This window comes from Methanothermobacter sp. DP (genome assembly GCF_026692625.1).
In the GTDB taxonomy this organism is placed as follows: domain Archaea; phylum Methanobacteriota; class Methanobacteria; order Methanobacteriales; family Methanothermobacteraceae; genus Methanothermobacter; species Methanothermobacter marburgensis.
Map to the genome: position 1 here is coordinate 120,001 of NZ_CP113501.1, position 55,051 is coordinate 175,051.

The 55,051-nt window shown below is 48.4% G+C and carries 62 protein-coding genes (2 of these 62 running past the window's edge); 24 read left to right on the forward strand and 38 right to left on the reverse strand.

All coding sequences use genetic code 11. The features are described from left to right. The 7 genes from OXN82_RS00620 to OXN82_RS00650 form a co-directional block, all read right to left on the reverse strand. Nucleotides 1-677: the 5' portion of a phosphomannomutase gene (locus OXN82_RS00620; RefSeq protein ID WP_321211558.1), read on the reverse strand. It extends 625 nt beyond the left edge of the window; only the first 677 of its 1,302 coding nucleotides appear in the window; the start codon lies at nucleotides 675-677; its stop codon lies beyond the left edge, outside the window. A 5-nt stretch (nucleotides 678-682) separates the two neighbouring features. Beyond that, complete coding sequence (locus tag OXN82_RS00625; protein WP_321211559.1) at nucleotides 683-1,837, reverse strand: NDP-sugar synthase; 1,155 nt, start codon at nucleotides 1,835-1,837, stop codon at nucleotides 683-685. A gap of 116 nt (nucleotides 1,838-1,953) precedes the next feature. Further along, complete coding sequence (gene otsB, locus OXN82_RS00630; protein WP_321211560.1) at nucleotides 1,954-2,748, reverse strand: trehalose-phosphatase; 795 nt, start codon at nucleotides 2,746-2,748, stop codon at nucleotides 1,954-1,956. Further along, nucleotides 2,741-3,808, reverse strand: coding sequence for a hypothetical protein (locus tag OXN82_RS00635; RefSeq protein ID WP_321211561.1), 1,068 nt, complete (start codon nucleotides 3,806-3,808; stop codon nucleotides 2,741-2,743). Before OXN82_RS00635 ends, otsB begins: the two co-directional genes overlap by 8 nt. A 24-nt stretch (nucleotides 3,809-3,832) precedes the next feature. Beyond that, nucleotides 3,833-5,761, reverse strand: a complete 1,929-nt coding sequence (locus OXN82_RS00640) for an endonuclease MutS2 (protein WP_321211562.1) — start codon at nucleotides 5,759-5,761, stop codon at nucleotides 3,833-3,835. Between the two features lie 83 nt (nucleotides 5,762-5,844). Then, on the reverse strand, nucleotides 5,845-8,241 hold the full coding sequence (locus tag OXN82_RS00645; protein ID WP_321211563.1) for a U32 family peptidase: 2,397 nt from the start codon (nucleotides 8,239-8,241) through the stop codon (nucleotides 5,845-5,847). A gap of 29 nt (nucleotides 8,242-8,270) precedes the next feature. Then, a complete protein-coding gene (locus OXN82_RS00650; RefSeq protein ID WP_321211564.1) occupies nucleotides 8,271-9,596 on the reverse strand; it encodes a GAF domain-containing protein in 1,326 nt (441 codons plus the stop codon). A gap of 130 nt (nucleotides 9,597-9,726) precedes the next feature. On the opposite strand from OXN82_RS00650, the gene tmk reads away from it, so the two are divergent. Continuing rightward, nucleotides 9,727-10,311 carry a dTMP kinase gene (tmk, locus tag OXN82_RS00655; RefSeq protein WP_321211565.1) on the forward strand — a complete coding sequence of 195 codons (585 nt, stop codon included), beginning with the start codon at nucleotides 9,727-9,729 and terminating at the stop codon, nucleotides 10,309-10,311. Between the two features lie 16 nt (nucleotides 10,312-10,327). Here the strand turns inward: tmk and OXN82_RS00660 are convergent, their stop codons facing one another. The 5 genes from OXN82_RS00660 to mcm are packed head-to-tail and all read right to left on the reverse strand — an operon-like array spanning nucleotide 10,328 to nucleotide 15,026. Further along, nucleotides 10,328-10,537: a hypothetical protein gene (locus OXN82_RS00660; protein ID WP_013295171.1), complete on the reverse strand. Its 210-nt coding sequence runs from the start codon at nucleotides 10,535-10,537 to the stop codon at nucleotides 10,328-10,330. Then, nucleotides 10,538-11,497: a tyrosine--tRNA ligase gene (locus OXN82_RS00665; RefSeq protein ID WP_321211566.1), complete on the reverse strand. Its 960-nt coding sequence runs from the start codon at nucleotides 11,495-11,497 to the stop codon at nucleotides 10,538-10,540. Between the two features lie 4 nt (nucleotides 11,498-11,501). Then, a complete protein-coding gene (locus OXN82_RS00670) occupies nucleotides 11,502-12,554 on the reverse strand; it encodes a 60S ribosomal export protein NMD3 (RefSeq protein WP_321211567.1) in 1,053 nt (350 codons plus the stop codon). A gap of 26 nt (nucleotides 12,555-12,580) precedes the next feature. Continuing rightward, on the reverse strand, nucleotides 12,581-12,988 hold the full coding sequence (locus OXN82_RS00675; RefSeq protein WP_013295174.1) for a translation initiation factor IF-2 subunit beta: 408 nt from the start codon (nucleotides 12,986-12,988) through the stop codon (nucleotides 12,581-12,583). A gap of 37 nt (nucleotides 12,989-13,025) precedes the next feature. After that, on the reverse strand, nucleotides 13,026-15,026 hold the full coding sequence (gene mcm / locus OXN82_RS00680; protein ID WP_414855691.1) for a minichromosome maintenance protein MCM: 2,001 nt from the start codon (nucleotides 15,024-15,026) through the stop codon (nucleotides 13,026-13,028). Between the two features lie 110 nt (nucleotides 15,027-15,136). Here mcm and OXN82_RS00685 point away from each other — a divergent pair, with 110 nt between their 5' ends. Then, nucleotides 15,137-15,571, forward strand: a complete 435-nt coding sequence (locus tag OXN82_RS00685; RefSeq protein ID WP_300478759.1) for a hypothetical protein — start codon at nucleotides 15,137-15,139, stop codon at nucleotides 15,569-15,571. 43 nt (nucleotides 15,572-15,614) lie between these two features. Here OXN82_RS00685 and OXN82_RS00690 read toward each other — a convergent pair whose 3' ends face one another. The 4 genes from OXN82_RS00690 to OXN82_RS00705 all read right to left on the reverse strand — a co-directional run bounded on the left by OXN82_RS00690 (nucleotide 15,615) and on the right by OXN82_RS00705 (nucleotide 17,947). After that, nucleotides 15,615-16,250 carry an RlmE family RNA methyltransferase gene (locus OXN82_RS00690; protein WP_321211569.1) on the reverse strand — a complete coding sequence of 212 codons (636 nt, stop codon included), beginning with the start codon at nucleotides 16,248-16,250 and terminating at the stop codon, nucleotides 15,615-15,617. A 4-nt stretch (nucleotides 16,251-16,254) separates the two neighbouring features. Then, a complete protein-coding gene (locus OXN82_RS00695; protein WP_321211570.1) occupies nucleotides 16,255-16,773 on the reverse strand; it encodes a metallophosphoesterase in 519 nt (172 codons plus the stop codon). Between the two features lie 242 nt (nucleotides 16,774-17,015). After that, nucleotides 17,016-17,447, reverse strand: a complete 432-nt coding sequence (locus OXN82_RS00700; RefSeq protein WP_321211571.1) for a DUF2507 domain-containing protein — start codon at nucleotides 17,445-17,447, stop codon at nucleotides 17,016-17,018. Nucleotides 17,448-17,590: 143 nt separating this feature from the next. Continuing rightward, entirely contained in the window at nucleotides 17,591-17,947 is a 357-nt protein-coding gene (locus tag OXN82_RS00705; protein ID WP_321211572.1) for a DUF5518 domain-containing protein, read from the reverse strand. 95 nt (nucleotides 17,948-18,042) lie between these two features. Here OXN82_RS00705 and OXN82_RS00710 point away from each other — a divergent pair, with 95 nt between their 5' ends. After that, nucleotides 18,043-19,488 (forward strand): cryptochrome/photolyase family protein, encoded by a 1,446-nt coding sequence (locus tag OXN82_RS00710; protein WP_321211573.1) that lies wholly within the window; start codon nucleotides 18,043-18,045, stop codon nucleotides 19,486-19,488. Between the two features lie 4 nt (nucleotides 19,489-19,492). On the opposite strand, the gene OXN82_RS00715 is transcribed toward OXN82_RS00710, so the two are convergent. Further along, nucleotides 19,493-20,188 carry a hypothetical protein gene (locus OXN82_RS00715; RefSeq protein WP_321211574.1) on the reverse strand — a complete coding sequence of 232 codons (696 nt, stop codon included), beginning with the start codon at nucleotides 20,186-20,188 and terminating at the stop codon, nucleotides 19,493-19,495. An 87-nt stretch (nucleotides 20,189-20,275) separates the two neighbouring features. Next, nucleotides 20,276-21,001, reverse strand: coding sequence for an ion transporter (locus OXN82_RS00720; protein WP_321211576.1), 726 nt, complete (start codon nucleotides 20,999-21,001; stop codon nucleotides 20,276-20,278). 459 nt (nucleotides 21,002-21,460) lie between these two features. Here OXN82_RS00720 and OXN82_RS00725 point away from each other — a divergent pair, with 459 nt between their 5' ends. After that, nucleotides 21,461-22,018, forward strand: coding sequence for a YIP1 family protein (locus tag OXN82_RS00725; RefSeq protein ID WP_321211577.1), 558 nt, complete (start codon nucleotides 21,461-21,463; stop codon nucleotides 22,016-22,018). Beyond that, a complete protein-coding gene (locus OXN82_RS00730) occupies nucleotides 22,018-22,842 on the forward strand; it encodes a hypothetical protein (protein WP_321211578.1) in 825 nt (274 codons plus the stop codon). The genes OXN82_RS00725 and OXN82_RS00730 overlap by 1 nt, the downstream gene beginning before the upstream one ends. A 7-nt stretch (nucleotides 22,843-22,849) precedes the next feature. On the opposite strand, the gene OXN82_RS00735 is transcribed toward OXN82_RS00730, so the two are convergent. After that, on the reverse strand, nucleotides 22,850-24,247 hold the full coding sequence (locus tag OXN82_RS00735; protein WP_321211579.1) for a B12-binding domain-containing radical SAM protein: 1,398 nt from the start codon (nucleotides 24,245-24,247) through the stop codon (nucleotides 22,850-22,852). Nucleotides 24,248-24,321: 74 nt separating this feature from the next. Further along, nucleotides 24,322-24,921 carry a TetR/AcrR family transcriptional regulator gene (locus tag OXN82_RS00740; RefSeq protein ID WP_321211580.1) on the reverse strand — a complete coding sequence of 200 codons (600 nt, stop codon included), beginning with the start codon at nucleotides 24,919-24,921 and terminating at the stop codon, nucleotides 24,322-24,324. A 71-nt stretch (nucleotides 24,922-24,992) separates the two neighbouring features. Between OXN82_RS00740 and OXN82_RS00745 the strand changes: the two genes are divergently transcribed. Next, nucleotides 24,993-25,325 carry a hypothetical protein gene (locus tag OXN82_RS00745; RefSeq protein WP_321211581.1) on the forward strand — a complete coding sequence of 111 codons (333 nt, stop codon included), beginning with the start codon at nucleotides 24,993-24,995 and terminating at the stop codon, nucleotides 25,323-25,325. 82 nt (nucleotides 25,326-25,407) lie between these two features. Here OXN82_RS00745 and rfbB read toward each other — a convergent pair whose 3' ends face one another. The 6 genes from rfbB to OXN82_RS00775 are packed head-to-tail and all read right to left on the reverse strand — an operon-like array spanning nucleotide 25,408 to nucleotide 29,627. Beyond that, nucleotides 25,408-26,418, reverse strand: coding sequence for a dTDP-glucose 4,6-dehydratase (rfbB, locus tag OXN82_RS00750; RefSeq protein ID WP_321211582.1), 1,011 nt, complete (start codon nucleotides 26,416-26,418; stop codon nucleotides 25,408-25,410). Between the two features lie 10 nt (nucleotides 26,419-26,428). Then, the gene (rfbC, locus tag OXN82_RS00755) at nucleotides 26,429-26,986 is read right to left on the reverse strand and encodes a dTDP-4-dehydrorhamnose 3,5-epimerase (RefSeq protein WP_321211583.1); all 558 of its coding nucleotides are present in this window, start codon (nucleotides 26,984-26,986) and stop codon (nucleotides 26,429-26,431) included. After that, entirely contained in the window at nucleotides 26,979-27,857 is an 879-nt protein-coding gene (rfbA, locus tag OXN82_RS00760) for a glucose-1-phosphate thymidylyltransferase RfbA (RefSeq protein WP_321211584.1), read from the reverse strand. Before rfbA ends, rfbC begins: the two co-directional genes overlap by 8 nt. Before the next feature lie 11 nt (nucleotides 27,858-27,868). Further along, nucleotides 27,869-28,702 carry a dTDP-4-dehydrorhamnose reductase gene (rfbD, locus tag OXN82_RS00765; RefSeq protein ID WP_321211585.1) on the reverse strand — a complete coding sequence of 278 codons (834 nt, stop codon included), beginning with the start codon at nucleotides 28,700-28,702 and terminating at the stop codon, nucleotides 27,869-27,871. Further along, a complete protein-coding gene (locus OXN82_RS00770; protein ID WP_321211586.1) occupies nucleotides 28,703-29,419 on the reverse strand; it encodes an HAD family hydrolase in 717 nt (238 codons plus the stop codon). It abuts the gene before it with no gap. Continuing rightward, nucleotides 29,403-29,627 carry a hypothetical protein gene (locus OXN82_RS00775; RefSeq protein ID WP_321211587.1) on the reverse strand — a complete coding sequence of 75 codons (225 nt, stop codon included), beginning with the start codon at nucleotides 29,625-29,627 and terminating at the stop codon, nucleotides 29,403-29,405. Before OXN82_RS00775 ends, OXN82_RS00770 begins: the two co-directional genes overlap by 17 nt. 81 nt (nucleotides 29,628-29,708) lie before the next feature. Here OXN82_RS00775 and OXN82_RS00780 point away from each other — a divergent pair, with 81 nt between their 5' ends. Genes OXN82_RS00780 through tsaA form a run of 3 tightly spaced genes read left to right on the forward strand, consistent with a single transcriptional unit; the run spans nucleotide 29,709 to nucleotide 31,157 of the window. Continuing rightward, nucleotides 29,709-30,056, forward strand: coding sequence for a metalloregulator ArsR/SmtB family transcription factor (locus tag OXN82_RS00780; protein WP_321211588.1), 348 nt, complete (start codon nucleotides 29,709-29,711; stop codon nucleotides 30,054-30,056). Between the two features lie 15 nt (nucleotides 30,057-30,071). Further along, the gene (locus OXN82_RS00785) at nucleotides 30,072-30,725 is read left to right on the forward strand and encodes a cyclase family protein (RefSeq protein ID WP_321211589.1); all 654 of its coding nucleotides are present in this window, start codon (nucleotides 30,072-30,074) and stop codon (nucleotides 30,723-30,725) included. Nucleotides 30,726-30,752: 27 nt separating this feature from the next. Further along, on the forward strand, nucleotides 30,753-31,157 hold the full coding sequence (gene tsaA, locus OXN82_RS00790; RefSeq protein ID WP_321211590.1) for a tRNA (N6-threonylcarbamoyladenosine(37)-N6)-methyltransferase TrmO: 405 nt from the start codon (nucleotides 30,753-30,755) through the stop codon (nucleotides 31,155-31,157). 62 nt (nucleotides 31,158-31,219) lie between these two features. Here the strand turns inward: tsaA and OXN82_RS00795 are convergent, their stop codons facing one another. Then, nucleotides 31,220-31,708, reverse strand: a complete 489-nt coding sequence (locus OXN82_RS00795) for a flavodoxin family protein (RefSeq protein ID WP_321211591.1) — start codon at nucleotides 31,706-31,708, stop codon at nucleotides 31,220-31,222. 482 nt (nucleotides 31,709-32,190) lie between these two features. Between OXN82_RS00795 and OXN82_RS00800 the strand changes: the two genes are divergently transcribed. Further along, complete coding sequence (locus OXN82_RS00800) at nucleotides 32,191-32,865, forward strand: class I SAM-dependent methyltransferase (protein WP_321211592.1); 675 nt, start codon at nucleotides 32,191-32,193, stop codon at nucleotides 32,863-32,865. A 93-nt stretch (nucleotides 32,866-32,958) separates the two neighbouring features. Here the strand turns inward: OXN82_RS00800 and OXN82_RS00805 are convergent, their stop codons facing one another. Genes OXN82_RS00805 through OXN82_RS00815 form a run of 3 tightly spaced genes read right to left on the reverse strand, consistent with a single transcriptional unit; the run spans nucleotide 32,959 to nucleotide 37,237 of the window. Continuing rightward, entirely contained in the window at nucleotides 32,959-35,544 is a 2,586-nt protein-coding gene (locus OXN82_RS00805; protein WP_321211593.1) for an ATP-dependent helicase, read from the reverse strand. A gap of 5 nt (nucleotides 35,545-35,549) precedes the next feature. Beyond that, nucleotides 35,550-36,296 (reverse strand): metallophosphoesterase, encoded by a 747-nt coding sequence (locus OXN82_RS00810; protein WP_321211594.1) that lies wholly within the window; start codon nucleotides 36,294-36,296, stop codon nucleotides 35,550-35,552. Continuing rightward, nucleotides 36,293-37,237, reverse strand: coding sequence for a prenyltransferase (locus OXN82_RS00815; RefSeq protein ID WP_321211595.1), 945 nt, complete (start codon nucleotides 37,235-37,237; stop codon nucleotides 36,293-36,295). Before OXN82_RS00815 ends, OXN82_RS00810 begins: the two co-directional genes overlap by 4 nt. A 118-nt stretch (nucleotides 37,238-37,355) precedes the next feature. Between OXN82_RS00815 and OXN82_RS00820 the strand changes: the two genes are divergently transcribed. The 4 genes from OXN82_RS00820 (at nucleotide 37,356) to OXN82_RS00835 (ending at nucleotide 41,330) form a co-directional block, all read left to right on the forward strand. Continuing rightward, complete coding sequence (locus OXN82_RS00820; RefSeq protein WP_321211596.1) at nucleotides 37,356-37,904, forward strand: HEAT repeat domain-containing protein; 549 nt, start codon at nucleotides 37,356-37,358, stop codon at nucleotides 37,902-37,904. A gap of 134 nt (nucleotides 37,905-38,038) precedes the next feature. Beyond that, nucleotides 38,039-39,514 carry a phytoene desaturase family protein gene (locus OXN82_RS00825; RefSeq protein ID WP_321211597.1) on the forward strand — a complete coding sequence of 492 codons (1,476 nt, stop codon included), beginning with the start codon at nucleotides 38,039-38,041 and terminating at the stop codon, nucleotides 39,512-39,514. A gap of 53 nt (nucleotides 39,515-39,567) precedes the next feature. After that, nucleotides 39,568-40,425: a phytoene/squalene synthase family protein gene (locus OXN82_RS00830; protein WP_321211598.1), complete on the forward strand. Its 858-nt coding sequence runs from the start codon at nucleotides 39,568-39,570 to the stop codon at nucleotides 40,423-40,425. An 11-nt stretch (nucleotides 40,426-40,436) separates the two neighbouring features. Next, nucleotides 40,437-41,330, forward strand: a complete 894-nt coding sequence (locus tag OXN82_RS00835; RefSeq protein ID WP_321211599.1) for a prenyltransferase — start codon at nucleotides 40,437-40,439, stop codon at nucleotides 41,328-41,330. A 48-nt stretch (nucleotides 41,331-41,378) separates the two neighbouring features. Here OXN82_RS00835 and cruF read toward each other — a convergent pair whose 3' ends face one another. From cruF to OXN82_RS00850, 3 genes are read right to left on the reverse strand one after another with little or no spacing between them, the layout of a single operon-like run. Further along, nucleotides 41,379-42,113, reverse strand: coding sequence for a bisanhydrobacterioruberin hydratase CruF (cruF, locus tag OXN82_RS00840; RefSeq protein ID WP_321211600.1), 735 nt, complete (start codon nucleotides 42,111-42,113; stop codon nucleotides 41,379-41,381). Continuing rightward, nucleotides 42,106-42,912 (reverse strand): carbon-nitrogen hydrolase family protein, encoded by an 807-nt coding sequence (locus OXN82_RS00845; RefSeq protein ID WP_321211601.1) that lies wholly within the window; start codon nucleotides 42,910-42,912, stop codon nucleotides 42,106-42,108. Before OXN82_RS00845 ends, cruF begins: the two co-directional genes overlap by 8 nt. Before the next feature lie 59 nt (nucleotides 42,913-42,971). Continuing rightward, the gene (locus OXN82_RS00850; protein WP_321211602.1) at nucleotides 42,972-43,523 is read right to left on the reverse strand and encodes a manganese efflux pump MntP family protein; all 552 of its coding nucleotides are present in this window, start codon (nucleotides 43,521-43,523) and stop codon (nucleotides 42,972-42,974) included. A gap of 178 nt (nucleotides 43,524-43,701) precedes the next feature. Here OXN82_RS00850 and OXN82_RS00855 point away from each other — a divergent pair, with 178 nt between their 5' ends. Genes OXN82_RS00855 through OXN82_RS00865 form a run of 3 tightly spaced genes read left to right on the forward strand, consistent with a single transcriptional unit; the run spans nucleotide 43,702 to nucleotide 46,737 of the window. Then, nucleotides 43,702-44,688 (forward strand): S1C family serine protease, encoded by a 987-nt coding sequence (locus tag OXN82_RS00855; RefSeq protein ID WP_321212121.1) that lies wholly within the window; start codon nucleotides 43,702-43,704, stop codon nucleotides 44,686-44,688. Between the two features lie 53 nt (nucleotides 44,689-44,741). Next, nucleotides 44,742-45,599, forward strand: coding sequence for an AAA family ATPase (locus tag OXN82_RS00860; protein WP_321211603.1), 858 nt, complete (start codon nucleotides 44,742-44,744; stop codon nucleotides 45,597-45,599). 28 nt (nucleotides 45,600-45,627) lie between these two features. Continuing rightward, nucleotides 45,628-46,737 (forward strand): vWA domain-containing protein, encoded by a 1,110-nt coding sequence (locus OXN82_RS00865; RefSeq protein ID WP_321211604.1) that lies wholly within the window; start codon nucleotides 45,628-45,630, stop codon nucleotides 46,735-46,737. A gap of 110 nt (nucleotides 46,738-46,847) precedes the next feature. Here the strand turns inward: OXN82_RS00865 and OXN82_RS00870 are convergent, their stop codons facing one another. Beyond that, on the reverse strand, nucleotides 46,848-47,129 hold the full coding sequence (locus tag OXN82_RS00870) for a hypothetical protein (RefSeq protein WP_321211605.1): 282 nt from the start codon (nucleotides 47,127-47,129) through the stop codon (nucleotides 46,848-46,850). 171 nt (nucleotides 47,130-47,300) lie between these two features. Further along, nucleotides 47,301-48,053, reverse strand: a complete 753-nt coding sequence (gene nucS / locus OXN82_RS00875) for an endonuclease NucS (protein ID WP_321211606.1) — start codon at nucleotides 48,051-48,053, stop codon at nucleotides 47,301-47,303. A 145-nt stretch (nucleotides 48,054-48,198) separates the two neighbouring features. Between nucS and OXN82_RS00880 the strand changes: the two genes are divergently transcribed. Next, nucleotides 48,199-49,593, forward strand: a complete 1,395-nt coding sequence (locus OXN82_RS00880; RefSeq protein WP_321211607.1) for a M48 family metallopeptidase — start codon at nucleotides 48,199-48,201, stop codon at nucleotides 49,591-49,593. Nucleotides 49,594-49,632: 39 nt separating this feature from the next. On the opposite strand, the gene OXN82_RS00885 is transcribed toward OXN82_RS00880, so the two are convergent. Beyond that, nucleotides 49,633-49,959 (reverse strand): hypothetical protein, encoded by a 327-nt coding sequence (locus OXN82_RS00885; RefSeq protein WP_321211608.1) that lies wholly within the window; start codon nucleotides 49,957-49,959, stop codon nucleotides 49,633-49,635. 108 nt (nucleotides 49,960-50,067) lie between these two features. On the opposite strand from OXN82_RS00885, the gene OXN82_RS00890 reads away from it, so the two are divergent. The 5 genes from OXN82_RS00890 (at nucleotide 50,068) to OXN82_RS00910 (ending at nucleotide 52,349) form a co-directional block, all read left to right on the forward strand. Continuing rightward, complete coding sequence (locus OXN82_RS00890) at nucleotides 50,068-50,298, forward strand: ferredoxin (protein WP_321211609.1); 231 nt, start codon at nucleotides 50,068-50,070, stop codon at nucleotides 50,296-50,298. A 25-nt stretch (nucleotides 50,299-50,323) separates the two neighbouring features. Next, nucleotides 50,324-51,286, forward strand: coding sequence for an alpha/beta fold hydrolase (locus OXN82_RS00895; RefSeq protein WP_321211610.1), 963 nt, complete (start codon nucleotides 50,324-50,326; stop codon nucleotides 51,284-51,286). A 22-nt stretch (nucleotides 51,287-51,308) separates the two neighbouring features. Continuing rightward, nucleotides 51,309-51,581, forward strand: a complete 273-nt coding sequence (locus tag OXN82_RS00900) for a DUF5750 family protein (protein WP_321212122.1) — start codon at nucleotides 51,309-51,311, stop codon at nucleotides 51,579-51,581. A gap of 65 nt (nucleotides 51,582-51,646) precedes the next feature. Then, nucleotides 51,647-51,829 carry a hypothetical protein gene (locus tag OXN82_RS00905; protein ID WP_321211611.1) on the forward strand — a complete coding sequence of 61 codons (183 nt, stop codon included), beginning with the start codon at nucleotides 51,647-51,649 and terminating at the stop codon, nucleotides 51,827-51,829. Between the two features lie 79 nt (nucleotides 51,830-51,908). Further along, on the forward strand, nucleotides 51,909-52,349 hold the full coding sequence (locus OXN82_RS00910; RefSeq protein WP_321211612.1) for an HIT family protein: 441 nt from the start codon (nucleotides 51,909-51,911) through the stop codon (nucleotides 52,347-52,349). Between the two features lie 131 nt (nucleotides 52,350-52,480). Here OXN82_RS00910 and OXN82_RS00915 read toward each other — a convergent pair whose 3' ends face one another. Then, nucleotides 52,481-52,888 carry a ferritin-like domain-containing protein gene (locus tag OXN82_RS00915; protein WP_321211613.1) on the reverse strand — a complete coding sequence of 136 codons (408 nt, stop codon included), beginning with the start codon at nucleotides 52,886-52,888 and terminating at the stop codon, nucleotides 52,481-52,483. 106 nt (nucleotides 52,889-52,994) lie between these two features. On the opposite strand from OXN82_RS00915, the gene OXN82_RS00920 reads away from it, so the two are divergent. Then, on the forward strand, nucleotides 52,995-54,095 hold the full coding sequence (locus OXN82_RS00920) for a DUF362 domain-containing protein (protein WP_321211614.1): 1,101 nt from the start codon (nucleotides 52,995-52,997) through the stop codon (nucleotides 54,093-54,095). A gap of 45 nt (nucleotides 54,096-54,140) precedes the next feature. Here OXN82_RS00920 and nadA read toward each other — a convergent pair whose 3' ends face one another. Beyond that, nucleotides 54,141-55,051 carry the 3' portion of a quinolinate synthase gene (gene nadA / locus OXN82_RS00925; RefSeq protein WP_321211615.1) on the reverse strand. Its footprint extends 7 nt past the window's final position, so the window shows 911 of its 918 coding nt (coding positions 8-918); its start codon lies off the right edge, out of view — the gene reads right to left on this strand; it ends in the stop codon at nucleotides 54,141-54,143.

The window sequence follows — 55,051 nt, forward strand, 5'->3', positions numbered from 1 at the left end:
CTATCGTTATCCAGTATGACACCCATATCTGCGCCGGTTGCCTTCACAACATCTGCTATCATGGATATGCTGGAGGCATTCGCAAGGGGAAAGTTTTTACCAAATAGCGACCCTCTGAATGTTATGTTTATGGTCTGACAGTTGAGCCGGTTGAGTATATCTGCCTCAATGTTCCATGGGGACCCCTCGTCGTACCCCAGGACCACCATAAATTCATGGTTTCCTACAGAGGGGGATATGAATTCAAGTATTGATTTGATATAGGAGTCAAGATAGTTATTGACATATCGAAGCTTTCCAAGTTGATTCCAGTCTGCATAAACTGTGGGGCGTTGTTCAAGTGGAATTTCATGATTGCTGAGGAGTTTTATGTTTATTTCATCTGCTCTGAGTGGGGAGCGCGAGACATTTATCATCAGATGACTGTCAAACCGCTCCATATGATGATGTATAACAGGGACCGTTGCAACACCAAAATCAATAACATCCACTCCAGCAGCCATCAACCCGGTTCCTATGGCTCTCTTTATCATCTGAGACGGTGTATGCGCGTCTCTACCTATCAAGACACGCCTACAGCTTACGTAGTCACCTATCAACATCCCAAGGTTGAGGGCAAACGAGCAGTCTATGTCCCGGTTAACAGAGCCCCTTATATCCTGGACGTACCTTGCCATTGGAATCACTGTTCAGCCACGATGGGATAATCTGAGTCAAGCAGGGAACCTGAGAGTATCCTGAGGTTGTTGCTGACGCTGCAGTGGGACCTGATAATGGTTGATGGTTCCAGAAGGGCACCACGGCCTATAATGGCACACCTTTCAACGATGCAGTTCTCCCTGATATCGCAGAATTCATCAATAACACAGTTTACAAGCTGGGAGCCTTCCTCAATTCTGCTACCATCAAAAATAACAGAACCCCTCACGAAGCTGTCACTTCCCACATAAACTCCGGGTCCAATCACGGTTTCCCTGCCTACGAATGCACCATCATCTATCTCTGCACCATCACCTATAACCACAGGTCCAGCTATACGAACCCCCTCACCTATAACCACATCCTGACCCACCCATATGTCTCCAAATCGACCTGGAACCTCATTTAAAAGTTCACCTTCAGGCTGGGGTGTTATCTGACCATTGAGGGCGTCATGGTTGGCCTTAAGGAATGTATCTGGTTTACCCGCATCATTCCAGTAACCACTGAAAACGAATCCATATACCTCCCTGTTCTCCTCTATCAAAACAGGAAAGATGTCAGCTGAAAAGTCAGAGTTTCCTTCAGGTATGTAATCGAAGATCTCAGGTTCCATGACGTATATGCCTGCATTTGCGATTTTGCTGAAGACCTCCTCTGGACGGGGTTTCTCATGAAAACGTGTTATTCTCCCATCATCATCGAGAACCGCTATGCCGTAATGTGAAGGGTCATCAACTGGTGTGAGGGCCACGGTAACAAGTGCATCCTTCTTTCTGTGGAAACTGACCATTTGCTGGAGGTCAAGGTTAAAGAGCACATCTCCACTGAGGACGATAAAGGTTTCATCAATATCACTGGCCGCCGCCCTAACACCCCCTGCGGTTCCAAGGAGCTTCTTCTCGGATGAAAACCTGAAGTCAAGGTCAGGATACCTTGATGAGACATATGAACTTATCTGGTCCTCGAGATACCCCAGCGTCATTATAATCTTACTGTAACAAGAATCAATGACCCTCTGAATTATATAATCCAGTATGGGTCTATTTGCAACAGGTACAAGTGGTTTGGGTCTTGAAAATGTTAAAGGTCTTATCCTTGTACCCTTACCCCCCGCCATGACAACCACAGATGTCATGGATAATATTATGTTGCCCTCATCTAATAAGTATTTTCAGCCAGTATATAATATGTTATGAATAAATAAACTTATTTTAAGATTCACTTAAAAAGATAAGGTATGGAGAAATAAACCTATTTTAAGAGCCACTTAAGAAATTTGAGGACCTCGGGGACCCCTGACACATAAAAGGAGGCTGAATCCTTTATTTCATCGGGTATCTCCTTTGAGATCACAATTACAGATGCAGTTTTGATTTTTCTCTCAGATTCTAGTTTTCTGAGTTCCCTGAAGGCATCGGCATCGGTGACGTCGTCTCCAAGGTACACTGCAGATGATACGTCTGATTCCTCTATGATTTTCCGGACTATGAGGCCCTTATTGTACTCCACTGGGGGTTTGAGCTCAACGAGCATTCTCCCGTGATCCACACGTATTCCCCGGGATTCAGGCATCCCTCTGAGGGTATCCATTATCCTTTTCTCTGTCAGTTCAGGGTCAGTGCACTGCCTGTAATGTATGGAATAGCAGATACCCTTATCCTCAAATATGATATTCTCATCGGGGGATTTCTCCTTGAGCTCAAGGGCACATTTTCTGATGATGGGAATGTACTCCTCAACCTCTCTGAAGCGATCATACCTCCCATTTATGATATACTCAAGGCCATGGTTTCCAACATATATTGCCTCAGGGACCCCCACCATCCTGAGTGCCTCATTCACAGGCCTTCCACTTATGAAGGCAAGTACACTGTAGCGTTTTGAGATTTTCCTGAGAACTTCCCTCATCTCTTCATCTACGCGGGCTTCAGAGGGTGTTGGTGCTATTTCACTTATTGTACCGTCGATATCAGTGATTATAGCTGTCCTGCCGGGATTCTTCAGGTATTCGAGTTCATGAAGAAAATCAAATAAATACTCAGGCATCAAGGGCACCTTTAATTCTGTTGAATATGATGTAGGGGTCGCTTCCGATGACTGAACTTCCAAAGAGTTCCATACCGCCCATATCAGACGATGCTGATGCAATGTTTCCACGGTCTATGATTCTTATGATGCCAGGGATCTCCATTTCTGCATTAAATGGGTGCATGGACATGTTGAAGCTGTAGACGCCACATTCATCTATCAGGCACCTTAATATCTTGAAGAGGTGATTCTGGAGATCAGAATCCCTGGCGGCATCTGTTTTAAATGTTATGATGATCTCCTTTTCCTTCAGGGGGGTTATACTTGCATATACACATGCTTCTCCTGATTCAACACCAAGTCCAAGGGCCTGGTGGACTGAGAAGACATCATCATGGTATGATGAACCATAACGTTTTCTGTATCTCCTGGAGACATCATCAAGGAATGCAATCCTTGCATAGGGTCTCCTGCCCAGGAGAAGCTGCATGTGGCCGTGGATCTGGGATGCCCCTGCCCGTGGGAGGCAGTTCCATACCAGGAATGGAAAATGAAATCCTGAGGATTTCTCTGCCATTTTAAACCATTCTGAGGCTGTTATGAGGTAATCTGAGAATTCCTCCAGGGTGAAGTCAAGGGGGTCATGTTTTCTGAATATCAGAAGGCCGCTCCATGCATCATACTTGGCTCTGTTTGATGCTGTAATGGAGTGCCTTCCCACAACACGTCCGAATTCATCTTCAGGTGTGTACAGTTCTGGTTTGCAGAAGTCACACCTCTTTTTATCCTCGATAAGTTCATCAAGAACCTTTCTGGCGGGTTCAGTATCCATGGCAGGCTTTTTAAGGCGCATGGAATTAAAAAGTGATCCTTCACCCGTCCAGCGGTTGTATGTGCTTATTATCCTTTGATTTTCAGCGGATTCAATAAATTTTATTCCAAACCTCTCTTTGAGGCTTTCACTCACCTTAAGGTGTCCTTCAGCACATTCAACATCGTATATGCGGTTGAATATTTCATAGATGTCCTTCTGCTCTCTTTTAAGATCCAGGAGACGGTCCTTGAGATGGGTTATCATGGTAAATGATATAATTATTCAGATTTATCCGTTTTTCTGAAACTTTTCAAGTATCCTGCGGTAAACCATCCTCTCATCATCACCTGATTTCTCATATATCATCCTTATGATCAGCTCAGGGGTGCTCCTTGCAAGATAGTTTATCCTGGGTGTTCTATCCACAATGAGATTATAGTTCTCATCAAGCCCCCTTGCCTCGATACCATCAACCCGCACATCCACGTACTTGAGTATTTCACGGGCCATGTGGGTCACAATAACTGCAATGGATTCAGATTCCATTATGAATTCTATGAAGGTTGCTATGATCTTCACTGCGGCATCAAGTTCGGTTATTGCCTCAAGTTCATCGAGAAGTATGAGCTTTGAGCTTCCACTCATTGTCACAGGGGTGAAGGTCCTTATGAATGACTCGAAGGCACCGGCATCCAGGGACCTCTTCTTTGAGATGAAGTGAATCTCCTCAACTGGCCTTATCCTGGCCTCAAGTGCACATACCGGAAGCCCCATCTGGGCCATCATTGTCACCTGGGCAAGTGTCTCAAGAAGGGTTGTTTTTCCACCACTGTTGGCACCGGTGAGGAGCACAACATTATCAGGGTTACCCAGTTCATAGTCAATTCGCTGCGGTTTTTCTGATCCAACCAGGTTGAGGTGCAGTGCCCCCCTGAGGATGATCTCATCACCGAATTCCGGTTCAACGAGCCCGTAATCATGGGCGAAGAGGCCAAGGGCGAAGCGGTAGTCAAATTCCATCAGCTCCCTTATTTCATTTTCAACAGCTTCTCTGAGTTCACTGAGCCTTGATGCCGCATTGACCCTCCTTTCAAACCTCCTTATATTTCTTGATGCTGATTCAAGACGTTTAACCCTTTCAAGTTCCCGCTGATCGATCTTGAGGGGGTACGATTTTATGAAGGGATCGAACTCAACGCCTGTCTTTCTCTTTATCATCTCACAGGCCTTTTTGAGGACATCATCGAATATTCTCTCCAGTTTACCGGTCATACCCTGATTGAGGAGGGCCAGGACCTCCTCGCCTTTAAGATCGATATCCTTTATGAGGTCCCTTAATTCTGAATCAGCCCATGCCTTCACAGAGTTCACGGCCTCACCAATGTCAACTTCTTCATCTTCAAGGCTACCCAGATCCTCCATTATTGCTACGACCTCATCAAGACAGGTTTCCATACCGAGAATCCGTTTGATTTCAAGGGCGCCACGCAGGAGGTCAATGTTTGCCCTGAAATATCCAAGGACATCCTCCGGCACAATCTCATGTCTTTCTGAATCTGCTGTGACCATTACCGTGTTGAATGTGTCCTCCAGGTCAATCATTCCCTCGGAGTAGACATAGATTATCAGTTCGTATTCATCGAGTTCGCCCTGTTCAGGGTTCATTATCACTGGATGGTAACGGTTGAGGCCCATGTCTATCATGTGATCATAGTCCTCTCTTGTCTCCACCAGTATGGCCCTTGATGGATTGAATGGGGGCTGGGGGTTTTCAGGCCTTTTAATTTTTTTCAGGAGATCCCTTAAATCTTCAACAGGAAGTTCAGAGACCATTTTCTTTGATTCCATGACCATTACAATATGGCTCCTAATGGCATCAGTATCTGTTGAGGGGTGGAGAAGCATTAGCCGGTTACGGGCATAGTCGGTATGGGCATATGAACTGATGGTCTCAACTATTTCCTGGTAAATCTGAAACGCCCTTTCAGTTTTCAGGAAGGATGGAACAGGATTTCCCAGGAGCTCACTGGTTATTTCGATGGCCTTGCGCTGACTTATACCTTCAATTGATGCGATCCTGTCAATTTCAAGGTTTTCAACCGCCTTTAAAAGCTCCTTTTCTCCCCCGAGTTCGTCTATTATCTTCTGCGCCAGCTTTTCCCCTATCCCGCTGACATCTGTGAGGGCTTCCCCGACAGAATTGATGGACTTCATCATGCCCACTATGTGGAGTTACTGGAATATATATGAATTCAGAGTGCACATGGAAAGTATTCAGGTGGGCATCGGCAAGAATACCATTATTCTGCAAGACCCCTCCTGAAGTGTGATGCCGTTACCCCTGAGGGACTTTCCATTACAATGCGCTCCTTGATATCAGGGATCCTTTCGGGTGATTCAAGGGCACTCACATATGATTCAACAAGTAAACCTGTCCTCCTGGGGGATTGAATACGGCAGTCGATGGAGAAGTTCCTGAAGCCTGCATCAAGAAGGGAGGGTAAAAAGTCAATGAGGCAGGTCTCCCTTGAATTCATGATTACCGTTTCACAGCCAAGGAGCTGATTTATGGGAAAGACGTCACCCCTCCTATCCATGATACCCCACCTGGAACCGGTGGATGTATCGAAGTCAGGGGGTGCAAGTTTCCAGAGGTTGTCCCGGGTCACCATTGCGGTGAGGTTCCCATGGACGATTATTTCAGATGGTACCTGAATCCTCTGAAGGTCCTTCCAGGATAGTTCAGGTGAGAGGGTCAGTATGTGGAACTTGCCTGATAGGAGGGCCGCTGATCGGCTGTTGAAAATGTTGAGGGCGGGTGATCCATACACCTTCACATCACAGTTTATCAGGTCAGGGATACCGTAACCACCCACCATGAGGTCCATGGAGAGGTCCCCTTCAATTTCAAGGAGCCTTTCAAAGAGCCAGTCATGGGTTATGTCAGGCCACTTCCATACAGTTTCAGCACCGTATCTGGATGAAACCTCAGAGGCCCTCTCCAGAACACCGATGATGTCGTCACCGTCACAGCTCCTGAAGTCACCATGAACCTGGGGTTCCAGGTAAACCCTACCTGCACCGGCCCTCAGGGCAGATTTCATTGCCTTGAGGTCCTCAACATAGACGGATATACAGGGCTCCTCTGGAAGTCTCCTGGCAGGGTGATCAAATTCAAGCATTGGATGGTGATGGTGGGGTCTTCTCTCTCTGAGTATCCTTCTTTCGACCCTCATCAGAAGTTCCCTTCTGAGGGCGTTGAGGCGGCTGATGGGGTAAAATAGCCCCCCAGGGTACCTGAATTCGGTTAAGGTAAGTCTGAATGGTTTATCTCCGGCCCTCAGCAGGTGATCCTTTATTGTATCCTCATTGAGGGGCCTTTTGAGGGCCCTCTCAAACTGTGTTTCAACCGATTCCCTGAGCCTCAACCCATTCATCATCCATTCTGCGGTTAGATCAACCATTCCATCTTTATCTGCAGTGAATTTCAGTTCAATATCCCAGCACTTTCCTGGAGATGATCTTTTAAGTTTTTCAGTGAATTTCTGGAGGCTCTTCCTCCCTGTAAGGTAAACCCGTGTACCCTCTTTTACAGGTCCTGAAGGAATGGAGAGTAAGCTGCCATCATATCTGTGGTCATGGACATACATTCCTCTACCTGTTCCCTGGAAGAAGAGTCCATCACCCGCTTCTGGTTTTATACGGGAGGTTATCCTTATATGGGCCCTGCCACCTGCGTACTTCTCAACATAGCCCACCGGGAGGCCCCTGTCACCCGGGTATTCCCGTCCCATGAAGTCCTCCCTGAAGAGGTGTCCTCCTGTGAGTGTCCTGTTGAAGGTCAGTTTTAGCTTCTCAAACTCCTCCTGTGATGGCTTCCACCCACCACTTTTTATCTCATCAAGGGCCCTTCTGTAGACGCTCACTGTGGTGGCAACGTATTCAGGGGACCTCATCCGTCCCTCTATCTTCAGGGATCGGACTCCGGCTTCAACCAGTTCCCTGAGGTGCATGTAGGCTGAAATGTCCCTCGTGGATAGGAGGTACTCCTCCCTTAGTGGCATCCTCCTCTTTGAGGGTTTTAACTGAAGGAGTTCATACCTCTTCCTGCATGGCTGGGCGCACCGGCCCCTGTTGCCGCTTCTACCACCTATAAATGAGGATAGAAGGCACTGGCCAGAGTAACTGTAGCACAGCGCTCCATGTATGAAAACCTCAAGCTCCACGTCTGATTCAGCCGCCAGGGCCCTGACCTCATCAATGGAGAGCTCCCTTGCAAGTATAACCCTCTCAAGGCCCATCTTCTCAGCCCATCTTATCCCTGCCCTGTTGTGTATGGTCATCTGGGTTGAGGCATGGAATGGGAGGTCAAGGGATAATTCATCCCTCAGAACCAGGAGTGCGGGGTCCTGTATGATCACAGCGTCTGCACCTGCACTGGAGAGTTCCTGGAGGTATTCGGCAACATCTAGAAGTTCAGAGTCCCTTAGGAGGGTATTGACAGTTACATACACATTTCTGTCATGCAGATGGGCGTATTCCACTGCCTCACGAATTTCCTGCAAACTGAAGTTCTCTGCATAGTGCCGTGCACCGAAGTCCTTCCCTGAGAGGTAGACGGCATCGGCCCCCGCATTGATGGCGACCCTGAAGGAATCAGGTGAACCTGCAGGTGCAAGGAGTTCCGGGATTTCCAAGTACTGTTACCTCCAAACAGAATAAGGATTTATTTTATCTCCTCAAGGACCTCGGTAACTATCTTGAGGAATTTCTGTACAAGGGCCCTGTTCTTCTCCTCACTGGCCCTGACACGGTCCTCTTCAATTTTTCTGTGAATCGCGATTGCATATATGTCTGCAAGGCGCTCCATTACCTCAAGATCCCTTTCATCGTAGTCCCCATCCTTCCCTGAAACTGCGAGTATTCCCACAAGTTCATCGTTGAGTAGAGCGGGGCATGCCAGGAAGTTCTTTATTTCAATGTGACCCTCAGGGACCCCAGTGGATTCAGGGTGTGAGGAGGGGTCATTTACGAGAACCGGTTCCCTTTTCCTGAGCACAAGGTTCCAGAGACCACCCATCTCAGTGGATTCGGCGTCTGGATGACATTCCTTCCCCACCTCCTCTGATGGGAAGTAATTCCTCAGGCTACCGTCTGACTCAAAGAAGCCAGCCATGCAGTATCTGCTGCCTGTCAGTTTTTTTGCCCTTTCAATTATGCTCGAAGATATCTCCTCGAGTGAAAGGGGGGATAGGAGTTTCTTTGATATCTCTGCAAGGCTTTTGTTTATTGTTGTCTCCCTTTCAAGAGCCCTTCTTGCAACTTCCTTTTCGGTGACGTCCCTGTGGACACCCACAACCCCATTTATATTGCCCTCAAAGTCACGGAGCGGTGATAGGGTTGTTTCAAAATGAAATTTATCCTTGGGCTTCCAGACCCACTCATAGCTAACGGTTTCCCCATTGAGCGCCCTTTCAATCATTTCGCTGTGAATCCTGTCCCCGAAGACCTCGCTGACCTTTTCACCCTGAACTTCATCTGCATCAAGGCCGTATTCTGCAAGCGGCCCTGGTGATATCATGGTTAGCCTTTCATCGCTGTCGGCAGTGAACAGTATATCCCTTATTGATGAGAGTATGGCCCTGAAGAGTTCATCGTTCTCTGCAAGCCTCCTCTCCAGCTGGTGTTTGTGGAGTGCGACCTCTATGACGCTGTGGAGTTCCCGGTCCTCAAAGGGCTTTATTATGTATCCAAAGGGCCCTGTTATCTTGGCCCTTTTGAGGGTTTCCTCGTCGGAATAGGCGGTTATGTAGATTATGGGAACCTTCATCCTTTTGGTTATCTCCCCGGCAGCCTCTATACCATCCATGTCCCCCTTGAGGACAATATCCATCAGTATGATGTCTGGCCTTGTTTTTTCAGCCATTTCAACGGCCTTTTCACCGGTGGAAACTGTGGCTGTAACCTGGTAACCCAGGGCTTCAAGGCGCTGGCTTATATCAATGGCAACTATGCTCTCATCCTCAACCACCATGACCTTGGCTTTTGACATGTTCCACCTCTATAATAAAATTAATACTATAATTCTGTATCTAAAGCATTATAAAGTTATGTCATGATTTCGTGTCATGATTTCAACCCATAGGGAAGATATTATTACCTTCGCCGATAGATTAATCTCTATGTACATATGCTTTGAGGGAATTGATGGGTCAGGTAAGACAACACATTCCGTCCTCACCGCGGAGTGGCTCAGGGAAAACGGATACAGTGTCTTTAATGTTAGGGAACCAACAGACTCCAGGATAGGGGGCCTCATAAGGGAGATGCTCTCCAGTCCAGATTCCAGGACCCCCGATGGGCAGAGGATACTGGCACTACTCTTTGCAGCGGACCGCCTGACTCTCAGAAGTAAAATTGAGGGGGAGTGGAGTGGAAGTGTTGTGGTGAGTGACAGGTGCTACTATTCCAGCATGGTTTACCAGGAACCCGCTGAATGGGTTTCTGAGATAAACAGGTTTGCACCACAACCTGATATAGTCATACTCCTTGACCTTGATGTTGAACTGGCAATGGAGAGATGTGGCGGTACCGATGAATTCGAGGACCCCTCATTTCTTTCATGTGTCAGGGAGAGGTACCTTGAACTCGCCGATAAAAATGAATTTTACATTGTTGATGCAGCAAGGGGGCTCAACATCATCCAGAGGGATATAAGGAGGATAATCGCCCCCCACCTTGGAATATGCCCTGATGGAATAAGATAGATTCGGGGGGATGCATTTATTTTTCCTGGGACCCTGGATTCTCGAGTTCCTCTATCCTCTTTCTGATGGACTCAAGGATACGTTCCCTTGCCCTTTCAAGTTCCTCCAGCTCACCCCTCAAGACGGGCCCATCGTCTGTCTGTATCAGTTCAACCTCGTATTCATCAATTATCTCAGCCATTGTTGTGTGTGTTATGCCTGGCGGAAGTCTCATGTCGTACAGCATCTAAACACCTTCCATGTAGTCTCTTACAGGTCCCAGCATGTCAATAAGGTAATCTGAGACCGCATTCTTTAGATCCAGCGGGTGAAGGTCGCCGCTGGAGTAGGTATTGAGGAGTTCGTCAAGGTCCAGCTCAAGGTCGCCCCCGAATTTCTCAGGGCGCCTTATTGTCATCCTGCCATATTCTGGCATTATAAAGTACTTCACGATTTCGATGATGGGGTTACCCTCCAGCTCCCCCATGGGACAGTAACTCCCCTTCACCTTTTCCCTTATCTCATCGGGGGAGTCGTCCACTGCAATGAAGTTACCCTTGCTGGAGGACATCTTCTCTGAACCGTCGGTCCCGTGGAGCAGTGGGGTGTGTATGCATACCGGTGCATCGAAACCGAGCCTTGGGAGGTTCTCACGTGCCAGCATATGTATCTTTCGCTGCTCCATTCCCCCCAGAGCCACATCCACATCAAGGTAGACCATGTCGATGACCTGCATGAGGGGGTAGATAACCTCTGCAACCTTATGGTCCTCTGATTCCCTTGTTATCTGAGCCATGCTCCTCCTGGCCCGAAGGAGTGTTGTTATGAGGGCCATTCTGTATACCAGATCTGTGTACTCTGGCTGCGTCTGGAAGGATGAACCCAGGATGAACTCGGTCCTATCAGGGGAGAGTCCAAGTGCCAGGAAGCATTTTCTGTTGTAATCGGCCATCTCCCTTATCCGCTCCATGCTTCCCTTACCATTGAGGTATGCATGGTAGTCGGCAAGGAGTATCTTGACCCTGAAGCCAGCATCCTGCATTTCCCTCAGCTTCCTTATGGTTATGGCGTGTCCCAGATGAACCTTACCTGAGGGCTCATAGCCTGTGTAGACAACAGGTTCATCCTTCTTAAGGACCTCCAGCAGTTCATCGGGTGTTATGACCTCAAGAACATCACGGGTTATGGTGTTGAGCGTATCATCCATCAGATCATTCCTCCGCCTCAATGATGTAGAGTCTCTTCTTAATTTCTATAACAGGAACCTGTTCTCCTATCTCAAGTTTTGATGTGTAACTGTCAGCTTCAAGGTCCACGGGTTCAAATGTTTCGGGGTGAAGCACCTGTATCCTTCCAGGGGATCTTGCAGTCACCGTGGTTGTCTTAACATCACCGGCCCTCGCAACGAGGTCAATATTTTCGTATTCTCCCCAGAGTATGTTCTTCACGTCACGGGTCTCAAGGTCCTTCACAGCCACACCACGCTTTCTGAGGTCGAGGACCGTGAGCATGCGGTCCTGGTGCAGGAGGAAGTCTCCTCTTCTGAAATCAGGGAGTCTGAGTGATATCCATGTCCTGTAGAGTCCCTTACCGCTCGACCTATCCTGCCCCATTAGCCGTGGTGACTCACTGGCAATGCCGCCGAGTTCCTCCCTGAGGGCGCTTACAACCTTTCTGGCGGATTTATGGGATCCTATGTAGTAGTCGACCCCCTCCTTCACCTCAACCCTCTGGGGGAGGTATGCCAGCTTATCCCTCCTTGAGAGCTTCAAGAGGGTCCTTTTAACTGTGAGGTCAGCCCTTTCTATTTCTGATTCATCCAGTTCCCTTCCATCGGCCCTTAACTGTATCACAGCCTCGTAGTAGCCTGATGTCTGTTTGCTGCAGGCCGGGCAGACAGTGTTTGTGAGGCGGACCTCCACCCCGTACTCCTGGCTCACCATCCTTCCAAGGACCTCAGCATCCACCTCCACCATGCACTGGTAGATGGTGCCCCTCTGCTGTATTATTTCCAGTTCGATTTCAGGGTTTTCAACAGGGGGTTCCCAGCTGATATTTTCCTCAAGGGCCCTGTATACTATTTCCTCCTCAGGGAGGCCCTCATCCACCCACTGGCCACTTATCAGCTTCGCATGGCAGTGGCTGCACACATAAACCTCTATTCTGGAGGGAATGCTGAGGATGGTGTAGTCCTCAAGGAAACAGTCCCTGCAGAGTCCATCATATAATTCAGAATCAGAACTACCGCATCTGACACAGAACATTTTCTATAGCTGCTCCTCTATATTCTCTAGACGTTCTTGAGGGGCGCCTTGGCACCGCATGCCTCGCACTTGAGAAGGGATATCCGCCCCTCCCTGATTATCCTTGTATCAGGTCTGTTGCATTCGTGGCATATGACGAATTTGTTGACGTAGTCCTCTATCCTCTCGTTTATGAGAAAGTGGGTGAATTTACCCTGGAGTATGGCCCTTCCACCCTCAAGGTTACCTGCGGTACCCAGTTCCCTCAGAAGGAATTTCAGAAGGTGCTGGGGGTCCCTGTTGAGGGCATCTGCGACCTCCCTGAAGTTCTGTATAAATGTCCTGTTTCCCTGTATAACTGAATAGGCCTTTGGAACCTCGAAACGTTTTGTTTCAAATACCTCTGGGGGCAGCTGCTCTATGGCCCTTTCAAGTAATTTTTCGTAATCATCCATAATCTATACCTCCGGTAAAAAGTGTGTAATGGAAAATTCAGACCACCTTAAGGTATCCCCTGGCGGGCTCAAATATTGCACCCTTGTCCTTGAGGATCCTTATCAGTTCCTCAACCTTTTCCTCACTCACGTTATATCTATCCATCATCTCAGTTATAAGAATATTGGTGGGTGCCCTGCCACCGTAGTCCTCCTCGTATTCCCTTATGAGTTCAAGTAGCAGGCGGAACTTGTCCCTCTCGGATTTGGGTGTTCTCCCCTCAACCTTGTCGATGTCTATCTTACCTGTCTCAGGGTCGTACCCCACCTGTTTCAGGCATGCCTGGGACAGCTTTATGGCCTTCCTTGCGTCCTCTGCCTCCACGTGTTCCTTGAGTTTTATCTTTGCACTGGCCTCTGAGAGTCGCACAAGGGCCTCCAGCTGCCTTGCTGTTATGGGGACCGGCGAGTCCTCATCGGCTGCGCTGGCCCTCATTGATACGTAGAAGTCCTCAAGGACCTGCATCGCCTCATCTGTCAGGACGGGTCTCACATTCTTCCTTGCATAGGCTATGTACTTCCTCAGCAGTTCTGGATCTATTTCAAAGGGGGTGTGGTCCTCCTTATGTGTTTTCAGGATGTGCCTTGCAAGTTCCCTGTCCTTCTCCTCATCGGGTTTATCCTCCACAACGAATATCAGGTCGAAACGTGACAGTATGGTTGATGGAAGATCTATCTGTTCTGCAATTGATTTGTAACTGTCGAATCTCCCGAATTTTGGGTTTGCGGCCGCCAGGACAGAGCACCTTGAGTTGAGGGTTGCCATTATACCTGCCTTGGCTATGCTTATGGTCTGCTGTTCCAGTGCCTCGTGGATGGCTGAACGGTCCTCATCACGCATCTTATCCAGTTCATCCACACAGACGTTACCCTTATCCCCAAGGACAAGGGCACCGGCCTCAAGGGACCATCCACCGAACTCATCCCTCACAGCCGCAGCGGTGAGCCCAACCCCTGAGGTACCCTTACCGCTTGTGTATATCCCCCGGGGGGCCAGCTTTGACACGTACTTGAGCATCTGGGACTTACCTATACCAGGGTCCCCGACTATGAGGATGTGTATGTCCCCACGGAGGCGGGTCTTATCATCGAGCTCCTTCCCGGTCCCCCCAAATAACTGAAGGGCTATGGCCTCCTTTACCTCACGGTAACCGTGTATTGATGGTGCGGTGGACCTTATGATCTTCTCGTATATGTTGGGGTCGGCTGCAAGTTCCCTTATTTTTTCCTCGTCCTCCTCACTTATCTGGAGCTCCTCAAACTCCTGTTCAAGGAACTCGGTGTAGTTTCCGTATATGAAGTTCTTGAACCGCCGGGTCCTCTCATCGCGGACTGTTCTCAGTGTACCTGTGACCCTCACGATGTCCCCGGGGGTGAGGGTGTCAACCAGGTCATCCTCAAGGACGACGGTTATCTGGCGGGGCTGCTCACCACCTGAGAGGTTCTCAAGTGGCTCCTGGAGTTTCAGTGTCTGGGTGTCCAGGAACTCTGATTCGTCCTGCAGGAGCCTGAATGACCTGCCACCACACTCTGAGCAGAGTGATGGCTCTGTGATCATGTTGGTGGACTGGCTGACCTCGTGGAGCCTCATGCAGCCCCTGCATTCAAAAACGGCCTTAACTATCCTGGGTCTTATCTCATCTGTCTTCCTAACAATACCGTCAACTGCAACGAATTTACCTATGAATTTACTCCGGAGCTCCCTGAGGGGTATGACGTTGCTGACCCCACTGAACCTTATGTTGAGGTCCACGTTCTTCCTCATGCGATCAATGTTCCTTATGGCCTTCTGGGCGGCCCTTATCACATCGTCTGGTTTTTCAATTAGAAGGTCTGCAAGGTCGGGGTCGAACATTTCAAGGTCAAGGTAGTCGACTTCAATGGATCTGACGTTGGGATACTTCTCTATGGACTCAAATACCCTGTCCTTGTACTCATTGAGTGAAGAAAAGAATTCCTCGAATTTTGTGAGTGTCTTGCTCTTATCCACGGTTTTCATCATGAAAGTATATTATAACGACATTATAAAACATTATTGAGTGAGTGAACTAGCCCTAAGTGTATGAACATGAAGATTTTTTTCACAGTCACTGAATGTAAGGTGAGATCATGAAGAGATCAAGGATAAACCTCTTTAAGGTAACTTCAATGACCATATCAATTCTGGGAGTGCTTCTCATAGCAGGGACAATACTGATATTTGCATATATAGGCGTCGATGCGGTATCTGATGCCATATCAGGGAGTGTGGAGAAGGGTGCCGAGTACGATGAACTCGCAAAGCTCCAGAGCGATTACTCGGCACTTAAGGTCCAGTATGACTCGGTTAAAAAGGATGTCTACCAGAGGAACAACGATAACCTGACAAAGACGTACCTGAATGCTGAGATAGAACTTGTGAAGGCCAAATCAGCGATTGATGATGTTAAAAGTGCCCTGGAGACAAACAAACCAAAATCTGAGGTTGATGATCGTATAAAAACAGCCAGGTATCAGCTTCAGGTTGCCTCACAGGCCCTGAATGATCTGAGGGCACTCATGTGATGAGGTTCTCTACCATTTATTTTTCCTTGAAGTTCCCATCGACCTAATGGATGATCCTCTCCCATTTCCTTCTACCCTTGAAGTCCCGCCCTACAATGTACATCTCAGCGCTTGCCTTTCTTGATGAGGCGGGTTTTGTTGTTTTGAGTTTCCAGAAATCCTTCTTCATTTCCTTTATGACTTTATCGAGTTCGGGGCCCTGGAATGCCTTGATCAGGATGTTTCCCTTCCTTTCAAGGACCCTGTAGGCTATATCAAGGACGTTCTCAACGAGATCCACCGAGCGAAGATGGTCAATGTCCCTTATACCTGAAAGGGATGGGGCAGCATCTGATATAACCACATCTGCCCTTCCACCAAGCTCCTCAATTATCCTCTCCTTTATCGCAGGGTCTGTGAAGTCCCCCATTATGGCCCTGAAGTTCTCGGCGGGGAAACCCTTTATCCTCTGGAGGTCAACTGCAACCACAAGTCCCTCCTCACCTACCTTCTCAAGGGCGACCTGTGACCATCCCCCGGGGGCGGCCCCGAGGTCAAGGACCCTGTCACCCTTCCTTATCAGTTTGTAGCGGTTGTTGAGCTGCAGTAACTTGTAGGATGCCCTTGAGCGGTAGTTCTCCCTCTTGGCACTTTTGTAGTAGTGGTCCTTTTTCCTTTCAGCCTGCCATCGCTTTCCCATGGGGTCACCTCCTGAAGTTCAGTGATCTGCAGACAGGCGCCCCTGTCCTGATGATCCTGGCATCAAGTTTTTCACCGTCAATTTCAAGGATCATGACGCTTGGATCTGTGAGGCGGGGCACTGTAGGACTTCCAGGGTTGAGGAGGAGCATGTCCTCAAGTTCGGTTATGAAGGGCTGATGTGTATGTCCACTTATGAGGACATCTGCACCAAGCTCAAGCCCCAGGTACCTCAGCTGCTGGGTATCACCACGGGGGTAGACCTCCCCATGTATGAGGCCCACCCTGTATGCTCCGATCTCAAATACCCTTGATCTGGGGTTGTCTACACCATATCGACGGTCCATGTTTCCCTGAACGCACTCAACAGGTGCAAGGGTTTCAAGGTCACTCAGAACATCTAGTGAGGTCAGGTCACCTGCGTGGAGTATAAGTTCAACGTCCCTGAAGGCCTCAAATACTGCCTCGGGAAGCTCAACGGCCCTGTCAGGGATGTGTGTATCGGATATAACACCTATTAGCATTCTCAATCTCCTTATGGTAGATTCTGGGATGGGTTCTTGGTTGATATCATCCGGGTAAGCAATAAGATTACAGAGTCCTATATCTTTTTTATTTTTAAAATAAGTTTTCTGGCGGATCTGTATCCGGGGTGGGAATAAACTGTACCCTGCCGGGCTGCCCTCTGATTCCAGAGGTATCTGTATTTCTGACCCGTATCGATACCCGAAGGTATTATGAGTGGAAAAAATAAATGGGGTGGTGTTTATCGAACAAATTCCTCAAATTCACAGGTACGGTCACCGAGGCCCCAGCACCTGACCTCACGGAGGTCAACCGGTCTCCCGCTCATTGATTCAAGTATTCCTGCAAGGAGGCCCCCCTCAAAGTGACAGAGGGCCTTACCTGAAGCAGGAAGCCCGGCGCAGCTGAGACACTCGTCGACCCTAAGGAGGTAGGGGTTCTCTTCAAGAATCTCAAGTTCACCGACCCGGTTATCATGGAGGAATTTCACGACCTCATCAGTGTTCTTCAGTCCCATACTTCGTCCAAGGTCCTTACCGCTCTTGTAAAGGATACCGTTGGCGCCCTCACCAATGATGGAGTAGGGCATGAACCTCAGTATCCTGAAAAGTTTTATATCTGTCATGGTACCAAGGGATGGTCTTTCCGCCACAAGGTCTCCAACATCATACATATTCATCACCTTTTAATAAAGACAATATCTTAATATTTAAAGTTTTGTTATTACTGGAGCACCCAAAAAATAGTAATAAGTCGCAGACAATTATTATCTATGGCAGCATGGCCACAGTTCTTCATCACGGATTAAATTAATGATCAGTCACCTGCAAGGAAACCCCCTATGGCACCACCGATACCCATGAAGATCATTGAAACAAAGAGGAGCACCAACACAAGCACTGCGCCGGCGAATGCTCCGATGAATAATCCTCCGAATCCTCCAAGAACGGCACCAAAGATTGTTAAGAGAATCGCGAGGACTATGCCGCCAAAGGCACCGGCAACAGTGGCATTCCAGAACCCACCAGGGGCACCTTCCCTCGCCATGAGGCCAACAACAAAACCCGCAAGGAACAAGCCAAGGACAGAGGCCTGGTCAATAAACGGGCTAAGGATGATCGGAAAAACAACCGCAAGTATGAATCCAGTAATGACAGCTCCCCACTTAACCATATAAACACCATAACAGTTTATGTCACGCCATCCTAAAAAACTTTTAGATTTATAGACACCTCCTGACATAATTATTATACATGCCAGGGGAATCTATGGCAGTTGTCTTCCCACATCACCTCATGGAGAATCATCCCGCTGCAGAGAAAACATCAGACTTCATTGTGGTGGAGGACCAGCTCTTCTTCGGAGACCCTGTATTCAGGTTGAGGTTCCACAAGAACAAACTCCTGCTGCACAGGGCATCCATGCGCTACTATTATGACCACCTGAAATCAAGGGGCCTGAATGTCAGCTACATAGATTACACGCCGGACCCTGACATGGGGTACCTCAGGGACCACCTTGAGGGATATGAGAGGGTCTACACAATGGAACTCCTTGACCATGAACTTGAGAGGAGATTGAGGCGGCTCTGCAGTGAAACAGGTACAGAACTCGTTGAGATTGAGGGGCCATTCATCTTCAGAAGGAGGCTCATGAACAGTTACTTCAGGGATGGCAGGTTCTTTCTCACATCATTCTACATAAGGGAGAGGAAGAGGCTCTCCATTCTCATGGAAAACTCCAAGCCCAAGGGCGGTAAATGGACATTTGATAGGGAAAACAGGAGGAGGCTGCCGCGGGGAATGAATATTCCCAGGCCCATAGAACTGCCTGAAAACAGTTATGTGCGTGAGGCCAGGATTTACGTGGCTGAGCGCTTTCCTGATAACCCGGGCTCCATGGAACACTTCAACTACCCCACAACCCACAGGGAGGCCCGGATATTTTTGGGGGATTTCACAGAAAAAAGGCTCAGGAACTTTGGAAGCTACCAGGACTTCATATCCCGTGATGAGACGTTCCTCTTCCACTCTGTACTCTCTTCCTCACTCAACATCTGCCTCCTAACACCCATGGAGGTTCTGAAAGCAGCGCTGTCTGCAGATGCCCCCCTCAATTCTGTTGAGGGATTTGTGAGGCAGGTCATGGGCTGGAGGGAGTTCATAAGGGCAGTTTACATCCTTAGGGGATCATATCAGAGGACCAGGAACTTCTTTAACCACAGCGGCAGACTGACAGATAAACTTTACCATGGCAGAACAGGTCTTGAGCCCTATGATAACGCAGTAAGGAGGGTTTTAACCTGTGGATACACCCACCACATCGAGCGCCTCATGGTCATAGGTAATCTCATGCTCCTCCTTGGCACGGACCCTGATGAGGTTTATCGCTGGTTCATGGAGATGTTCATAGACTCCTATGACTGGGTGATGGTCCCTAATGTCTATGGCATGAGCCAGTACGCTGACGGGGGCCTCATGGCAACCAAGCCCTACATATCATCATCGAACTACATCCTGAGGATGAGTGACCATGCAAGGGGTGACTGGTGCAGGGTCTGGGACTCCCTCTTCTGGACATTCTTAAGTGATAAGAGAACTTATATAGCTGAAAATCCCCGAATAAGGCTCCTCTACAGGTACCTGACAGATGAAAAACTTGAGGACTTCCAGAGGGTTAAAAGGAGATTTTTAGAGGAACTCAGAGACCCCTGATAGGTTACTCATAGCCTGTGTAGTCCAGGGCACCTGAGTTGTAGAGCCTCTGAAGGTCAGATGCATGGGTTAGCTCATATGCAGTGTAGGGATTGTTGAGGTAGGGGTGGACAAGGCCCTTTATGATGTAATAGTAGGCTCCCAGTCTCCCGTACTGCTTCCAGGCTATCTGCACGTAGAGGGGGAAGCCACAGCCGGGGTTTACGAATACGTTACCCTCCCGGACGGTCCCATGGAAGACCATGGGCATGGGGCCCTCCTGGCCTTTCTCGGCAGCCAGCCTTTCAACGTAGTCCATGGCCTCATCTAGGGTGTCGAATTCGTATCCATCGGCCCTGTAACGGTATTTGCCATCAGGCACTCCAAATATGAAGGATTCGAGGACCTCGGTCCAGTCTATATCTGTCCTGTACTCTGAACTGATGTATGCGAGTTCTATTATGGTGACGTTGCCCTCCCTGTAGTGTCTGTAGTTTGAGCTCCCTGCGTAGTGGACCACAAGGGCACACTTGGACCCCCTCTGGGCCGCGTACTCTGCAAGCACCTTTGACTGGGGGTGTCCTGGGTACATATCAGGGTTTGCCAGTTTTACGAAACCCAGACGCCCAACAGGCTCCACAGGGCTCAGGGCAGTTACACCGTAGAGGTATGCTCCAAATATGAGAATGGCTGCAACGATGATATAGGATGATCTTGCCATGTTATCCTCGTTTGATTTATCTATTTATTTATGCTAAGGACCCATTCTGTATAAAAGTAACGGTGTATATTCAGTGATGGAGTTGCATCATTTCTCCTGCAGCAAGTCCTTTATTTCCCTGATCTCCCTTTTAAGATCCTCTATACTTTTTTCTATGTTTTCTATCCTGTCATGAATCTCCTTTTCTTCTTCAGGGTTTTTAACGAACCAGGATGCCAGGGAGGCTGTGAGGAAACCCACGAAGGTGACCCCCACAAGCATGAGCATGCTGGTTATGGCCTTCCCGTAGAGTGTTGTTGGGGGGATAACAACCTCGCCCACGATTGTGGTTGTGATGCTGTACCAGAGGGAGTCCAGCGGGCCGTGGAGGGATCTGTTGACCCCTGATTCCATCATATAAAAGAAGAGTGTGCCCCCCACTATTGCAAAGAGGAGTATCCCCAGTGCCTGGTCAAGGTGTGTGTCCACAAGGAATGTGAAGAACTTCTTGAGGTACTTCCTGAAGAGGGCGAGGACCTTCACAACCCTTATGATCCTTATGAATCTGAAGGCCCTGAAGAAATCCACAGGCATGAAGGCCACTATATCCATCCAGTTCTCCCTTAGAAATCTTTTTCTGTCATCGGCCCTTTTGAGGTTGATGGAGAATTCCAGGAAGAGTATGATGCAGAGGAAAAGGTCAAACTGGTTGATGGCATTCACGGTCCCTGGATTTGAGGGGTAGAAGGATATGTAGCTTAAGAGCACTATGTCAAGGATTATGAGTATTAGGAGAGTGAGTTCCTTGATCCTGATGAGTTCTCCGTACTCCATGGGGACCACATTATAGAGTTGGTCTTCTGGCATCATAAATACTTTGCAGTGCACGGGGCTCCACCCTAACTGCGCGTTTCCATGTGCTGTTAATCCACATAGAAAGCCTAGTCACTGAAGTACATGACTTCGTTATAGGATACTATTGCGAACTTATGCTCTGGATAAACCATCAGTGTCATTAAATTCTGGAATTTCTGGAGCTCATGCCCGCAGAATCAATTAAACCATCAGAATCAATTAAAAAATTATAACCTTATCGTTCAGAAAAGCAGCATAATTCTTTCTGAAACCTACAAGGTTTTATAGAAATGGCAGGAAATATAGTAATGTTATTATCTCAGGGGGTGATCGGAGGATTTTAGTTATGCTGCTTGGTAGGGGAATGTTTATTATAAGGTGAAATTGGCATCTGATATTATTTCAGTCATGCGAATATAATAAGGGGAGGTTAATGCTTTGAACAGGATAATGAACTTTTCCCGGGACCTTGTGGGGGTTCTGGCATCACCTGAGGAGGCGTTAAGCAGGGTCAAGGAGCTTGGAGTTGAAAACCAGGGCCTATACCTCTACGTGTTCCTCTCGGCCTTTCTCGGCTACATGGTTGGCGGGTTAATTTCGGCTGCAACGGGCGCTGGTATAATGGTACCCGTCCTATTTGCGCTGGCTGGACTCATTGTCTCCTTCATAAAACTGATAGTATGGGCTCTCATATCACATATAATCGCTGCCGTGGTATTTGAGGGTAAGGGGACATTCGCAGGCACCCTGAAGATGATGGGATTCGCAGCGGCGCCCTTTGTGGTGGGAATATTCGCCATCATAACCCTGACACTTCTCGGGACATTCTTCACATCATCAATGCTGTTTGTGGTGATGTACATCTGGACGGTGATGATTGCCGCCGCCGCAGTGGCTGTTGAACATGAAATGGGCTATGGAAGGGCGTTCCTATCGGTATTCGCACTTCCAGCCATTATAATAACACTTCTCATGATGCTTGCGGGGGTATTGTGATGGATAGAACTGACATTGCAGGGGCTATAATCCTCATAGTGCTAATTGCAGGGTTCATTATGGCATCAACAGCATCTCTTCTACCCAAAACCCAGGAGGAGGTCACTGTATCTGAAAACTTCACCCTGAACTCTTCAGAGGTCTCTGGTGTTAAGTACGTAAATGTGAACATGGAATCAAATACGAGCGGGGCCTACATTGGATTTGCTGATAACGCAGATAGCGTTTACATGATCTCGACGAAAACCGACCCTGGAGATGCGAAGCCAGCGGTTAATTATACCGTTGATGGCGAGACACTGAACCTCAACGTTAAGATGGATGCAGGTGATGCAAGGATACTCCTATCAAACAGGTACACCTACAATATAACCCTCAGGAGCAAGGTTGGAGGTGTTACACTGGTTCTTGCAAATAACTCAAGGGTGGACACCATCAATTCAACCATCCAGTACGCAGGCGGCGGCACGGTTCTCCTGGGGAATACTAGCTTCAGGAACGCATCATTCAATGTGAATACAGGCGGATTCTACATAGCAGACCTTGATCAGAGTGTGAGGCCCACAGGTAATATGAGCACCCAGGTCACGGTTGGGGGAACATCAATAGCCCTGTTCCCGGCATACGCCATCAGAGTCAGAGGATCCGTGGATTATGGAGGGATAGGTTTCGAACCGCAGGGATTCCTTGTTTTGAGAAACTCAACCAGTTACCTTGAAATGGAAACACCCTCCTATGGAAGTTCAGCAGGACTTCAGATAATAAACAGTGTCGGACTTGGAGGCATCAACGTGGGTGTGTTCAGGATGCCTGTCATGCCCTGAAACTTTTTCAGGCCTTTAATTTTTTTCTCAGGGGGATCTTAGGCTCAATGTATGTCCTGTAGAGGGTTTCAAAGAATACACGTATCATGTATGTGTGCTTAAGGAGATATGAGGGCCTTGAATAGAATTTGAGGTATGCCTTAACGAGTTTTCTCTGGATAAGTTCACGGCTTAGGCCAAGTTTCTCGTACCTTATAACAGGCTGTATAACGGTGTACCGATCCCAGTCCTCCTCCAGGAGGCCCTTACTTTTGAGTTCAGTGTAGATGGGGGTCCCGGGGAAGGGTGTCAGTATGGAGTACTGGCTGTAGTCCGGGTCAAGTTTTATTGAAAAGTCGATGGTCCGGTCCATCTCAGAGGGCCTCTCACCAGGGTAACCGAGAATGAATGATGTTATAACATCCAAACCGGCTCTTTTAGCGGCCTTCACCGCGTCCTCTGACTGCTTAACGGTTATACCCTTTTTCATCATATCAAGGATGCGCTGACACCCGGATTCGACACCATAGTATACTGTGCTCATCCCGGCCTCCCTCAGAGTCCTCAGCAGTGGCTCCTGAACCATATCCACACGTGAGGATGTAACAAAGCTCACATCCAGGTCCCTTCTTCTGATCTCCTCTGCTATTTCACGGGCCCGTGGCCTATGCAGCATGAAGGTGTCATCAAGGAAGGCAATTTCACGGAGGCCGTAGATCTCGGTGAGTTCCTCAACCTCATCCACGACGTTTTCGGGGCTCCTGAAACGAAACTTTTTACCCATTATAAGGGATGAAGAGCAGTAGCGGCAGGGATAAACGCATCCACGGCTTGTTATCATACCCCCCGCCTCCTGACTGGAGGTTTCATAGTCCCTGAAGGGTACAAGGTGCCTTGCAGGAAAAGGGATGTCGTCGAGGTTCTCTATGAGCGGCCTTGGAGGTGTGGTTCTGAGCCGCTCATCGGTGCGGTAGCTGATACCCTTAACCCCCTCGAGGACACCCCTGTCCCCGCGTTCACAGCCCTCTGCGAGTTCGACGATGGTTTCCTCACCTTCACCCATAACAACAACATCAAGCTCCCTGCAATCACTGAGGGTTTCCAGAGGGAGAAATGTGGGGTGGGGGCCACCTATAACCGTAAGGACATCGGGAAGAACCCTCTTTATGGCCTTTATGTACTCAAGGGAGGTCTTTATGGTGGCTGTGGTTGCGGTTATCCCAACAATGAGGGGGTTGAGCTTTTCAACGAGGAGTGCAACACCCTCTGCCCCCATCCTTCTGAGGTCGTCGTCTATTATCTCCACACTGAAGGAGGCCCTCTCAAGGGCTGCTCCAAGGTACATGAGGTTGAGGGGAGGTAAAACAAATCCAAGTTTATTCTTAACAGCTGTCTGATCCTCAGGGTTTATGAGAACAACGTCCAATAAAACACCACCATTTAATTAAGGCCTCCTACGGGAATGGCTTCTTTAAGGATACCTTTCAGTCTATTCATCCCTCAGGGTTTTAAGCCGTTCCACAGGATGTCAGTGAATTCGTTTGGGGGTCTGGTTTCATGGCATCTGAAGTGTGAACTTAGGCTTGCATGTGAGATGTAGCCTATTATGAGTTCTGCGGCGACTCCCGGATCCACGTCACGGATCTTTCCTTTTTCTGTCATTTTGCTGAGATAATTCTCAAGTGAGGTGTATATCATCTCTCCTGTTGAATCTGGAAGTTCCCACTCCTCAAATCCGTGTTCCTCAAGTTCTCTCTCAGCCAGCATCACAAAGAGGAGGTCCATCTTCTCGTTAACAATGACCTCTGTGAGCCCTGCGATAACATCATGGATGACCTCCTGGGGTTCCCTGTCTGCATTAAGGACATCATCGAGTATTGCAGACACCCTTCTTCTGCTTGTATCCATTATCCTTTTCAGTAGATTTTTCTTGGATCCAAACTTTCTGAAGAGTGTTACTTCGCTGACACCGGCTTCGGCGGCTATCTCCCTTGTTGTGGTTCCCCTGTAACCCTTTCTTATGAATAGGCTTCTTGCAGCGTCCAGTATCCTATCCTCTGTGGAGACCATGATATCACTTATGTAAGTACTTACTAACATCCCTTATATAAACCTATCCTCTGGATAAGGACGGGTTAATGTTATATAAAACCACCAGCACAGATTAAACCATGGAAATAACCGAGGACGATGTTATCCAGTCCCTGGATATCTTCACAGCTGTCCCTGTATTTCTGCTTAAGCGCTGGGCCGGGAGGGGCACCAACCTCGCGGCAAAATTCAGGTCCCAGATAATGAGCCAGTACTCTGACCTGTCCATGATGGACAGGGAGCGGGTTAAAAGAGTACTTGAAATGGACGTATCAGAGATTCAGGAGATACTTGAGAGGGCCTACATCAGAACAGGTAAGAAACAGCTTAAGATACTTGCAGATCCCTCAAGCAGAAGATTCATAGAGGTGAACCTCCGTGAAGTCAGGGGGATACTCGATGGCATCCTCTAAGGGCGCACCCTACTTACTTCGTTAAAAGACTTCTGGCATTAGACACCAGTTATTGCGCGGCTCTTCCTCCTTCTTTATATGATCAGGACTGCAGCCTTTCACCATACATGCGTTCATAGTACCTGAGGTACTCCCCGCTCTTGATGTTCTCCCACCACTCTCTGTTTTCAATGTACCACTGGATGGTCTCCCTTATACCCTCCTCGAAGGAATAGGTGGGCCTCCAGCCAAGTTCGTCCATTATCTTGCCTGCGTCTATGGCATATCTCCTGTCATGTCCTGGCCTGTCATCAACGAATTTTATGAGGGACTCATCCTTCCCAAGTTTCCTGATGATGAGTTCAACGATCTCAATGTTCCGCCTCTCATTGTTACCACCTATATTGTAGACCTCACCGACACGGCCATGGTGGAGTACCAGGTCTATGGCCCTGCAGTGGTCATACACGTGTATCCAGTCCCTCACATTCATGCCGTCACCGTATACAGGGAGGGGTTTATCCTCGAGGGCGTTTGTTATCATGAGGGGTATGAGTTTCTCAGGGAACTGGTAGGGGCCGTAGTTATTGGAGCAGCGGGTTATGTTGGTTGGAAGACCGTAGGTACGGTTGTATGCCCTGACAATGAGGTCTGCAGAGGCCTTGCTGGCAGAGTAAGGGCTGTTGGGTGCAAGGGGAGTATCCTCTGTGAAGTAGCCCTCCTCTGCGGAGCCATAGACCTCATCAGTTGAGATCTGTATGAACCTCTCAACGCCGTGCCTCCTTGAAGCCTCCAGAAGTGTCTGAGTACCCATGACATTTGTCCTTATGAATATGCCGGGGTCCTCAATACTCCGATCAACGTGGGATTCCGCTGCGAAGTTCACAACAGCGTCAGAGTCTGCTATGAGGCGGTTAACAAGTTCTTTATCGGTTATGCTGCCCTTAACAAATGTGTAGCGCGGGTCATCCTCCACGCCGGCGAGGTTTTCAAGGTTCCCGCAGTAGGTAAGGGCGTCAAGGTTGATTATCTCATAGCTGTGGTTCTCAAGCATGTACCTTATGAAGTTGCTACCTATGAATCCGGCTCCACCGGTTACAAGAATCCTTTCCATTCAAATCTCCTCAGAGGTAAACTGGCCTCTCCTTCAGGGGCTTCCAGTTTCTGTCCTTATCTGAAATTATGAGTTCATCCACCATTTCAAGGGGCCACTCTATCCCGATGTCAGGGTCGTCCCAGGGTATGCCAGAGTCATATTCAGGGAAGTAGAGTTCCGTGCACTTGTAGTTGACTATGCACTCATCTGCGAGGGCCAGAAATCCATGCGCAAATCCCTCTGGAATGAAGAATTCCCTCCGGTTCTCCTCTGAAAGGAAGACACCCACCCATTCACCATAGGTCTTCGAGTCCCTCCGGAGGTCCACCGCAACATCAAAGATCTCACCCTTCACAGCCCTTATGAGTTTTCCCTGGGGCTTTTTTGTCTGGAAGTGAAGGCCCCTGAGAACACCCCTCCTGGACATGGACTCGTTGTCCTGGACAAAGGTGATATCAAGCCCATGGTCCCTGAATAGTGCCTGGTTGAAGGTCTCCATGAAGTATCCCCGTTCATCCTCGTAGACCTGAGGTTCTATGATGATTGCACCATCGAGTCTGGTTTTCTGGAATTTGAATTCACCCATGGAAGTTTCCCTCCGCGAGGTCTTTTAGGTATCTGCCGTATTCTGTCTTTTCAAGTTTTTCTGCCAGTTCAAGGAGATCGTCCCTTGTGATCCACCCGTTGTTGTAGGCTATCTCCTCAAGGCATGCGATGTAGAATCCCTGCCTCTTCTGTATGGTCTCTATGAAACTGCTTGCCTCCAGGAGGCCGTCGTGGGTGCCGGTGTCAAGCCAGGCCATACCACGGCCCATGAGCTCCACCCGGAGCTTCTTCATCTTCAGGTACTCCTCATTGACGGATGTTATCTCAAGTTCACCCCTCTCAGATGGCTCTATTCTCTTGGCAATTTCAACAACCTGGTTGTCATAGAAGTAGAGGCCAGGGACGACGTAGTTGGATTTAGGTCTTTCAGGTTTTTCCTCTATTGATATGACCCTGCCCTCACTGTCGAATTCAACAACACCGAATGGGCGCGGGTCCTTTACATAGTAGCCGAATATAACAGCACCCTCCCTGATGGATGCGGCCCTCTGGAGTATTTCACTGAACCTGTGCCCGTAGAATACGTTATCGCCCAGCACCAGGGCCACCCTGGAGTCTCCAATGAAATTCTTCCCCACAATGAATGCATCGGCAATACCGCGGGGTTCCTCCTGCACCTCATAGGAGAACCTGACACCGAACTGTGAACCATCCCCCAGCAGGTCCCTGTAGAGTGGAAGGTCCCTTGGTGTTGATATCACCAGTATATCCCTTATACCTGCGAGCATCAGCACAGATAGCGGGTAGTATATCATGGGCTTATCATATATGGGGAGAAGCTGCTTTGAAACAGCCCTTGTTATGGGGTAGAGGCGGGTTCCTGAACCCCCTGCAAGCACTATACCCTTCATTGTCCACCTCCTTATCTCATCTCTTTAAGGTAATCCTTAAGGGCTTCCCTGTAGTTTCTGAGGGGTCTGAAGCCCTCCATGATCCAGTTGTAATTTTTGAGGACAGAAAATGATGGCCTGCGGGCGGGTCTCGGGAATTCATGGCTACTTACAGGTTTCAGTTTAACATCCATCTGCAATGCTTGAAATATCTCCCTGCCGAATTCATACCAGGAGCAGTGGCCAGAGTTTGTTATGTGGTAAACACCATAAGCGGGCCTTTCAATAAGCTTCCCGATTGCACCTGCAAGGTCACGGGTGTATGTTGGAGATCCGTACTGGTCATCCACAACACTTATCTCATGGCCCCTCTCTGCCAGTTCCACCATGGTCCTTACAAAGTTCCTGCCGTTCCTGCCAAAGAGCCAGGAGGTCCTCACTATGTAGAATTTATCTGTCAGATCCCGCACAGCAACCTCGCCCAGGTACTTGGTTTTACCATAGAAGTTCAGGGGATCAGGTTCATCAAATTCAAAGTATTCATCACCCTTCTTGCCATTGAAGACGTAATCGGTGGATATGTAAACCAGACTGGCACCGGTCTGTGACGCGGCAGCCGCAACGTTCCTGGTCCCGAGCACGTTCACCTGATAGGCGGTTTCACGCTCTGACTCGGCACAGTCAACATCTGTGAATGCAGCAGCATGTACAATGGTATCCGGCTGCGTTTCGGCTGCAAGTTCCATGACACCCTCAAGGTTCCGGATGTCAAGGTCTCCTGACGTTAAAACCTCATGTTTTTCTTTCAGGACATCAATGAGGTCACTTCCAAGCATACCCGAGGCCCCGGTTACAAGAACCTTCATTCAATCACCCATAATGCTCACTGCAGCCCCATAACCTGTTATTTCAAGAAAGACATCAACGTCACTGAGGCCCTCAAGGACGTAATCGGCGCCTGCGGCCTCCAGTTCATCGACGGTGAAGTCACCTGTAGCAACTCCCACCGTCGTAACACCAAGTTCCCTCCCGGCTTCAATATCCCTCGGGGTGTCACCTACGGTTATAACATTTTCCCGCCGTAGCTGTCCGTAGATGGAGGAAGCCCTTTCAAGGGCAAGCCTCAGTATGGAAGCCCTGCTGCACCCCTCGTTGCCAAAGCCCCCGAAGTTGAAGTATCCATCAAATGAGGCCTCATGGAGTTTCAACCATGCAACAGGCTCAATGTTTCCGGTCACAACTCCGAGGGGTGTTCCGGATTCACTGAGACTTTTAAGGATAAATTCTGCGCCATCCAGGGCTCTTATGTTATCCCTCTCAAGGTTCAGGCGGTAGTTATAGGAAATCCTATCCACTATCTTCACAAAATCCCCATCGCTGATTTCAAGGCCGTACTTCCATGCTATCTGGAATATTATCTCCTTATCGGTCATCCCCTGGATGCTTCCTATGTCTATCTCAACATCAACGTTGAAAAGTTCCCTGAACGCCTGCCTGAAGGAGTAGAAGTGACAGTGGGATCCAACAAGCAGCGTTTTATCAATATCGAATATGATCGTGTTCATCTTAGACCTGCCTCTCATACTTTTTCCTGAGGTGCTCAGAACTGTACTCATAGTAAACTATGTTTGATTTCAGAAATACCCTCTGAGCCGGGGTGCCATTCCTGGGGTAGGTTACGGTTATCTTCCGCTCACTTACCCTTATGTCAATTGCATTTCCACGGGGACCTGTGGTGTAGGTGTGTTCAGCCCCCAGGATGTCCCTTATTCTTATCCAGTCCACTGCCATGGCTCTTTACCCGCTCTTTAATCCTGCTTCACCATCATGGTGACGTTATTATTATCTACAGTTTCATCTATAAATTATTCTATGAAGAGGGATGTCTGTGAAATCGATGATGCCAATGAGGCCCTTGTGCTCAGGGTGAGGGAGTCGATGCCTGAAGATGATGAAATAAAGAGACTCTGTGACCTCTTCAAAATATTATCTGAGCCCACAAGGCTCAAAATAATCGAGGCACTCACCCTGGATTCCCTGTGTGTCTGTGAACTTGCATCCCTCCTTGAGATGACACAGTCAGCGGTTTCCCACCAGCTCAGAATCCTGAGAAGCGCGGGAATCGTTGACTATGAAAGGGATGGTAAGATGGCGCGCTACCACCTCACAGATAGGGGCGTGGCGGATATTATAGAAAACTGCAGGAATAAATGTCTTTAGTACAGGAGATATACCATGTATGAACTTCTTTCGCATCCACTGGATGATGGTTCACCGGTTCACCAGGCACTTGACGATGTGAGGATATCAATCAGGAACAGGATACCTGTGGATGGGTATGAGACCCACACCATCATCACATCCAACCATGCCGGGACCCATGTTGATGCCCCGGCCCATTTCATTGAGGGCGGAAAAAGGATATGTGAATACAGTATTGATGAACTTGTATTCAATGATGTCTGCACTGTGGACGTTGATGTGGGGCCAGGGGACCCCATAGGAAGTGGGGATATTGAGATTCCGGACTGTGACCTCCTACTTATAAGGACAGGCTTCGAGTCAGTGAGGGGCGAGGACACCTACCTGCAGAACAACCCCTGGATCACCCCTGAACTTATTGATAAAATAAGGAGGAACTTCAGGGACATCAGGGCCATAGGGGTGGACTGCATATCAATATCAAATCCAGAACACCCATCTGAGGGCGAGATGGCCCACCTAAGGGCCTTCACTGAGGCACCTGAATATGGGGAGCCAGTTCTCATCCTGGAGGATATGAAACTCATGGATGCTCCGGAGGTTATTGAGAGGGTCTTTGTGGTCCCCTGGACCATTGAGGGGGTTGACAGCGCACCATGTACCGTTATAGCGGAATTTCAGGTTTAATTTTCAGAAATTCTGTGGAGGGTATCTGTGGAGATAAAAATAAGGCCTGTTGGATTTGTGAGATCCCCATTCATGAGGAGGGGGGAAGCACCTCACCAGGGTAGGCTTTCAATGGAGGAGAGCGAGATCCACATCTTCCCGGAGTACCGTGACGCCCTGGAGGGGGTTGAACTTTTCAGGTACCTATTTGTTCTCTACTGGCAGCACCTGGCCGAAAGGGATGTTCTTAAGGTTGTCCCGAGGGGTAAAAAGAAGAAGAGGGGCGTTTTTTCAACGAGGGCCCCTGCAAGACCCAACCCCATAGGGCTGTGCCTGGTGGAGCTCCTGGAGTCAGGGGATTTCCTCAGGGTGAGGGGCCTTGATGCACTGGACGGCTCACCTGTCGTTGATATAAAACCCTACCATGAGGATATCGATTCACCTGGGGATTGAGAGGTCAGAACGCCTTTTTCACTGCAATTAGCAAGCTATTGGGAAGATGCTGGACGTCTGGACTATTCCTCAGTTCTGAATGCTGCTTCAACGTCCCTTACAAAGGGTTCTATCTTGCAGTCACAGGTATTCTCCTTTATCTCCCTCTCGGTTATGGCGACTGTCTGGATGGGTTCCTTCCCGATGATCTCACTCATACGCCTGAATGTTCCCTCTGCACCGCTTCCACCATATGTACAGAAGAAGGCAGCATTCTTTATCTTTGATGCATTTTCCCTGAGGTAGGTGCCCATGGGTACTGAGGGATTACCTGCCCAGACAGGTGTACCCACTATCACAAGATCATAGTCTGATGGGTCCCTTTCATAGGGTTCAAGTACAGTGTCCCTGCCCCTCGCGGCCTGGTAACCTGATTTTAAAAACCCTATGATACCGGTTCGCTTCTGTGTGTCCCTTATCTCCTCGATGTCACAGTTGAGTTCCCTGGCGATCTGAGATGCAACATCCCTGGTACGCCCGGTTCTTGAATAATATACCACAAGTGCCTTCATGGTTACTGGTATGTGAACGGGCGCATAAATAGTGTTCCCTCTCTGATAATTGGTGGTTGAGTGAGCCCATGATCATATTCAGGAATAGCCTGCAGCAACGTGAAAATCAGAAATCTGAGGTATTGAGAATCATTATCTGAAGTATGGGGGGTAGCTTCCAGAGATTTAAAGGGGGGTTGTTAGGAGTGAAAAAACGGGGAGGTGCTTTTTCGTTTTTTATCTCTGGAAGCTGATTTTTTTGGTGCTTTCAACAGAACAAAATATCCCGGAAGTTGAAAGCAATAATTTAAGGGGGTGATGTGTGTATGAGACACACAAACCTATATGTTAGAATTCTAGTATATAAATATTTCGGTTGTGTGGGGTGGTTTGCAAGCTAAGGTATCACATACAAAGTAGTGATGGAGGTCCACACACAGATCTCTTTACATGGGGCACATGCTAAAGTATCACATACAACACAACTATGGACAGGTGACATTATGCCGGTTATAGAGGGACCCCTCTTCACCGCCCGCACATGCCAGGAATACATGAAGATGTTTGATCTCAGGATAAATGAACTTGAGGGGCTGCGAATACTCGACTGTCCAGCGGGTGCCAGCTCATTCATACCACTCATGGCGGAGCGGGGCCTTGAGGTGAGGGCCTGTGACATCATGTATGGTGAGGAGGCAGATACTCTTGGGAACATGTGCAGGGAGCACCTCATGGCACTCACAGATGCCCTTAAGAGGATCAGGAACCATTTCGTGTGGAGGTTCTACTCTTCACCTGAGGAGATGCTTGAAAAACGCCTGGATGCCTGCAGGTGCTTTGAGGAAAGCTACAGGGAGCGCCCTGAACTTTACGTTAGGGGAGACCTAAGGGATTTACCATTTGGTGATGATGAGTTTGATCTCCTTCTCTCATCCCATCTCCTCTTCATATATGACCACCGCCTTGACAGGGAATTTCATGAAAGGGCCATTTCTGAGATGATACGCGTCAGTTCAGAGGTGAGGATATACCCGATTGTCAAGGAGAACGGAAAACTCTCAGATTATGCAGAGAGCATACTGGAAGATAGAAGAGATGAATTTGATGCATTCACAGTCACGGTGGACTATGAGTTCAGGAGGGGAGGTAACATGATGCTTGTTCTTAAGAAAAGATGATATCAGCTTTTTGGTCTTTTTTGTGGCTTATTACCTGGTTTAATCCTTTAAGAAAAGTTGATATTAGCTTTCTGCTTTTTCTGCATCGGAAAATCATCTGATCTCATCAAGTATAGCCTGATGCATCCTCCTGATGAATTCTATCCGGTCCTCATACTTGAGCACATCCAGGTAGCCCTGGGCAACCAGGTTAAAGGCAAATGGTGAGGGTATCCTCGTATCAATCTGCTTGATCTCCATCTCACCATCACGGATCCATTCAAGGACCCTGATGGCATTCTCGATGTCCATGTAGTCCTCCATAACCTCCCTGCGGGCCTCCTCTAGTATGGGGAACCTGTCATCCAGTTCACTCACAAATTTAAGGAGTATCTTACCCCTAACCTGCTGTCTGCCAACAGACTTCTCCTCCCCCCGGTACCTGCGGAGTATCATGAGGGCACGGCCAGCGCAGTGCCTGAACCTGCTTGCAAGGGTTTCTGTCCTGTCAAGGGCCTTCTTAAGTATCTCCCTGAGGTTCTCAGGTTCAAGTTCCATGAATGACTCGAGACCACCCATCTTTCCCTCTGAACTCAGATAGAATCCATTGTCAGATACAGATATCATAACGTCCCGCCGGTAACGCCTTGCAATGACATAGGCAACGGCCCTTGATAGGGCGTCGTTAACCCTCCTTCCAAAGAGGCTGTGGAAGACGATGAATTTTCTGCCCCCGAAGCCAGTGTAGTACTCAACAAGCATCCTCCTGATGCTGGGTATTGCCGCGTAGAGGTACTGTTCACGGAAATACTCATAGATTGAACCTGCGGCCCTCTCATCCACGTGGAGGTAGTCCATTATGAACTCTGTTATCTCTGCCTTTGAACGCCCGTACTGGAACTTACCATCCATAATGTCCCTGAAGCGCTGTATGTCAACTGCAAGGTCAAAGGAGAGGGGCAGCTGCTCTGAGAACCATGATGGAATGTTGGGGGGCCCTGAGGCGGGGCTGACATTGACGGTCATACCCCTTGCATAGTTGAATCTGTAGATCTTCCCGCCAAGAACAAAGGTGTCGCCCTTCCTGAGTTTCTCCATGAAGTCCTCCTCTATCCTCCCCACAACATTCCCGTTGCACTTAACAACCGCAGCGCTCCTATCGGGTATGGTCCCTATGTTGGTGGAGTAGAGCATCCTGGCAAGTTTACCCCTCCTCCCGAACATGTTCTTGTCATGGTCAACCCAGATTTTGGCATAGACGTACCTCTCCTCGAGTTCAGCATACTCCCCTGCAAGGTAGCTGAGTACAGAGAGGTAATCCTCCCTTTTCAGGTTCCTGTAGCAGTAGCTGTTCCTTATAACCTCCAGGGCATGGTCAATGTCCCACGGGTTCTCAATGGCCATCCCGTATATGTGCTGTGCCAGGACATCCAGGCAGTTCTCAGGTACCCTTATGGAATCTATTTTACCCTCAACGGCGTTCTTGAGTATGAGTGAACACTCAACAAGGTCATCCCTGTCCACGACAACTATCCGTCCCTTTGATTTCTCATGAAGCTGATGCCCGCTTCTCCCTATCCTCTGGAGTGCCCTTGAAACAGATTTTGGTGAACTCAGAAGAACCACCAGGTCAATGTAACCGATGTCTATTCCAAGTTCAAGGGACGTTGACGATACAACCGCCTTCAGCTCACCCCTTTTGAGTTTCTCCTCTGTTTCAAGCCTTATTTCCCTTGAAAGTGATGAGTGGTGTGCCATGATGTTTTCATCGGTGTAACTCTCAGGGAAGCGACTTTTCAGGTTATAAACCACACTCTCGGTCCCGCTCCGCGTGTTGGTGAAGATTAGGGTTGTCCGGTGTTCCATTATGAGGTCGTGGAGGATGTCGTAGAGGGCATTACCAATTTCCTCAGGGTCAGCGGCCACGATGTCATCAACCGGGCAGATGAGTTCAATGTCAAGCTCCTTCAGGTAGCTGACGTCAACTATGATGCAGTCCCTTTCATTACCATAACTGTAACCCACCAGGAATCTTGCAACACGCTCAAGTGGATGCACCGTCGCAGATAAACCAATCCTTGTAAAGTTACCGACAAGGTGCTGCAGCCTCTCAAGGCTCAGTGAAAGATGAACACCCCTCTTATTATCTGCAAGGGAGTGTATTTCATCCACGATAACATAGCGCACAGTTGAAAGCTTTTCACGGAACTTCGGGGCCACAAGGAGTATTGAGAGCGTCTCAGGGGTTGTTATAAGGATGTGTGGCGGATTCTTGAGCATCCTGGAGCGCTCATAGCTGGTGGTGTCACCGGTCCGCACAGCTTTCCTTATCTCAAGATCCCTGCCCTCCTCCTCTGCAATCTCCCTTATACCCTGGAGGGGTTCCTCAAGGTTCCTTTCTATGTCATTATCAAGGGCCTTAAGGGGTGAAATGTAGATGCAGTAGACACTGTCCTCCAGTTCACCCCTATCTGCAAGTGTGGTGAGTTCACTGATTATGGAAAGAAACGCGGTGAGTGTCTTACCTGAACCTGTTGGTGACGATACAAGGACGTTCCTCCCCATGTGTATATCCATTATTGCATACTTCTGGGCCTCTGTGAAGTCATCAAAGGTTTTCTTGAACCATTCGCTGACCCAGGGGTGAAGAACAGAATGTATCCTGCTGCTTGAGTATTTCTTCTTCTGTCTGACTATCATGGGCCTCACCACCCACCACTGAATCCTGTGGATGAGGTGAACTCCATGAGGGCACCCACCGTCCCGAAATCGAAAACCTCAAAGTCCTCAACACCGTAGACATGGAACTCCTCAAGTTCAGCCTCCCTGAGGAAGGGTGATAGTACAGCCTCATGGAGGATGTCGGAGCCCTCGGTTATGAAATTGAAGGATGGCATGACAACGAGGTTCATATCCCTGAAGGCCCCCAGGAGGAAGCATTTGATCTTTTCAACCCTTTCACCGCTTCTGAGACCCACGCAGGGGTGTTCGTGGCCTATGATGATGGTTTCAGCGTCAAGTCTTTCAGGTATCACATGGCCATGTGTCAGGAGGAAATCGTCCACCCTCATGGTTTCATGGATCCCAATGCCTGATATCCCGGACATGTGGGGTACTATGGGGTCATGATTCCCCTTGATCAGTGTTATCTCCCTGAAGTTTTCCTTGAGGTAATCCATCATCCGCATGATTTCCCGGTTCTCCTGACGGCTCACCCTCCCGAATTCATGCTTGAGGTCACCATTTATGATGATACCCGAGGCACCCGATGCGTCCCTTATGGATTCTATCCGCTCAACTATCTTTCTGAACTGGAACCCCGGGACCATCACCCCCTCACTGGTGAGGTACTGTTCGTACCCCAGGTGGAGGTCGGCTATTATCATTGAATCCTCAATGAGAAGTGACAGGTCACATATTTCCAGTCCATCCACCAGTTTAACCGTGTTCATTGCATCACCAGGACACTGATGAGGTAGAGGAGGTCAAGGACCCCGAAGGCTATCAGTGAATTCATCACAACCTCAGATCCCCTTGCATTGACTTCATCTGGGCCATGGAGGTAATAATAGATGCAGGGAACTGTGACTGTGAGTGAAAGCAGAGCAATCAGCGGGAAACTGATCCCGGGATCAAAATGGAGGGAGAATTCAAGAAGCCCCAGTGCAACCGTTGCAGCAGCCGCACTTAAGGCCATAACCCTTCTGGATGCTCTCACACCCATCCTGACAGGAAACGTTATCTTGCCCCCCAGCAGGTCCTCCCGGAGGTCAGGTATCTCAACGTTTATGATGAAAACAAGCTGCAAAAGCATTATGGGAATGGAGAAGAGGATTAGAGGGGTATCAATCACACCCATAATTACAGAGTAACCCATGGCAGGGAATATGAAGCCTGTAAGGGCTGTTGCAACCTCTCCAAGCCCCCTGTATGATAGTCTGGCTGGCGGGGCACTGTAAAACCATCCAAGGAGATTACCGGCAACTGCAAGGAGAAGAACTGCAGGGTTACGGTAGATGAGGGTGTGGATAACTGCAAGTGTCAGGGATACTGATATGAGAAGGACAGCAAATTTCCAGGCAAAGTCTCTGAGTTCAGGGTGTCTCTGGAGAACCCCGCTTCCACCGGTATATGCTGTTGCAGCCTCAGGGTTGTCCAGCTCAAAGTCATAGTAGTCGTTGCTGTAGGATACAGAAAGATGTGCCGGCATCACGATCGCATATCCCATGATGAACTGGTCGAGGGGGAGGTAACCCCTACTTATACCTGCAAGAACGGCTCCTGTGGCATAGAGGATCAGGCCAGCCCCAAGAAATGGAAGTCTACCCAGTTTGATAACCTCAGACAGGAAATACCACCAGGAGTTTTTTTTCTTGACATCCAGTTTATGCATCCACATCCTCCTACCACGGGAATTGGGTCCATTAACATTTATATCGGCTGCGGAATAAAAGATTATCATCACGTTTATTATCACAGAATCAATCAGGTGAATTTATCAGGTGATTCTCATGGCTGATAGTACTTTGAAGGATAGGATTGGCCTCATGGATTCAGAGGAAAAGATGAAGGTCGTGGATGAACTTGAACCATCAGAGGAATCAGTTGAAATACTTGCGGGACTTCTGGAGGATGAAAGTCATCCTGTCAGATTTAAGGCTGCAGAGAAACTTGCAGAATTCGGAAAACTGTCCCTTGAAAAGCTCATTGAGATAATGGACACTGCAGAGGGGGAGGTCAGGAGGTACGCCACATTCGCCCTCAAGAAGATAGGGGATCCCGGTGTTGTGGATCACTTCATCGAGGCCCTTGAGGATGAGGACTGGGGGGTGAGGAAATTCGCTGCAAGGTCCCTTGGGGAACTGGGGGATAAGAGGGCTGTGGAACCACTCATAGGCGCCCTTGAGGATGAGGACTGGGGTGTTAAACTTGCCGCTGTAAGGTCCCTTGGCGACCTCAGGGATCCGAGGGCCATAGAACCAATCAAGAAGGCCAGAAGAAAGGGGGATAAGGACTTCAAGAAGGCCGCCAACAAATCACTCAAAAAGATCCAGTCATAGTCCCCCTGCTTTTTTCTGTGAAGTGTTCATCAATTACTCAATTCAGTAATATTGTTTATTGCAGTCCCCATGAAACTTTTATATTTTTTAAGTGTCATTATATAACTATATATAATATTTTAGCCGGTGGTTTCATGAGAATAGTGATCGTGGGGGCTGGATTTGGAGGTCTATCTGCAGCAGCGCTTCTTGCAAGGGATGGGATGGATGTAACTGTTATTGAAAAAAATGAGGGTCCAGGTGGACGTGCAAGCGTCTACAGTGAGGGGGGGTTCACCTTTGATATGGGCCCATCATGGTACCTCATGCCCGACATATTTGAGAACTTTTTTGCAGAGTTCAGGAGGAAACCTGAGGATTTCTACTCCCTGAAACAACTTGACCCTGCATACAGGGTATTCTTTGATAATGATAAGGTTGTAAATGTCTCATCAGATATTGAAAGGAACTATGAACTCTTTGACAGCTTCGAGGAAAACGGGGGCGAGAAACTCAGGGAATACCTCCATTCAGCAGGTGAACTCTATGATTCTGTTGTAAAGGAGATGCTCTACAGGGACTACCGTTCCATCCTTGACTTCCTCAATGGTAAACTCCTGCTTCAGGGGATAAGACTCAACATACTCGAATCCCTTGAGCACTTTGTTAACAAACGCTTTGAGAGTGATGAGGCAAGAAAGATACTCCAGTACTCCATAGGATTCCTTGGAAGCGCACCGCAGGATACACCCTCCATGTACCATATCATGTCCCACATTGACCTGACACTGGGTGTTTTCTACCCTGAGGGAGGCATAAGGAGGGTTGCAGAGTCCATATATGAACTCGCACTTGAGAACGGGGCTGAATTCCACTTCAACGAGGAGGTTAAGAGGATAGAGGTTACAGATAAGATGGCAACCTCTGTTGTAACCGACAGGAACATCCACGATGCCGATGCAGTGCTTGTGAATGCAGATTACCCCCACAGTGAACTTGAACTCCTTGATGCCAATCACAGGACCTATGATGAGAACTACTGGAATTCAAGGGTACTGGCACCATCAGCCTTTGTGGCCTACGTGGGTGTTGACCGCACAGTAGACGCCCTTGACCATCATAACCTCTTCCTTGAGAGGGACTGGGCAGACAAATTTCGGCAGGTCTTTGACCCTGAAAAGGCGTCCTGGCCTGATAGGCCGTCATACTATGTTAACGTTCCCTCAAGGACGGATACAACAGCTGCTCCCGAGGGATCAGACACCCTTTTCATACTGGTCCCCCTGGCACCGGGTATGGAGGATAACCAGGAGCTGAGGGAGGGCCTCTACAGCAGGGTCATGGATGACCTTGAGGGGAAGACCGGTATGAAGATAAGGGACCATGTGGTGGTGAAGCGTATATTCGCCATAAATGACTTCAGGGAACGCTACAATGCATACAGGGGGACAGCACTTGGCCTATCCCATACCCTCAGGCAGACCGCCCTCTGGAGACCGGCACATAAAAGCAAGAAGGTTAAAAACCTTTACTACACAGGACAGTACACCCATCCGGGTATAGGGGTGCCAATGACACTCATATCCTCCCAGATTGTCTGCAGAGAAATACTGGAAGAAATGGGTGAATAGTCCAGAATCCTCCATGCAAAGCAACTTTAAAAGGTTATATGGGTGATAGGCTCTTGATTGATGAAAAAATCTATTCAATATTCAAAAGGGGAAGCAAAACATACTTCTACAGCACCCTCTTCTTCCCACCGAAGGTGAGGAGGGACGTTTTCATACTCTACAGTTTCCTGAGAAAGGCGGATGACTATGTTGATAGAATACCCCAGGATACCGAGGGGTTCTACGACTTTGTTGAACGCTACCGGGCTGCATCATCAGGCGAAAAAACAGGGGACGTGGTTGTTGATTCATTCGCGGAACTTTCAGACAGAAAGGCTTTCAATAAAGAGTGGACAGAGGCCTTTCTAAGATCAATGGAGATGGATATAACTGTATCATCCTACAGGACAATGGCTGACCTTGAGGAGTACCTGCTGGGTTCATCTGAGGTTGTGGGCCTCTTCATGGCATCCATCATGGGCCTTGACACGGATTCATACCCCCACGCCCGCTACCTGGGGAGGGCCATGCAGTACGTCAACTTCATAAGGGACATAGCAGAGGATGTTGAACTTGGAAGGCTCTACTTCCCGCTGACTGAACTTGAAAGATTTAATCTGGAGTCACTGGATTTAAGTGAAATAAGGGGAAGGGAGGATAATTTCAGGTCTTTCCTCAGGGCTCAGATTGATATTTACAGGGACTGGCAGAGGAGGGCAGAGGAGGGTTACAGGTACATCCCCTACCGCTACCTGGTACCCATAAAGACCGCCGCCGACATGTACCTCTGGACGTCCAGGATAATTGAAAGGGACCCCCTCATAGTCTACCGGAGGAAGGTGAAGCCCTCAAGGGGCCGGGTGGTCTCAGGGGCCCTCCTGAACATGCTGAGGCTCATCAGGCCCAGGTCACCAACTAAGCAGGGTATTTAGGGGACCTTCAAATGTCTCAGATGACCCAAAGATCCCTTTTTAATTCAATCAGAGATTACACGGGCTTTCTGGTCGGCATATCCAGATTCAGGTTCTGGATATACACCGGGGGAACATATGTAATTGGATACACCCTTGCAGCGAAGGGTTTCACTGATTTTCTCTCACCAGCCTATTACATCTACCTCCTCTACTTCTTTTTCCCGGCTAACGTGTTCATCTACGGTGTCAACGACTACTGGGATGAGGATACAGACAGACTCAACCCCAAGAAGGGTTCAAGGGAGCACATGCTGATGCAGAGTGAGAGGAGGAAACTCAGAAATTCACTGCTTGCAGTTACAGGTATCAGTGTCGCCCTCATGTTTTCACAGAAACCACAGGAGGCCATTCTTTTCCTCGGATTTTTATTCCTATCATATTTCTACAGTGCACCCCCACTCAGATTCAAGGAGAGGCCCTTCCTGGATTTTTCATCCAATTACCTCTACATAATGCCCGGTGTATTTGCCTACAGCCTTGCATCAGGAAGCCTCCCTGAACCCATAATCCTCCTTGCAGGCTACTGCCACATCGCTGCCATGCACATATTCTCTGCCGTACCTGACACAGAGTATGATAGGAGGGCAGGAATCAACACAACACCAGTATTCATGGGCGAAAGGGCGGCACTTGCACTTTCAGCAGCCTTCTGGCTGATATTATCTTTCATCACAGTCTATCTTACAGATCTACATCCCCTCAGCTTTCTGGTATTCGCGTATCCTGCATTTCCCATTTCTGTACTTCTTTTCGAAAGAATAAGGATAGAGAGGGTTTACTGGTACCTGCCCTACGTCAACACAGCCCTTGGAGGTCTGCTCTTCCTTGCTCTTATAAACCACAAGATCTTTCACTGGATTTGATCTTGAAGGTTTTTTACTGTAGTTTTCTGGATTTAACTATTCAGGGTCCTACCACAGGTTTGCCCCTGTTTTAATGAGTATGAGTGCCAGGAGGATTAAACCGGTTATGAAGGGGATCTCAAGTCCAAGGAAGAGGCAGGCCGCTGTCCAGAAGCACATTATCAGGTAGAGGCTGGAGATGGTCCCTGATTTCATTTCCTTCATAGAATCACCCAGAACCACAAGCAGAATAAGGGATGCAATGAAACCTGAGAGCACCCATCCAGCGAAGTTCTGCAGGGGCACACCATAGAATATTCCTGGATTACTCCAGATCCAGAAGTTGAGGGCCACGGCTGCAGGGTCAATCACAACATCTGTGAGGACCACAAGGAGGGTTGAAAGGCCCAGAAATTTCAGTTTCCCACCAACAGATTCCTTTGCAAGATAGGCCGACCCCAGGAAGAGGGGCAGCCAGGCGAATGGGACCGTGAAGGGTGTGTGTCCAAGTATCTTCAGTCCAATGAGTCCGGTGTAGTGGAACTCCGAGTAGGGAAAACCCGTTACTATGGCCAAAGTTTCGATCAGAATTGCATAGGTCCCCAGAACAAGTATCAGAATAACACCACGACCCCTGAGGTCCCTTATCACCGAAATAAATGATGGGAGGGCCATGGATATGATGAAAACAACCGATACCGCGGAATAACCCCCTATATCCACGTTGGCTACAAAATATGATGAGAATGCAAGGATGATGCCCACAAGGAGTATGATGATGGATTTCCCTGAGGGTCTATTCATGATCAGCTCCCTCCATCCACCTGTAAACATCGGGCCTCCGATTCCTTAGAAGTGGAAGCTCCCTCCTCACTTTCTCCACCATTTCCATATCCAGGTCGGCTGTTATAACACATTCTGAGCTGCCTGCATCAACCATAACCGAACCCCATGGGTCGGCGACAAGTGAGTGGCCGTATGCAACATAGGATGCCCCGGGATTTCTTGCAGGGGACACTGCAACACAGTAGCACTGGTTGTCAAGGGCCCTCGACCGTACAAGTAGCCTCCAGTGGGCTGGCCCGGTTGTCATGTTGAATGCACCGGGAAATATTAGAACCTCCGCACCCCCCAGGGCCATCATCCTTGAGAGTTCAGGGAAGCGCATGTCATAGCATATACCAACCCCAATCACAGCAGAACCTGTTTCAGCAACGGTCACAGAGCTACCAGCAATGAGACTGTCGGATTCCCTGAAGGTTATCTCACCCTCCACGTCTATATCGAAGAGGTGAACCTTCCTGTGCCTCGCCACGACTTCACCACCATCATCAATGATGAAGGAGGTGTTGTATATCCCCTCCGGGGTCCGCTCGGGAATTGAACCTGCAACCAGATGGATACCCAGTTCCACTGCAAGGGATTTCATTGTGGTTATGGTCTTTCCATTCTCATCTTCCGCATATTCAGGGAAGAGTTCAGAGTCGTAGGGGCATGTGAACATCTCAGGAAGAACCACAAGTTCAGCACCCCCTCTGCACGCTTCCCTTATCATCTCAGAGGCCTTTTTGATGTTTTCTTCCTTTCTCTCATTTACCTGCATCTGACAGATTCCAACCCTCAGACCGGGCACCCCCCAATTAATATCAGTGAGCATGGTCCTCAGAGGACGTTATTCTCCAGGAGTATCCTTAAACCAATGAGGATGAGGATGACACCACCCAGCGCCTCTATACGGTTTTCAAATATGTGACCTATCTTCTCTCCAAGGTAGCTCCCTCCAAGGGAGAGGAAGAATGTGATGATTCCTATGATTATTATGGGCAGCCATATGGATATGTTAAGGAGTGCAAAGCTGACACCCACGGCAAAGGCGTCTATGCTGGTTGCAACCGAGAGCAGAAGGAGTTCACGGTAACTGAATTTGAATTCCTCCTCCTCAAGCATGGTGCTCTCGTATATCATTTTCAGCCCGATGAGAAGGAGGAGTGTAAATGCAACCCAGGGCGCAAAGGTTGATACGATGCTCTGGATTTCAAGGCCGGATATCCATCCTAGGATGGGCATGAACGCCTGGAATGCACCGAATGAGAATGCAGTTATGAGGGCGTAGTTGATTCCTGATTCATGGCTCACAAGGCCCCGGCTCACTGATATGCTGAATGTGTCCATTCCCAGGCCAATTCCAACGAAAACCATCGATAGAAGATCCATGGGTATCACCATTGAGTAACCATATAATTCTCTCACAAGCTACTTATAAAATCATCTGCAGATGCAAAAAGTTTATATACTACCATTTTAATAACTTAAGTTAACTAAATTTCTTGGGTTCTGAAAAACACCTAAAAAGATTTTAATATGGGTTTAAAAAATTTCAGGAAATTTGAAAATGTTTAAAGCCAGAAATAAAAGCATAAATCATGAATTTGAGGAAAATGAGTTAGAAGAATCAGAAATAATGGATGCATATTCAAGGGCCGTCATGGATGCCTCCGCGGCGGTGAGCCCCTCGGTTGTCAGGGTAACAACACAGTCAAAATCAGGAATCAGAGCAGCAGGCGGGGGCTCAGGGGTCATCTATACAGAGAAAGGCCATATAATAACCAACAGCCACGTCATCCACGGGGCAGAGAGGATAGACGTGAACCTCCACACAGGGGAGCACCACACAGCGGAGGTTGTGGGTGATGACCCCCACACTGACATTGCAGTCATAAAAATTGAACCTGAAACAGAACTCCAGGTACCTGAATTCGCAGACTCCAGCAGGGTGAGGGTTGGTCAGCTCGCCCTTGCCATAGGCAACCCCTTTGGCTTCCAGTTCACTGTCACAGCAGGGGTGGTGAGTGCCACAGGAAGATCCCTCAGGACAATGACAGGGAGACTCGTTGATGGGGTCATACAGACCGACGCGGCACTCAACCCTGGAAACTCCGGCGGGCCACTGGTGGACTACCGGGGGAGGGTACTCGGAATAAACACAGCACTCATAAGGCCAGCCCAGGGGCTCTGCTTCGCCATACCATCAAACACAGTCAGGGAGGTTGCGGATAAACTCATAAAGGACGGCAAAATAAGGAGGGCCCACATGGGAGTTTCATGCCAGAACATACTCATCAGGGATGAACTCAGGGAAAAACTCGGCTTAAACTCAGAGAGGGGCGTGATGATAGCATCACTCCAGGATGGCCCGGCAAGGGACGCTGGAATAATGAGGGGTGATGTGATAGTGGCAATCGATGATGAGCCGGTGGAGACAGTTGACGACATCCACAGGATACTCGGTGAGGAAAAGATCGACGTGGAATGCCAAGTGGATGTGATAAGGGGATCAGAGGTCTGTAAAGTCCAGGTAAGGCCCTCAGAGCTCCAGTGACTCCCCACCAAAATTTTTATGGGTGCACAGAACCATAGGTTATCCGTGGTAAGATGAAACCATCAGAAAAACTGGATGAGATTGACTCATCACTGAGGGGGGTGGGCTACGTACCAGACAGGGAGATCCTGATAACACTCTTCCTGGCGCTGGAACTTGGAAAGCCCATCCTTGTGGAGGGCCCCCCGGGTACAGGAAAGACAATGCTGGCCAGAAAGGCAGCCGAGGCCCTGGGAAGGGAATTCTTTAGGATACAGTGCTATGAGGGCATAACATTCGAACAGATAGTCGGGGAATGGAACTACCAGAAGCAGCTTCTGAGCCTTGAAAGGTCCCGGATCAGCGGATCCCCGGAGGACGTCTTCAGCGAGGAGTACTTCATAAAGAGACCCCTAATGTCAGCATTCATCAATGGGAAACCATCAGTCCTCCTCATAGATGAAATAGATAAGGCCGATGAGGAGGTTGAGAGTTTCCTGCTTCAGGCACTTGGAGAAAAACAGATAACAGTCAATGACCTCGGAACCTTTGACCTCAGAAATGATATACTGGTCTTCCTCACATCCAACTCCCAGCGAAACCTGCTGGATGAGACAAGGGACAGGTGCCTCTACATCCACATCGACTACCCTGACCCTGAACGTGAAATGGAGATTGTAAGGGCACACGTCCCCTCTGCACCTGCCACTCTTGTTCAGGAGACAGTCATGTTCATAAACCGGATAAGGGAACTGGGTGTCATAAAGAAGCCCTCAATAAGGGCAACGGTTGACTGGCTCCGGACCCTCATGGCCCTTGGAAAGGAACACATTGACAGGGAAACGGCTGAGGAGACCCTGGGTGTAGTTATAAAAAACAGGGCAGACGAGGGCAAGGTCCGGGGTCTTGTGGAATCCCTTGATGAAAGTTAACAGCCAGTGAAACTGGAGCACATGTTTCATGGAGAAAATAATTCTTCTTTCAAACATTTTAAGGGATAAGGGACTTCCCGTTAGCATAAGGAGCACTAAAGACGCATTTTCAGCCTATAAAATATTCAAAAATAGACCTGAACTCAGGGATGCTCTCTTTTCAGTTTATGTTAAGGACATGAGGCACTCTGAAGCTTTCATGGACGCATACAATGAAGTTTTCGGGGTTGTGGATGAAGAAAGTGATGAATCATCCGGTTCAGGGAAGGTTGAGAGGATCAGGTCTTCAGAGGAACATACCCTAGGTGAAGTCACAGAGGGCATCAATATTGAGGATTTAGCGGAAATCCAACCTGAAATCCTGGATATCTTTGACTCCAGAACTGATGAGAGCCAGATCCTTGACAGGGATATGTCCACCCTCAATACGTTCGACCCTGAGATATTTGATCTCTGCCGCAGACTGGGAATGAAAATTGCCAATAGAAGATCCAGGAGGCTCCGCCGTTCAAAGAAGATGCGACCCGATATAAGGCGGAGCATAAGGAAAAACATGAAGCACGGGGGCACAATAATTGAGCTCATGAGGTCAGAGCCAAGGGAGAGAAAGAGCCAGCACATATTCCTGAGTGATGTGAGTGGTTCCTGTGACTGGATAAGCAACTGGTTCTTCTGCATAGTTTACGCGGCCCAGAAGACATTCTACAGGTCACGTTTCTTTGACTTCGACAGCAGGATCATTGAAACGACCCACATCCTTGATGAGGATGACCTCTACGATGCCTTCAGGAACCTCAGGGAGTCCAGGATAAGGAACCTCATGCTCCATGGGACATCAAACATGTACACAGCCTTCAGCGACTTTCTTGAAAATGTTAATTTCACAGGAAAGTCCTGTATAGTTATTCTCTCAGACTGCAGGGACTGGGCAGGGCCAAGGAAGGATGGGGTCCCTGAAAGCGCTGAACTGGTGGCTGAAATGTCTGAGAAGGCAAGGAAGGTCCTCATACTGAACCCTGAACCAAAAAAGAAGTGGGACGTTGTTGACAGCTGTGTTTCAATTTACAGGGATTCCGGTGCAGCTGTGAAGGAGGTCAGGACCTTAAGGCAGCTGGCAGAGGTTATAGAGGGTCTTTGATGGACATAACTGTTTTTAAGAGGATATAAAAATGCTCTTAAACCTTTATTCTTTCACCTGTTACTTCAAGAGAAAGGTGACCCGCTGTTTACGCATCAGCTGTCCAGTTTTTAAAATGCGCCAGCTGCTCTGTTAACTGCATCCACAAGTTCCTGGAGATTTTCACCGCCACTTTCAAAGGGGAAAAAGCCAACAGGAGCTAAAAAATTCATGGTGTAATTTAAAGTCCTGGATTTTCCTTCATCTTTTATTTCGAGTTTTTTGATCCATTTTATGGGATATTTTTCGTGTTTGAATTTCATGCCAGACCTGAAAAAGAATTCAAGGAATTTACCATCGAAGGTTATCAGTACTGGACTCTCTTCGCTCATCATCCCTCCCACTTCGATCATTCCAACCCCACCAGAGCCATATTATCATATTCAGAGTATTTAATATTGCCGAGCTTTTGAAAATGAGGTATTTACACTCAGTTTTATTTAAAATCAGACCTTAATGGACACTAAAAATAAAACAGAAACTTTGAGGAGCCGAGAGGTTATGGGTTAATGATGCAGAAATTTTCAGAGAAAGTTATCCAGTGTAACCCCCCTGTTTGATTTGAGTTCCCTAGGGGGCTCGATCTCCCTGAACTCCAGCCCCTCATCCTCCAGCATCTCCAGGGCATCATGGGTTATTGATGGGGCCACCAGAATGCCCCTCACACCCACCTGATCATCCCTGAATTCATCCACATATCTCCTGAGCTGTTTAACAGCACTCACACCAGCCTTTCTGCTTTTAAGTTCAATTATCATGAGCGAACCATTCTCATCCTTACCCAGAATATCAATGAAACCGGAGCTGGTGGCATATTCCCTGGAAACGGGTCTGAAGCCAGGCTCGATGAGGTGGGGGTGCATCATGATCATGTCCCCCATGTCGCTTTCATGGCCTGATACGGTGAGCTCATGCATATCCCTTGGAAGGTAGAAGGAGATGAGGTGTACCTCATGGAGTTCAACCTCAAGGCGCTCCTCAGGGGACCTCCGGATACTTTCAAGAAAGAGGCTTCCACGCTTCATGTAGACCCTGCACCTTGATCTGGGGGGCTGCCAGTTAACAGGGTCCACCTTCCGGTCCTGGTGGACCATGAATGTTCCATCCGGTTTTATAACGATGAGCCTCTCACCGGCACCAAGGCTGCTCCTGGCACGCCCCTCATAGGATGCACTGCAGCAGGCAAGTATCACTATAAGAGCGCGCTTCCTTATACCCTCCTCTAGCAGCTGGTACGCTTCAGTTCTGGATGGATTTTCAGATACCCTGCACTTCATGTTTATCAGCGGCCCAATTTTTCACAGTTCTGACCTTAGAGAGGTGTAATTTCTGTTCATCTGGCTGTAAGGTTTAATATCAATGCTGAAGTTATATATACTCTGCGAGGCAGTGCCACACAAGAGAAATGAAAGTTGGTTGTACATGATAAAGGAATTTGTTATAGGAACCGAGCTTGCACCTGCATATTACGGGGATCTCCTTGAGTTCATCCGGCGCTACTATCTCATGCCCGGCGACTTCAATGAAATAAGAAGAGATGGCCTGAGGCTTGTTTTCAGGGCGTGGAGGGATGAGGGGATAATATACGGTGAGATAATCGCCGGTGAAAACCTCAAACTGATCCTAGAATACCCTGCGGAACTCGGGGAATGGGCAGAGGCAATATATGAGGACATATTCACATCCATCCAGGCATTTGAGGATATGATGAGGCAGCACACCGTGTACTTTGCCTGGGTGGAGGGGGAGGATATAATCCCTGAAAGGCCCCCGACAGGGAGGGGAATGGCATCAAAGGGCATATTCGGAAGCAGCATGCTCCTCGTCTATGTGCTCTTCTTTGGTGTCAACATAATCCTATTCATCATCCTGGGATTCTATGCAGTTATAGCGATCCTCCTCATGCAGCTCGGTATAATACTCCTCTCAGACCGCATATACGCCAGGATGGGTGAATGGGTTATAACCCCAGAAAACCCCAGCGTGCACATAATCCAGTTCCAGCTCCCTGAAGACGAATTCAAATTCTTCATAGATAAAATGGGTAATGAAGCGATCCTGAAAATCAAACGTGAAATTTACAGGCTTTCCCTTGCAGATAAGAGGCCCCCCACATGTGAAGATGCACGGGGAGTCCTTGAAAGGTATGGCTTCAGGTGCAATCCACTCTATGAGAGGTCAAGGACCGTTAACCTTTACTCAATAATTGAAGATGCTGCCGGGGCATTCGGGATACCGGTACCCAGGATTGTTCTCTCAAACACCATGATAGCAAACGCCGCTGCAACGGGCCCAAGCCCCCGAAGAGGCCTGGTACTTGTAACAACGGGGCTACTGGTTCAGTTGACTGACGAGGAGGTGCTTGCGGTTATAGGGCATGAAATGGGGCATCTTGTTGGGCGGGACCCCATAATACTCTTCAGCATAGTGTCTGCCGAGTTCGTAATGAGACTCACGGTATTACTGCCGGTTGTGCTGGTTTCCCCGCTTCTCTATATAATCATTGCAATGGGTATAATATTCTTTGTGGCCAAGTTCTTTGAGGCAAGGGCTGACCTCCTCTCTGCAATGGTTATAGGAAAACCTGAGGTCCTTGCGAGGGCCCTCAGGAAAATAGGTTACCAGAAACTGGCACTTGAGAAGTCAGGCTCCCAGAGGATATCCGGGTGGACGGCCTGGGACCCCCACCCCCCCATATACTTCAGGATAAAGCGGCTTGAAACTCTGAGGGATTATGAGAACGTGAAAAGTCCCCTCATCAGATCAGCTGTTGATGTGGTAAGGGGATTCAGGGACTCTATAAGGCAGTTCTTTTAGGTCATGTTGGTTATCTCAGAAAAACTCCAGCATCTGATTTCATTCAAACCTCGAGAGGACCTTTGCAACATCATCAAGTTTTATCTCATCGGGGCCCTGGATACCATACCTCATGCATATGGATTCAACGGGTTCACGGTTTACAAGGTAATCAAAGAGGTCCCTGTACTCATCTTCACTGTAATCATGGTCTTCACGTGTGGCCTTCGCAAGTTCAATTATGGCCTCCCTTAAGAGGTCATCTATTCCCCTTTTACTGGCGAGGCTGTCAAGGAAATCGTTTCTTTTAAGGTCCTCCCCAAAGAATTTTTTAAATGACCTTCTCTGCTGGAGGCCCTTGTAGATGATTATGAGTTTATCCTGCATTTCCCGTGCTTCACCCTTTCTGATAATCTGAAACCCTCCATTCAATCACTAACTATTTTTATCAATTTCGCCATACAATAAAACAGTTCTGATTTTCAGGGTGACAACATGTACAGGCTTGAACTCGATAGGACCATGTGTATATCATGCGGAAACTGTATTGAAAACTGCCCGGAACTCTTTGAATTCGCGGATGACGGTATTTCATCCCTGGTGGGTGTTGAAATATCTGACCTCCAGGTTAAGGAATTTGATGACCCAGCATGCAGCGAAAAGGCGGCAGCCAACTGTCCTGTCATGTGCATAAAGCTTTACAGGAATGGTGAGGAGATCACATAGTATTGGTTGATTAAGGAGCAGTAAAATGGAGGAAGGCAAACCATCATACTTCAATCTTGCTGAATTCAGATTTGAATCAGGAGAAAAACTCAGCGATGTAAGGGTTGAATACAAGACCATCGGAGAACCCTCCCTGAATGATGAGGGTGAGATAGATAATGCTGTCGTCTATATACATGGGTGGAGTGGGGACTTTTCTTCAGTTAAAAGGATAGCTGACCTCACAGCACCTGGAGGCGCCCTTGAAGGGTTCTTTATAATATCAATGAGCTCACTGGGGTCTCCGGGTTCGGCTTCCCCATCCACAACATCACTTGGAGATGAATTTCCTTCCTACACAGTACTCGACATGGTGAACTTCCAGAGACAGTTTCTCAATGAGAAATTTGGCATAAAAAAGGTCAGGGGAGTCCTAGGGACATCAATGGGGGGATTTCAGGCCCTCCAGTGGGCTGCAGAGTACCCTGATGAGATGGAATTCCTCATGCCCCTTGTAACCTCCTGGAGAACACGGGGAGTTAACTATGCACTCTTCAGTTACATGAACCACCTCATTGAGTCAGACCCTGATTTTGCCGCCGGCAGAAAACCCAGAAGGGCTCTGTCACTCTCATCCATGCTCATGTACCTCTATGGACTCTCAAGGGAATACTACAGTGGCCTTGAAAATCATGAGCTGGAGTCAGCAATGAGGGATATGGGGTCAGAGGGGGAACTCATGGACCCCCATGATGTGCTGTGGAGGAACAGGGCCGCCATGAACCATGACCTGGAGGGTAAGCTCGGCAGGATAAGGGCAAGGACCCTCATATTCGGGGTGAACCAGGACCAGTACTTCCCACCGGAACTTGACACGATCCCCATGGCCGAACTCATACCTGGCTCCGAGTTGATTCTATTTGATTCTGAATGCGGACATCTGGGAGTAAATGAGATAGGTAAATATGGTGAACTCATAGCTTCATTTATTAAAGGTGATAGTGAATAAGAAGGAAGGTGTTTATTTGCAGGTGAAGGTTGAGGATTTTGGCTTCAGTGAGGATAAATGCATGAACTATGTACTCTACAGGGTTTCAGACATTGATGATGATGTCAGAAGGAAACTCATGGAGAGACTTGAGGAGGACACAGAGGAGGATAACGGAGACCTTCTGATAACAGTTTTCTATGCGCCGGAGTACTTCCCCTTTGGTTCAGAGGAGGCAAAGGTGCGCATGGACGACTTCATTGCAAGGGAGGAAATTGAGATGGCTGTGTTCCTCTCCAGTGTCCTTGAGGACTGAAGTCATTTAGTAACATGAGTTTCTGGTTAAGGTGGAGATAGGGGGACATGCATTCGGAGCCTTCTGTGGAAGTTAAAAAAATCGAAAAATCCGGTGATAAATGGAGGGTGGTCCTGGAACTACGTATTCCAGGACATGGACTCTTAGAAATTCTGGATGAACTTGAAAGAAGATTCAGAGACTACTCATTTCGTGCAGATGGCAGAAATATAACCGTTGAGGCATCATTCAGGATTCTCGAACCATGAGAGGATGAACCGGCGGAGGATGTGGCTGAGTCCATAGCACTGGAACTTCTCTCCTTTATAACTGGTGGGGGGCTTCGGAGTGAAATTTGATGACTACAGGTTTGGCAAATACCTCTATGAGAGAAAGAGGTGGGCTGTGTTTCTCGCACCAAACCAGAGCAACCTTGGAACTTGTGTAGTGGCCCTCAAAAGGAGGGAGGAGTTTCTTGGAAACCTAAAGAAGGATGAATGGGATGAAATGCTCCTTATAATATCTGAACTTGAAAATGCAGTGAGAAAGGCATTCGGTGCCGCCATGTTCAACTGGGGCGTCCTTCTTAACTCCTTCTACCGTGAAAACACCCCTCCACCACAACTGCACTGGCACTTCATCCCCCGCTACAGAAATGAGGTGGTAGTGAATGGGGAGATATTCGATGACCCCTTCTTCGGTTACATGAGGCCAAGGCCCCCAAGGAATGTCTCAGAGGAGACTCTCCAGGAAATAAGGAATAAAATGCTGGCCTGGATAAAAAGGTAGAATCATTGTGGGAATGGATACAGAAGGCCTGGGTAGAGAAGCTGGATCATGATTTGAAATAATGCCTTGGATAAAGGTTTAAGATTAAAAGAATTTATTTTTTGATCTGCGTGGAGTAAACATACCGGCTTTTATCGAAGACGTTCCAGTCGCTCCCTGAACTCCTTACGGTGCCTCTTTTCCTCATCAATTATATGCCTTAAAACTCCGGTGACCTCATCATCGTCAATTATCTCTATCTGCCTCTCGTACTCCTCAATACCCTCTGTTTCCTTCTGGATCTGCCTTTCAAGGCCCTCAATTATATCTTCACCAAGGTAATCCACTTCGCCGATCTCCATGGAGGGTCTGCCGCCTCTCTTTGTTATGAGGTCCGCGAGCCACCACATGTGCCTCATCTCATCTGCCGCGATTCCTTCAGTTAGCCTGCTGAGGTCACAGTCCTCTATAACAAATGCGTTGTAGGTGTACATCATGGTCGCCTCAAGTTCATGGCGAAAGTCGATATTCAGGAGTTCTATTATCCTTTCACTGTCCATAAAAATCCACCTCAACGTGATGTCTGTCCATCTGGATATATAAGTGGTTCTCACCGTTAGAAAAAGTCCATATACCCTCTGGAATAAATAGAGTAATGGTGATTGGATGCCAGCGGAGGTTTATTTTTCAGATTTCAGGGCAAGGTCCAGGAACGAGAACAGGGGTATGAAGATACAGAGGATATTTGACGCGGCCTTTGGCGAACCCTTCTCTGGGGATGACATCGTGGCTGTTAAGGTGCACTTTGGTGAACGGGGCAACGACTCCTATGTGAGCCCTGTTCTGGTGCGCCACGTCATTGAAAGGATAAGGGAGAGCGGGGCATCCCCTTTCCTCACAGATACCAACACCCTCTACTATGGTTCAAGGCACAATTCGGTTGATCACATTGAAACAGCCATACTCAATGGCTTTGACTATTCTGTTGCCGGGGCACCCCTTATAATTGCAGATGGGCTCCATGGAAACAATGAGGTAACTGTGCCTGTGAAGGGAAGGCACTTCAGTGAGGTTAAAATCGCGGGTGACATTGCCGAGGCATCGGCAATGGTTGTCATATCACACTTCAAGGGTCACGGGATGAGCGGCTTTGGAGGGGCCCTCAAGAACCTTGCCATGGGATGCGCCACCATCCAGGGAAAGATTGAACAGCACGAATGCGCAAAACCCGTGGTGAGGGGAGAATGCACTGAATGCGGGGAGTGCATCTCTGAATGTCCCGTGGATGCCATGACCCTCCATGATGGCGTCATGATAGAATACGATAGGTGCATTGCCTGCATGAACTGCCTTGACACCTGTCCCAGCGGCGTATTTGACCTTGACTGGGAGAGGGACATACCTGAGTTCATTGAACGGATGATGGAATACGCCCTCGGGGTAACATCCACCATTGACAGGATATTCTACCTGAACTTCCTCATGGATATAACCCCTGACTGTGACTGTGTGCCCTGGAGTGACAGGAACATAGTTCCCGACATAGGGGTGCTGGCATCAGAGGACCCTGTTGCAGTGGACACAGCAAGTTACCACCTTGTGAACCGGGAGGAGGGAATCAGGGGGTCAATGCTCGAGGAAAACCATGAGACCGGTGGGGATAAGTTCAGGGGGGTGTGGGGTGACGTTGATGGAACCCACCAGCTGGTATATGCAGAGAAACTAGGTATGGGGGTGCGTGATTACAGGCTGATTGAAATACCATAATAAGTGCACGGGATGTATTGAATCTTATGGAGTGAAGTTTGGCTGTTACTGACGGGATACCTCTATCATCCTCTCAACAGCCCTCCTGGCCCTTTCAGCCACCTCATCAGGAACCGTTACAGTGAATTCTTCATTGACCAGTGAATTTTTAACCTTCTCAAGGGTGTGCAGTTTCATGTTCTCACATATGGCCTCTGCGAGGAGGGGAATTGTTTCCTTGTCCGATTCAAGGTCAATACGTGTTTTCATGTCAACCTCTGTACCGATTATGAAGCGATTCCTCTCTGACTCAAGAACCCTACGTAACATTCCACCGGTGCTCAGGATGTGGTCCGCCAGTTCCTGAACTTCAGGGTCACATTCAGGGTGTATGAGTAGTTCAGCGTCGGGGTACTCCTCCCTCTTTGCCATCACATCGGCGACAGTGAACATCTTATGGACATAGCAGTAGCCGTTCTCTGGGATGGGGATTATCCTCTTGTCGGTGTGCTGCTGAACATACCATGCAAGGTTTCTGTCGGGACCGAAGAGTATGAGGTCCTCCTCCAGACTTTCAACAACCTTAACGGCATTTGCAGATGTGCAGAGGATATCCGCCTCTGCCTTTGCCTCTGCAAGGGTGTTAACGTATAAAACAACTGCAGCGTCAGGGTATCTTTTCCTGGCCTTCCTGACGTCCTCTGCACTTAGCATGTGTGCCATGGGACACTCCGCACCCCTGTCGGGTATCAGGATCTTCTTATCAGGGTTGAGGATGTAGGCTGTCTCGGCCATGAAGTCCACGCCACAGAAAACAACAATATCCCTATCATGTATTTCACTTGCCTTCATGCAGAGTTCAAGTGAGTCCCCTTTAAAGTCTGCAATTTCCTGTATCTCCCTTTTCTGATAGTTATGGGCAAGTATGATAGCATTTTTCTCCTTCTTCAAGTTCAGAATATCCCTTTGCAGCTGAT

What these genes read in the sequence shown, in the direction of transcription:
- OXN82_RS00625 (WP_321211559.1), bottom strand. Translation starts at nt 1,837, where the DNA reads ATGACATCTGTGGTTGTCATGGCGGGGGGTAAGGGTACAAGGATAAGA.
- otsB (WP_321211560.1), bottom strand. Translation starts at nt 2,748, where the DNA reads ATGCCTGAGTATTTATTTGATTTTCTTCATGAACTCGAATACCTGAAG.
- OXN82_RS00635 (WP_321211561.1), bottom strand. Translation starts at nt 3,808, where the DNA reads ATGATAACCCATCTCAAGGACCGTCTCCTGGATCTTAAAAGAGAGCAG.
- OXN82_RS00640 (WP_321211562.1), bottom strand. Translation starts at nt 5,761, where the DNA reads ATGATGAAGTCCATCAATTCTGTCGGGGAAGCCCTCACAGATGTCAGC.
- OXN82_RS00650 (WP_321211564.1), bottom strand. Translation starts at nt 9,596, where the DNA reads ATGTCAAAAGCCAAGGTCATGGTGGTTGAGGATGAGAGCATAGTTGCC.
- tmk (WP_321211565.1), top strand. Translation starts at nt 9,727, where the DNA reads ATGTACATATGCTTTGAGGGAATTGATGGGTCAGGTAAGACAACACAT.
- OXN82_RS00660 (WP_013295171.1), bottom strand. Translation starts at nt 10,537, where the DNA reads ATGCTGTACGACATGAGACTTCCGCCAGGCATAACACACACAACAATG.
- OXN82_RS00665 (WP_321211566.1), bottom strand. Translation starts at nt 11,497, where the DNA reads ATGGATGATACGCTCAACACCATAACCCGTGATGTTCTTGAGGTCATA.
- OXN82_RS00670 (WP_321211567.1), bottom strand. Translation starts at nt 12,554, where the DNA reads ATGTTCTGTGTCAGATGCGGTAGTTCTGATTCTGAATTATATGATGGA.
- OXN82_RS00675 (WP_013295174.1), bottom strand. Translation starts at nt 12,988, where the DNA reads ATGGATGATTACGAAAAATTACTTGAAAGGGCCATAGAGCAGCTGCCC.
- mcm (WP_414855691.1), bottom strand. Translation starts at nt 15,026, where the DNA reads ATGAAAACCGTGGATAAGAGCAAGACACTCACAAAATTCGAGGAATTC.
- OXN82_RS00685 (WP_300478759.1), top strand. Translation starts at nt 15,137, where the DNA reads ATGAAGAGATCAAGGATAAACCTCTTTAAGGTAACTTCAATGACCATA.
- OXN82_RS00690 (WP_321211569.1), bottom strand. Translation starts at nt 16,250, where the DNA reads ATGGGAAAGCGATGGCAGGCTGAAAGGAAAAAGGACCACTACTACAAA.
- OXN82_RS00695 (WP_321211570.1), bottom strand. Translation starts at nt 16,773, where the DNA reads ATGCTAATAGGTGTTATATCCGATACACACATCCCTGACAGGGCCGTT.
- OXN82_RS00700 (WP_321211571.1), bottom strand. Translation starts at nt 17,447, where the DNA reads ATGTATGATGTTGGAGACCTTGTGGCGGAAAGACCATCCCTTGGTACC.
- OXN82_RS00705 (WP_321211572.1), bottom strand. Translation starts at nt 17,947, where the DNA reads ATGGTTAAGTGGGGAGCTGTCATTACTGGATTCATACTTGCGGTTGTT.
- OXN82_RS00710 (WP_321211573.1), top strand. Translation starts at nt 18,043, where the DNA reads ATGGCAGTTGTCTTCCCACATCACCTCATGGAGAATCATCCCGCTGCA.
- OXN82_RS00715 (WP_321211574.1), bottom strand. Translation starts at nt 20,188, where the DNA reads ATGGCAAGATCATCCTATATCATCGTTGCAGCCATTCTCATATTTGGA.
- OXN82_RS00720 (WP_321211576.1), bottom strand. Translation starts at nt 21,001, where the DNA reads ATGGAGTACGGAGAACTCATCAGGATCAAGGAACTCACTCTCCTAATA.
- OXN82_RS00730 (WP_321211578.1), top strand. Translation starts at nt 22,018, where the DNA reads ATGGATAGAACTGACATTGCAGGGGCTATAATCCTCATAGTGCTAATT.
- OXN82_RS00740 (WP_321211580.1), bottom strand. Translation starts at nt 24,921, where the DNA reads ATGTTAGTAAGTACTTACATAAGTGATATCATGGTCTCCACAGAGGAT.
- OXN82_RS00745 (WP_321211581.1), top strand. Translation starts at nt 24,993, where the DNA reads ATGGAAATAACCGAGGACGATGTTATCCAGTCCCTGGATATCTTCACA.
- rfbB (WP_321211582.1), bottom strand. Translation starts at nt 26,418, where the DNA reads ATGGAAAGGATTCTTGTAACCGGTGGAGCCGGATTCATAGGTAGCAAC.
- rfbC (WP_321211583.1), bottom strand. Translation starts at nt 26,986, where the DNA reads ATGGGTGAATTCAAATTCCAGAAAACCAGACTCGATGGTGCAATCATC.
- rfbA (WP_321211584.1), bottom strand. Translation starts at nt 27,857, where the DNA reads ATGAAGGGTATAGTGCTTGCAGGGGGTTCAGGAACCCGCCTCTACCCC.
- rfbD (WP_321211585.1), bottom strand. Translation starts at nt 28,702, where the DNA reads ATGAAGGTTCTTGTAACCGGGGCCTCGGGTATGCTTGGAAGTGACCTC.
- OXN82_RS00770 (WP_321211586.1), bottom strand. Translation starts at nt 29,419, where the DNA reads ATGAGAGGCAGGTCTAAGATGAACACGATCATATTCGATATTGATAAA.
- OXN82_RS00775 (WP_321211587.1), bottom strand. Translation starts at nt 29,627, where the DNA reads ATGGCAGTGGACTGGATAAGAATAAGGGACATCCTGGGGGCTGAACAC.
- OXN82_RS00780 (WP_321211588.1), top strand. Translation starts at nt 29,709, where the DNA reads ATGAAGAGGGATGTCTGTGAAATCGATGATGCCAATGAGGCCCTTGTG.
- OXN82_RS00785 (WP_321211589.1), top strand. Translation starts at nt 30,072, where the DNA reads ATGTATGAACTTCTTTCGCATCCACTGGATGATGGTTCACCGGTTCAC.
- OXN82_RS00795 (WP_321211591.1), bottom strand. Translation starts at nt 31,708, where the DNA reads ATGAAGGCACTTGTGGTATATTATTCAAGAACCGGGCGTACCAGGGAT.
- OXN82_RS00800 (WP_321211592.1), top strand. Translation starts at nt 32,191, where the DNA reads ATGCCGGTTATAGAGGGACCCCTCTTCACCGCCCGCACATGCCAGGAA.
- OXN82_RS00805 (WP_321211593.1), bottom strand. Translation starts at nt 35,544, where the DNA reads ATGATAGTCAGACAGAAGAAGAAATACTCAAGCAGCAGGATACATTCT.
- OXN82_RS00810 (WP_321211594.1), bottom strand. Translation starts at nt 36,296, where the DNA reads ATGAACACGGTTAAACTGGTGGATGGACTGGAAATATGTGACCTGTCA.
- OXN82_RS00815 (WP_321211595.1), bottom strand. Translation starts at nt 37,237, where the DNA reads ATGCATAAACTGGATGTCAAGAAAAAAAACTCCTGGTGGTATTTCCTG.
- OXN82_RS00820 (WP_321211596.1), top strand. Translation starts at nt 37,356, where the DNA reads ATGGCTGATAGTACTTTGAAGGATAGGATTGGCCTCATGGATTCAGAG.
- OXN82_RS00825 (WP_321211597.1), top strand. Translation starts at nt 38,039, where the DNA reads ATGAGAATAGTGATCGTGGGGGCTGGATTTGGAGGTCTATCTGCAGCA.
- OXN82_RS00835 (WP_321211599.1), top strand. Translation starts at nt 40,437, where the DNA reads ATGTCTCAGATGACCCAAAGATCCCTTTTTAATTCAATCAGAGATTAC.
- cruF (WP_321211600.1), bottom strand. Translation starts at nt 42,113, where the DNA reads ATGAATAGACCCTCAGGGAAATCCATCATCATACTCCTTGTGGGCATC.
- OXN82_RS00845 (WP_321211601.1), bottom strand. Translation starts at nt 42,912, where the DNA reads ATGCAGGTAAATGAGAGAAAGGAAGAAAACATCAAAAAGGCCTCTGAG.
- OXN82_RS00850 (WP_321211602.1), bottom strand. Translation starts at nt 43,523, where the DNA reads ATGGATCTTCTATCGATGGTTTTCGTTGGAATTGGCCTGGGAATGGAC.
- OXN82_RS00855 (WP_321212121.1), top strand. Translation starts at nt 43,702, where the DNA reads ATGTTTAAAGCCAGAAATAAAAGCATAAATCATGAATTTGAGGAAAAT.
- OXN82_RS00860 (WP_321211603.1), top strand. Translation starts at nt 44,742, where the DNA reads ATGAAACCATCAGAAAAACTGGATGAGATTGACTCATCACTGAGGGGG.
- OXN82_RS00865 (WP_321211604.1), top strand. Translation starts at nt 45,628, where the DNA reads ATGGAGAAAATAATTCTTCTTTCAAACATTTTAAGGGATAAGGGACTT.
- OXN82_RS00870 (WP_321211605.1), bottom strand. Translation starts at nt 47,129, where the DNA reads ATGATCGAAGTGGGAGGGATGATGAGCGAAGAGAGTCCAGTACTGATA.
- nucS (WP_321211606.1), bottom strand. Translation starts at nt 48,053, where the DNA reads ATGAAGTGCAGGGTATCTGAAAATCCATCCAGAACTGAAGCGTACCAG.
- OXN82_RS00880 (WP_321211607.1), top strand. Translation starts at nt 48,199, where the DNA reads ATGATAAAGGAATTTGTTATAGGAACCGAGCTTGCACCTGCATATTAC.
- OXN82_RS00885 (WP_321211608.1), bottom strand. Translation starts at nt 49,959, where the DNA reads ATGCAGGATAAACTCATAATCATCTACAAGGGCCTCCAGCAGAGAAGG.
- OXN82_RS00890 (WP_321211609.1), top strand. Translation starts at nt 50,068, where the DNA reads ATGTACAGGCTTGAACTCGATAGGACCATGTGTATATCATGCGGAAAC.
- OXN82_RS00895 (WP_321211610.1), top strand. Translation starts at nt 50,324, where the DNA reads ATGGAGGAAGGCAAACCATCATACTTCAATCTTGCTGAATTCAGATTT.
- OXN82_RS00915 (WP_321211613.1), bottom strand. Translation starts at nt 52,888, where the DNA reads ATGGACAGTGAAAGGATAATAGAACTCCTGAATATCGACTTTCGCCAT.
- OXN82_RS00920 (WP_321211614.1), top strand. Translation starts at nt 52,995, where the DNA reads ATGCCAGCGGAGGTTTATTTTTCAGATTTCAGGGCAAGGTCCAGGAAC.